Genomic DNA, 41,374 nt, shown 5'->3' on the forward strand with positions numbered 1-41,374 from the left:
CAAATAAGTGAAGAAGCCCATCCTGACGGATGGGCTTTTTTGCGTCTGCGGGAAAGTAAAAGAGCGGTGAATATCCCGGGGTCGCTGTGCTCGCCCGGGCTACATTGCTATGCCATTTCTCTCCTCTATATAACCGCAAGCCTTCCCCGAGCAGATACGGTAAACTATCGTCGATTCAGCATCAGGAAAGCAGCTATGACCCACTCCCTAAAACCCTGGAATACCTTCGGCATTGACCATTGTGCAAAGCACATCGTATGCGCTGAAAATGAACAACAATTACTGAGCGCCTGGCAGCAATCTACCCGTGAAGGGCTGCCTGTTATGATCCTGGGTGAAGGTAGTAACGTCCTGTTTCTGGAAGATTATTCCGGCACGGTGATCCTTAACCGCCTGAAAGGTATCGAGGTGAGCGAAACGGCTGATGCATGGCATCTGCACGTTGGCGCGGGGGAAAACTGGCATAGTCTGGTGCGTTATGCGCTGGATAACGGTATGCCTGGCCTTGAAAACCTGGCGCTTATTCCTGGCTGTGCGGGGTCATCCCCAATTCAGAACATCGGCGCCTACGGCGTTGAACTGCAGCATGTCTGTGAATATGTCGATTGCATCGAGCTGGCAACCGGAGAACGTCAGCGCCTCAGCGCCGAAGAGTGCCAGTTTGGCTATCGTGATAGTATCTTCAAGCATGCCTACCAGGATCGTTTTGCGATTGTTGCCGTAGGCTTCCGACTGGGAAAAGTGTGGAAACCGGTACTAACATACGGCGATCTTACGCGACTTGATCCGAAAACAGTGACTCCGCGAGAGGTGTTCGACTCCGTTTGCCACATGCGCATGACTAAGTTGCCGGATCCAAAGATCAGCGGCAACGCGGGTAGCTTCTTTAAGAACCCAGTAGTGAGCGCCGGCTATGCCGAAACGCTGCTGACAAACTTCCCGAAAGCGCCGCATTATCCGCAGGCTGATGGCAGCGTTAAGCTGGCCGCAGGATGGCTTATCGATCAGTGTCAGCTAAAGGGTCATATTGAGGGTGGTGCTGCCGTTCATCAACAGCAGGCGCTGGTACTGGTTAACGTTGACCACGCGCAGAGTAGCGATGTGGTTAAGCTAGCACACCATGTCCGCCAGCAGGTGGGCGACAAATTTAACGTCTGGCTTGAACCTGAAGTCCGCTTTATCGGGCGTGCAGGTGAAGTGAGTGCGGTTGAGGTAATCAAATGAAAGACAATACGGTGCCATTAACGCTCATCTCTCTGCTGGCCGACGGTGATTTTCACTCCGGCGAGCAGTTGGGCGAAAAGCTTGGCATGAGCCGCGCAGCGATCAACAAACATATCCAGACCTTACGTGATTGGGGTGTTGATGTCTTTACCGTACCCGGCAAAGGGTACTGTCTACCGGAGCCAATCCAATTACTGGAAGCAGAGCGCATTCGCCGGGCAGTCGATTACGGTGACGTAGCCGTACTCCCGGTTATCGACTCCACGAACCAATATCTGCTCGATCGCATTGGTGAATTGAAATCCGGCGATGCCTGCGTTGCAGAATATCAGCAGGCAGGTCGAGGCCGTCGTGGCCGTAAGTGGTTCTCACCGTTCGGCGCTAACCTCTATCTCTCCATGTACTGGCGCTTAGAACAAGGGCCGGCGGCGGCGATTGGCCTGAGCCTGGTGATTGGTATTATCATGGCTGAAGTATTACAGAGGCTGGGCGCCGATAAGGTACGGGTGAAGTGGCCAAACGATCTTTACCTGAATGACCGCAAACTGGCTGGCATTCTGGTTGAGCTGACCGGTAAAACCGGTGATGCTGCGCAGATTGTTATTGGTGCTGGGATTAACCTTGTCATGCGCCGTGTTGAAAACGATGTGATTAATCAAGGCTGGATCAACCTGCAGGAAGCCGGCATCGTTATCGACCGCAACGTGCTGGCAGCGCGCTTGATTAACGAGCTGCACGATGCCTTGCACCTCTTCGAGCAGGAAGGGCTGGCGCCTTATCTTTCACGCTGGGATAAATTAGATAACTTTATCAACCGCCCGGTTAAGTTAATTATCGGCGATAAAGAGATATTTGGTATTTCACGCGGCATTGATACGCAAGGGGCATTATTGCTGGAACAGGATGGGGTGATAAAACCCTGGATGGGCGGCGAGATTTCACTGCGCAGTGCAGAATAAAAAAAGGGAGCTTCGGCTCCCTTTTCTTTTATTTATCACGATTATTTCCGCAGACGAACCTGCTCAACGGAGTGGTTGGCGCTTTTGGTCAGGATCAGACTCGCGCGCTCACGCGTTGGTAAGATATTCTCGTTTAAATTTATGAGGTTAATCTCATTCCATAATGACGTGGCCACGTTAACCGCTTCTTCTTCAGAAAGCTGGGCATAGTTATGGAAATAAGAATCCGGATCGGTAAATGCACCTTCACGGAATTTCAGGAAGCGGTTGATATACCAGGACTGTAATAACTTCTCTGGGGCATCAACATAAATAGAGAAATCAACGAAGTCGGAAACAAATACATGATGCGGATCGTGAGGATAGTCCATCCCACTCTGTAGTACGTTGAGTCCTTCCAGAATTAATATATCTGGATGGGTAACCGTTTTATCGCCATCTGGAATAACATCATAAATAAGATGGGAATACACCGGTGCGGTGACGTCGGGTACCCCTGACTTCAGGTCAGAGACAAACTTCACCAGGCGATGCATATCGTACGATTGCGGGAAGCCTTTCTTCTTCATCAGCCCGCGCTCTTTCAACACCTCATTTGGATGCAGGAAGCCATCGGTGGTGATGAGTTCAACGCGGCGATGTTCGGGCCAGCGGCTCAGCAACGCCTGCAATACACGCGCGGTCGTGCTTTTACCTACCGCCACGCTGCCAGCGATACTGATGATATAAGGAATACGCTGGCCGTTGGTGCCAAGGAACTGCTCCAGCACCGCCTGACGACGCAGGTTAGAACTAATATAGAAGTTCAGTAAACGTGACAAAGGCAAATAGATCTCCGCCACTTCCTCCAGCGACAGATCTTCGTTGATACCTTTTAAGCGTGTAATTTCGCCTTCAGTCAGGGTCATTGGCACGGAATCGCGCAGCGCCGCCCACTGACTACGATTGAACTGTAGATAAGGTGTCATTAACGTTTGCTCTTGTTTTCTCATAAGCATGTTCTGGCTGCCACGCTGATAACACGCGACGCTTCACATTCAGTTAATCAGGACAATGGGCAGGAGGTTAACACCAGATGGAATATAAAAAGAAGAAAAAATCCAAATGAGTGGTGCTTTCGTGAGAAAACCCCAGAGTTTGTTGCCAACTCAGCCGGTGAGCGTAAGTGATAGGTAATAGTAAAGAAGCGAAGCTGCTAATGATGACGGATAGTCAGGTACACGCGGGTCTGAAATGACATCAGCAAGCTGCAGAGAATAGGGAGAATTGCGCTATTTTTGTTCACGAAAATACCATTCTGCTGAGTTTTTACGCTTGAGTGCACAAAACATGAGCGATAGAACATTTTATGCAAATTTTTAGTTGCATGTCGCCGCAGGTCTCCATAGAATGCGCGCTACTTGATGCCGACTTAGCTCAGTAGGTAGAGCAACTGACTTGTAATCAGTAGGTCACCAGTTCGATTCCGGTAGTCGGCACCATCAAGTACCTGGTGGGGTTCCCGAGCGGCCAAAGGGAGCAGACTGTAAATCTGCCGTCACAGACTTCGAAGGTTCGAATCCTTCCCCCACCACCACTTTTCGGCTAAGCATTGCGAAGCCAGAGTTGGTCGGTAAAATGACGAACTCAAACAAAGAAAAGAGAGCAATCTCTTTTTTTTGGCACAGAAAGAACTGGGTAGCCGAGTTTTAGGATGCGGGCATCGTATAATGGCTATTACCTCAGCCTTCCAAGCTGATGATGCGGGTTCGATTCCCGCTGCCCGCTCCAGACGTGCTGATATGGCTCAGTTGGTAGAGCGCACCCTTGGTAAGGGTGAGGTCCCCAGTTCGACTCTGGGTATCAGCACCACTTCTCTTCTCCCTCCCGTTTCTCTCTGTTTAAATTAATGCATTCAACATTTCAGGCGTTTTGTCTGGTTGATGTGGTGATATCACCGATTTATCCGTGTATTAGAGGGACTATCGATGTCTAAAGAAAAATTTGAACGTACCAAACCGCACGTCAACGTCGGTACTATCGGCCACGTTGACCATGGTAAAACTACCCTGACTGCTGCAATCACTACCGTACTGGCTAAAACCTACGGCGGTGCTGCTCGTGCTTTCGACCAGATCGATAACGCACCGGAAGAAAAAGCTCGTGGTATCACCATCAACACTTCCCACGTTGAATATGACACCCCGACTCGCCACTACGCACACGTAGACTGCCCAGGCCACGCCGACTATGTTAAAAACATGATCACCGGTGCTGCGCAGATGGACGGCGCGATCCTGGTTGTTGCTGCGACTGATGGCCCTATGCCACAGACTCGTGAGCACATCCTGCTGGGTCGTCAGGTAGGCGTTCCTTACATCATCGTGTTCCTGAACAAATGCGACATGGTTGATGACGAAGAGCTGCTGGAACTGGTTGAAATGGAAGTTCGTGAACTTCTGTCCCAGTACGACTTCCCAGGCGACGATACCCCAATCATCCGTGGTTCTGCTCTGAAAGCGCTGGAAGGCGACGCAGAGTGGGAAGCGAAAATCATCGAACTGGCTGGCTTCCTGGATTCTTACATCCCAGAACCAGAACGTGCTATCGATAAGCCGTTCCTGCTGCCAATCGAAGACGTATTCTCCATCTCCGGCCGTGGTACCGTTGTTACTGGTCGTGTAGAGCGCGGTATCATCAAAGTTGGTGAAGAAGTTGAAATCGTTGGTATCAAAGACACTGCTAAGTCTACCTGTACCGGCGTTGAAATGTTCCGCAAACTGCTGGACGAAGGCCGTGCTGGTGAGAACGTTGGTGTTCTGCTGCGTGGTATCAAACGTGAAGAAATCGAACGTGGTCAGGTTCTGGCTAAGCCAGGCTCTATCAAGCCGCACACCAAGTTCGAATCTGAAGTGTACATTCTGTCCAAAGACGAAGGCGGCCGTCATACTCCGTTCTTCAAAGGCTACCGTCCACAGTTCTACTTCCGTACTACTGACGTGACCGGTACCATCGAACTGCCAGAAGGCGTTGAGATGGTAATGCCAGGCGACAACATCAAGATGGTTGTGACTCTGATCCACCCAATCGCGATGGACGATGGCCTGCGTTTCGCAATCCGTGAAGGCGGTCGTACCGTTGGCGCGGGCGTTGTTGCCAAAGTAATGAGCTAATTGCTGATAACATTTGACGCAATGCGCAATAAAAGGGCATCATTTGATGCCCTTTTTGTACGCTGTCGAACCAGAACCTGGCTCATCAGTGATTATTTTTGCCATAATCATTGCTGAGACAGGCTCTGTAGAGGGCGTTTAGTCCGAAACTTACTTTCGGTTTGGATCGCCTCGCTCTCGCGGGGTGGAAATGTTTGTAGAATACTTCTGACAGGTTGGTTTATGAGTGCGAATACCGAAGCTCAAGGGAGCGGGCGCGGCCTGGAAGCGATGAAGTGGGTAGCTGTTGCCGTGTTGCTTATCGTGGCAATCGTGGGCAACTACCTCTATCGCGACATGATGCTGCCGCTGCGTGCGCTGGCCGTAGTAATTATTATTGCTGCAGCGGGTGGTGTCGCGCTGTTGACGACGAAAGGCAAAGCGACCGTTGCGTTTGCGCGTGAAGCGAGAACGGAAGTTCGTAAGGTGATTTGGCCGACTCGCCAGGAAACGCTGCACACTACGCTGATCGTTGCTGCGGTCACTGCGGTAATGTCACTGATCCTGTGGGGACTGGATGGTATTCTGGTTCGCCTGGTATCCTTTATCACTGGCCTGAGGTTCTAAGATGTCTGAAGCACCTAAAAAGCGTTGGTACGTCGTTCAGGCGTTTTCCGGTTTTGAAGGCCGTGTAGCCACTTCGCTGCGCGAGCATATCAAATTACACAACATGGAAGAGCTGTTTGGCGAAGTCATGGTTCCGACCGAAGAAGTGGTCGAAATTCGTGGCGGCCAGCGTCGCAAGAGCGAGCGCAAATTCTTCCCAGGCTACGTGTTAGTTCAGATGGTGATGAACGATGCGAGCTGGCACCTGGTGCGTAGCGTTCCGCGCGTAATGGGCTTTATCGGCGGTACCTCTGACCGTCCGGCTCCAATCAGCGACAAAGAAGTTGATGCGATTATGAACCGCCTGCAGCAGGTTGGTGATAAGCCGCGTCCTAAAACGCTGTTTGAACCGGGTGAAATGGTTCGCGTTAGCGACGGTCCATTCGCTGACTTCAACGGTGTGGTTGAAGAAGTGGATTACGAGAAGTCTCGCCTGAAAGTCTCCGTCTCTATCTTTGGTCGTGCGACCCCGGTAGAACTGGACTTTGCTCAGGTAGAGAAAGCGTAAGGCTGCGATCAAAAAAGCATCGATCTAATCGTTGCATAGGGCGCGAAATTGACATACAATTTCGCGCCTTTTGTTTTTATGGGCACATGCCTGTAAAACGAATTTTTATATCACGGGGAGCCTCTTAGAGGCGCTATCACCCACATAGAGGATTTTAGAATGGCTAAGAAAGTCCAAGCCTACGTTAAGCTGCAGGTTGCAGCTGGTATGGCAAACCCAAGTCCACCAGTTGGTCCAGCTCTGGGTCAGCAGGGTGTGAACATCATGGAATTCTGCAAAGCGTTCAACGCAAAAACTGATTCCATCGAAAAAGGTCTGCCAATTCCGGTTGTTATCACCGTTTACGCTGACCGTTCTTTCACCTTCATTACCAAAACGCCTCCAGCAGCAGTTCTGCTGAAAAAAGCAGCTGGTATTAAGTCTGGTTCCGGCAAGCCGAACAAAGACAAAGTTGGTAAAATTTCCCGCGCTCAGCTGCAGGAAATCGCGCAGACCAAAGCTGCCGACATGACTGGCGCCGACATTGAAGCGATGACTCGCTCAATCGAAGGTACTGCACGTTCCATGGGCCTGGTAGTGGAGGATTAAGAAATGGCTAAACTGACCAAGCGTATGCGCGTGATCCGTGACAAAGTTGATGCTACTAAGCAGTACGACATCAACGAAGCTATTGCTCTGCTGAAAGAGCTGGCCACTGCTAAGTTCAACGAAAGCGTTGACGTTGCCGTTAACCTCGGTATCGACGCTCGTAAATCTGACCAGAACGTACGTGGTGCAACTGTACTGCCACACGGTACTGGCCGTTCCGTTCGCGTTGCCGTATTTACCCAGGGCCCTAACGCTGAAGCAGCTAAAGCTGCTGGCGCAGAGCTGGTAGGTATGGAAGATCTGGCTGACCTGATCAAAAAAGGCGAAATGAACTTCGACGTTGTTATCGCATCTCCAGATGCAATGCGCGTTGTTGGCCAGCTGGGCCAGGTTCTGGGCCCACGTGGTCTGATGCCAAACCCGAAAGTTGGTACTGTAACTCCTAACGTTGCTGAAGCGGTTAAAAACGCTAAAGCTGGTCAGGTTCGTTATCGTAACGACAAAAACGGCATCATCCACACCACCATCGGTAAAGTGGACTTTGACGCTGACAAACTGAAAGAAAACCTGGAATCTCTGCTGGTTGCGCTGAAAAAAGCAAAACCAACTCAGGCTAAAGGCGTGTACATCAAGAAAGTTAGCATCTCCACCACCATGGGTGCAGGTGTTGCAGTTGACCAGGCTGGCCTGAGCGCTGCTGCAAACTAATGCCTTTACGTGGGCGGTGATTTTGTCTACAATCTTACCCCCACGTTTGCTAACAAAAGTTAGCGGCTAAAAGATTTGTTCGTTGGAGCCTGGCCTATCCAGGCCTCCGTCGAAGACCGCAGGTGTTTCGCAAGAAACTTAATGCCCTGCGTAGACGGTGACAGAACGCTAAGATTATTTTTAATACTCTGGCTTGTTTCTGCTCACCGTATTAAGACGCTCTCTCCATTGGGGAGAGTGAAGTGAGTTCCGGAACATGAGTTCCGGCAAACATCCAGGAGCAAAGCTAATGGCTTTAAATCTTCAAGACAAACAAGCGATTGTTGCTGAAGTCAGCGAAGTAGCCAAAGGCGCGCTGTCTGCAGTAGTTGCGGATTCCCGTGGCGTTACTGTAGATAAAATGACTGAACTGCGTAAAGCAGGTCGTGAAGCTGGCGTATACATGCGTGTTGTTCGTAACACCCTGCTGCGCCGCGTCGTTGAAGGTACTCAGTTTGAATGCCTGAAAGACACGTTTGTTGGTCCGACCCTGATTGCATACTCTATGGAACACCCGGGCGCTGCTGCTCGTCTGTTCAAAGAGTTCGCGAAAGCGAATGCAAAATTTGAGGTCAAAGCCGCAGCCTTTGAAGGTGAGTTAATCCCGGCATCGCAGATCGATCGCCTGGCAACTCTGCCGACCTACGAAGAAGCAATTGCACGCCTGATGGCAACCATGAAAGAAGCTTCGGCTGGCAAACTGGTTCGCACTCTGGCTGCTGTACGCGATGCGAAAGAAGCTGCTTAATCGCAGTCCTCTTTGTAAAGTATCTGCTTACGTATAAACTTATTCTGATTTTCAGGAACAATTTAAATGTCTATCACTAAAGATCAAATCATTGAAGCAGTTGCAGCTATGTCCGTAATGGACGTTGTAGAACTGATTTCTGCAATGGAAGAAAAATTCGGTGTTTCCGCTGCTGCTGCTGTAGCTGTAGCTGCTGGCCCGGCTGAAGCTGCTGAAGAAAAAACTGAATTCGACGTAATTCTGAAAGCTGCTGGCGCTAACAAAGTTGCTGTAATCAAAGCAGTACGTGGCGCAACTGGCCTGGGTCTGAAAGAAGCTAAAGACCTGGTAGAATCTGCTCCAGCCGCTCTGAAAGAAGGCGTGAGCAAAGATGACGCTGAAGCACTGAAAAAATCTCTGGAAGAAGCTGGCGCTGAAGTTGAAGTTAAATAAGCCAACTTTTCTAGTTGAAGCCTGAGAAATCAGGCCGATGGCTGGTGACTTTTTAGTCACCAGCCATTTTGCGCTGTATGGCGCCAGTAGCATTTCACACTGTTTGACTACTGGTTGTCCTGACAATGCATGTTTCTATCGACGACTTAATATATTGCGACAGGGTGCTCGCTCTGTGTAAATCGCAATGAAATGGTTTAAGCGTGATAGCAACAGGTATTGCGGAAAGTGTTCCATTTTCCGGTCAACAAAATAGTGTTGCACAAACTGTCTGCCAATGGACAGATGCGTCGACTTGTCAGCGAGCTGAGGAACCCTATGGTTTACTCCTATACCGAGAAAAAACGTATTCGTAAGGATTTTGGTAAACGTCCACAAGTTCTGGATGTCCCATATCTCCTTTCTATCCAGCTTGACTCGTTCCAGAAGTTTATCGAGCAAGATCCTGAAGGTCAGTATGGTCTGGAAGCTGCTTTCCGTTCCGTATTCCCTATCAAAAGCTACAGCGGTAACTCCGAGCTGCAATACGTCAGCTACCGTCTGGGCGAACCTGTCTTTGACGTTCAGGAATGTCAGATTCGTGGCGTGACCTATTCCGCACCGCTGCGCGTAAAACTGCGTCTGGTGATCTACGAGCGCGAAGCGCCGGAAGGCACCGTAAAAGACATTAAAGAACAAGAAGTCTACATGGGCGAAATTCCGCTCATGACCGACAACGGTACCTTTGTTATCAACGGTACTGAGCGTGTTATCGTTTCTCAGCTGCACCGTAGCCCAGGCGTCTTCTTTGACTCCGATAAAGGTAAAACCCACTCTTCGGGTAAAGTGCTGTATAACGCGCGCATCATTCCTTACCGTGGTTCCTGGCTGGACTTCGAATTCGATCCGAAGGACAACCTGTTCGTACGTATCGACCGTCGCCGTAAACTGCCTGCGACCATTATTCTGCGTGCGCTGAACTACACCACTGAGCAGATCCTTGACCTGTTCTTTGAGAAAGTTGTTTTCGAAATTCGTGACAACAAGCTGCAGATGGAACTGATTCCAGAACGTCTGCGTGGCGAAACCGCCTCCTTCGACATCGAAGCGAACGGTAAAGTGTACGTTGAAAAAGGCCGCCGTATTACTGCGCGCCACATTCGCCAGCTGGAAAAAGACGATATCAAGCATATCGAAGTTCCGGTTGAGTACATCGCTGGCAAAGTTGCTTCTAAAGACTACGTTGACGAATCTACTGGCGAGCTGATCTGCGCAGCTAACATGGAGCTGAGCCTGGATCTGCTGGCTAAGCTGAGCCAGTCTGGCCACAAGCGTATCGAAACGCTGTTCACTAACGATCTGGACCACGGTGCATACATTTCTGAAACTGTACGCGTCGACCCAACTAACGATCGTCTGAGCGCGCTGGTAGAAATCTACCGCATGATGCGCCCTGGTGAGCCGCCAACTCGTGAAGCTGCTGAAAGCCTGTTCGAGAACCTGTTCTTCTCCGAAGACCGCTATGACCTGTCTGCGGTTGGTCGTATGAAGTTCAACCGTTCTCTGCTGCGCGACGAGATCGAAGGTTCCGGTATCCTGAGCAAAGACGACATCATCGAAGTGATGAAGAAGCTCATCGATATCCGTAACGGTAAAGGCGAAGTGGATGATATCGACCACCTCGGCAACCGTCGTATCCGTTCCGTAGGCGAAATGGCGGAAAACCAATTCCGCGTTGGCCTGGTACGTGTTGAGCGTGCGGTAAAAGAGCGTCTGTCTCTGGGCGATCTGGATACCCTGATGCCTCAGGATATGATCAACGCCAAGCCGATTTCTGCAGCAGTGAAAGAGTTCTTTGGTTCCAGCCAGCTGTCTCAGTTTATGGACCAGAACAACCCGCTGTCTGAGATTACGCACAAACGTCGTATCTCCGCACTCGGCCCGGGCGGTCTGACCCGTGAACGTGCAGGCTTCGAAGTTCGAGACGTACACCCGACCCACTACGGTCGCGTATGTCCAATCGAAACGCCTGAAGGTCCAAACATCGGTCTGATCAACTCCCTGTCCGTGTACGCACAGACTAACGAATATGGCTTCCTCGAGACGCCGTACCGTAAAGTGACCGACGGTGTTGTAACCGACGAAATTCATTACCTGTCTGCTATCGAAGAAGGCAACTACGTCATCGCTCAGGCGAACTCCAACCTGGATGACGAAGGCCACTTTGTAGAAGATCTGGTTACCTGCCGTAGCAAAGGCGAATCCAGCTTGTTCAGCCGCGACCAGGTTGACTACATGGACGTATCCACCCAACAGGTGGTATCCGTCGGTGCGTCCCTGATCCCGTTCCTGGAACACGATGACGCCAACCGTGCATTGATGGGTGCGAACATGCAACGTCAGGCCGTTCCAACTCTGCGTGCTGATAAGCCGCTGGTTGGTACCGGTATGGAACGTGCTGTTGCCGTTGACTCCGGTGTTACTGCAGTTGCTAAGCGTGGCGGTACCGTTCAGTACGTCGACGCATCCCGTATCGTTATCAAAGTTAACGAAGACGAGATGTATCCGGGCGAAGCGGGTATCGACATCTACAACCTGACCAAATACACCCGTTCTAACCAGAACACCTGTATTAACCAGATGCCTTGCGTGTCTCTGGGTGAGCCAATCGAGCGCGGCGACGTGCTGGCAGATGGCCCGTCCACCGACCTGGGTGAACTGGCGCTGGGTCAGAACATGCGCGTGGCATTCATGCCATGGAACGGTTACAACTTCGAAGACTCCATCCTCGTATCCGAGCGTGTTGTTCAGGAAGACCGTTTCACCACCATCCACATTCAGGAACTGGCATGTGTGTCCCGTGACACCAAGCTGGGGCCAGAAGAGATCACCGCTGACATCCCTAACGTGGGTGAAGCTGCGCTCTCCAAACTGGATGAATCCGGCATCGTTTACATTGGTGCAGAAGTGACCGGTGGCGACATTCTGGTTGGTAAGGTAACGCCGAAAGGTGAAACCCAGCTGACGCCAGAAGAGAAGCTGCTGCGTGCTATCTTCGGTGAGAAAGCGTCTGACGTTAAAGACTCTTCTCTGCGCGTACCAAACAGCGTTTCCGGTACTGTTATCGACGTTCAGGTCTTTACTCGCGATGGCGTAGAAAAAGACAAACGTGCGCTGGAAATCGAAGAGATGCAGCTGAAGCAGGCTAAGAAAGACCTGTCTGAAGAACTGCAGATCCTCGAAGCTGGCCTGTTCAGCCGTATCTACGCTGTGCTGGTTGCCGGTGGTGTCGAAGCTGAGAAGCTGGACAAACTGCCTCGCGATCGTTGGCTGGAACTCGGTCTGACCGACGAAGAGAAACAGAATCAGCTGGAACAGCTTGCTGAGCAGTACGACGAGCTGAAACACGAGTTCGAGAAAAAACTCGAAGCGAAACGCCGCAAAATCACCCAAGGCGACGATCTGGCACCGGGCGTGCTGAAGATTGTTAAGGTATACCTGGCCGTTAAACGCCGTATCCAGCCTGGTGACAAAATGGCAGGTCGTCACGGTAACAAGGGTGTAATTTCTAAGATCAACCCGATCGAAGATATGCCGCACGATGCTAACGGTACGCCGGTAGATATCGTACTGAACCCGCTGGGCGTACCATCGCGTATGAACATCGGTCAGATCCTTGAAACCCACCTGGGTATGGCTGCGAAAGGTATCGGCGATAAGATCAACGCCATGCTGAAACAGCAGCAAGAAGTCGCGAAACTGCGCGAGTTCATCCAGCGTGCTTACGATCTGGGCTCTGATGTTCGTCAGAAAGTTGACCTGAACACCTTCACCGATGATGAAGTGCTGCGTCTGGCTGAAAACCTGAAGAAAGGTATGCCAATCGCAACGCCAGTATTTGACGGTGCAAAAGAAGCGGAAATTAAAGAACTGCTGCAACTGGGCGGTCTGCCATCTTCTGGCCAGATTACCCTGTTCGACGGCCGTACCGGTGAACAGTTCGAGCGTCAGGTAACCGTAGGTTACATGTACATGCTGAAACTGAACCACCTGGTCGACGACAAAATGCACGCGCGTTCTACCGGTTCTTACAGCCTGGTTACTCAGCAGCCGCTGGGTGGTAAGGCTCAGTTCGGTGGTCAGCGCTTCGGGGAGATGGAAGTGTGGGCGCTGGAAGCATACGGCGCCGCCTACACCCTGCAGGAAATGCTCACCGTTAAGTCTGATGACGTGAACGGCCGTACTAAGATGTATAAGAACATCGTAGATGGCAACCATCAGATGGAACCGGGCATGCCGGAATCCTTCAACGTACTGTTGAAAGAAATCCGCTCGCTGGGCATCAACATCGAACTGGAAGACGAGTAATCCTCGCTCAAACAGGTCACTGCTGCCGGGGTCATTCCCGGCAGTGGATTGTGCTAACTCCGACGGGAGCAAATCCGTGAAAGATTTATTAAAGTTTCTGAAAGCGCAGACTAAAACCGAAGAGTTTGATGCGATCAAAATTGCTCTGGCCTCGCCAGACATGATCCGTTCATGGTCTTTCGGTGAAGTTAAAAAGCCGGAAACCATTAACTACCGTACGTTCAAACCTGAGCGTGACGGCCTTTTCTGCGCCCGTATCTTTGGGCCGGTAAAAGATTACGAGTGCCTGTGCGGTAAGTACAAGCGCCTGAAACACCGCGGTGTGATCTGTGAGAAGTGCGGCGTTGAAGTGACCCAGACTAAAGTGCGTCGTGAGCGCATGGGCCACATCGAGCTGGCATGTCCAACTGCCCACATCTGGTTCCTGAAATCGCTGCCGTCCCGTATCGGTCTGCTGCTCGATATGCCTCTGCGCGATATCGAACGCGTACTGTACTTCGAATCTTATGTTGTTATCGAAGGCGGTATGACCAACCTGGAACGCCAACAGATCCTGACTGAAGAGCAGTATCTGGACGCGCTGGAAGAGTTCGGTGACGAATTCGACGCGAAGATGGGTGCGGAAGCTATCCAGGCCCTGCTGAAGAGCATGGATCTGGAGCAAGAGTGTGAAACTCTGCGTGAAGAGCTGAACGAAACCAACTCCGAAACCAAGCGTAAAAAGCTGACCAAGCGTATCAAGCTGCTGGAAGCGTTCGTACAGTCTGGCAACAAGCCAGAGTGGATGATCCTGACCGTTCTGCCGGTTCTGCCGCCAGATCTGCGTCCGCTGGTACCGCTGGATGGTGGTCGTTTCGCGACTTCTGACCTGAACGATCTGTATCGTCGCGTCATTAACCGTAACAACCGTCTGAAGCGTCTGCTGGATCTGGCTGCGCCAGATATCATCGTACGCAACGAAAAACGTATGCTGCAGGAAGCGGTTGACGCCCTGCTGGATAACGGTCGTCGCGGTCGTGCGATCACCGGTTCTAACAAACGTCCTCTGAAATCTTTGGCCGATATGATCAAAGGTAAGCAGGGTCGTTTCCGTCAGAACCTGCTCGGTAAGCGTGTTGACTACTCCGGTCGTTCTGTAATCACCGTAGGTCCATACCTGCGTCTGCATCAGTGCGGCCTGCCGAAGAAAATGGCACTGGAGCTGTTCAAACCATTCATCTACGGCAAACTGGAACTGCGTGGCCTCGCCACCACCATCAAAGCCGCTAAGAAAATGGTTGAGCGCGAAGAAGCTGTCGTTTGGGATATCCTGGACGAAGTTATCCGCGAACACCCGGTTATGCTGAACCGTGCACCAACACTGCACCGTCTGGGCATCCAGGCGTTTGAGCCAGTACTGATCGAAGGTAAAGCTATCCAGCTGCACCCGCTGGTTTGTGCGGCATACAACGCCGACTTCGATGGTGACCAGATGGCTGTTCACGTACCGCTGACGCTGGAAGCCCAGCTGGAAGCGCGTGCGCTGATGATGTCTACCAACAACATCCTGTCCCCAGCGAACGGCGAGCCAATCATCGTTCCTTCTCAGGACGTTGTATTGGGTCTGTACTACATGACTCGTGACTGTGTTAACGCCAAAGGCGAAGGCATGGTGCTGACTGGCCCTAAAGAAGCTGAGCGTATCTATCGCGCAGGTCTGGCCTCTCTGCATGCGCGCGTTAAAGTGCGTATCACCGAGTACGAAAAAGATGAAAACGGCGAATTCGTTGCGCACACCAGCCTGAAAGACACGACCGTTGGCCGTGCCATTCTGTGGATGATCGTACCGAAAGGTCTGCCTTACTCCATCGTCAACCAGGCGCTGGGTAAGAAAGCTATTTCCAAAATGCTGAACACCTGTTACCGCATTCTGGGCCTGAAGCCGACCGTTATCTTTGCTGACCAGACCATGTACACCGGCTTTGCTTATGCAGCGCGCTCAGGCGCCTCTGTCGGCATCGACGACATGGTTATCCCAGAGAAGAAATACGAAATCATCAGCGAAGCGGAAGCTGAAGTTGCTGAGATTCAGGAGCAGTTCCAGTCTGGTCTGGTAACCGCTGGCGAACGCTACAACAAAGTTATCGATATCTGGGCTGCGGCGAACGATCGTGTATCCAAAGCGATGATGGATAACCTGCAAACTGAAACCGTCATTAACCGTGAAGGTAAAGAAGAGCAGCAGGTTTCCTTCAACAGCATCTACATGATGGCCGACTCCGGTGCGCGTGGTTCTGCAGCACAGATTCGTCAGCTGGCAGGTATGCGTGGTCTGATGGCTAAGCCAGATGGCTCCATCATCGAAACGCCAATCACCGCGAACTTCCGTGAAGGTCTGAACGTACTCCAGTACTTCATCTCCACTCACGGTGCTCGTAAAGGTCTGGCGGATACCGCACTGAAAACAGCGAACTCCGGTTACCTGACTCGTCGTCTGGTTGACGTGGCACAGGACCTGGTCGTTACTGAAGACGACTGTGGCACCCTGGAAGGCATCACCATGACCCCGGTTATCGAGGGTGGTGACGTTAAAGAGCCACTGCGCGATCGCGTACTGGGTCGTGTGACTGCTGAAGACGTTCTGAAGCCGGGCACCGCGGACATTCTGGTTCCACGTAACACGCTGCTGAACGAGCAGTGGTGTGATCTGTTGGAAGAGAACTCCGTTGACTCCGTGAAAGTGCGTTCCGTTGTATCCTGTGACACCGACTTTGGTGTATGTGCGCACTGCTACGGTCGTGACCTGGCGCGTGGCCACATCATCAACAAAGGTGAGGCTATCGGCGTTATCGCTGCACAGTCCATCGGTGAACCTGGTACACAGCTGACGATGCGTACGTTCCACATCGGTGGTGCGGCATCTCGTGCGGCTGCTGAATCCAGCATCCAGGTGAAGAACAAAGGTAGCATCAAGCTCAGCAACGCGAAGTCGGTTGTGAACTCCAGCGGTAAACTGGTTATCACTTCCCGTAACACCGAGCTGAAACTGATCGACGAATTCGGTCGTACCAAAGAAAGCTATAAAGTGCCTTACGGCTCCGTTATGGCTAAAGGTGATGGCGAGCAGGTTGCCGGCGGTGAAACCGTTGCAAACTGGGATCCACACACCATGCCGGTTATCACCGAAGTAAGTGGTTTCATCCGCTTCACTGACATGATCGACGGCCAGACCATTACTCGTCAAACTGACGAACTGACCGGTCTGTCTTCTCTGGTTGTACTGGACTCCGCTGAACGTACCGCGGGTGGTAAAGACCTGCGTCCAGCACTGAAAATTGTTGATGCTCAGGGCAATGACGTTCTGATCCCAGGCACCGATATGCCTGCTCAGTACTTCCTGCCGGGTAAAGCGATTGTTCAGCTGGAAGATGGTACTCAGATTCACTCTGGTGACGCGCTGGCGCGTATTCCTCAGGAATCCAGTGGTACTAAGGATATTACCGGTGGTCTGCCACGCGTTGCGGATCTGTTCGAAGCACGTCGTCCGAAAGAGCCGGCAATCCTGGCTGAAATCAGCGGCATCATTTCCTTCGGTAAAGAAACCAAAGGGAAACGTCGTCTGGTTATCACCCCGTTAGACGGTAGCGATCCATACGAAGAGATGATTCCGAAATGGCGTCAGCTCAACGTGTTCGAAGGCGAACGTGTAGAACGTGGTGACGTGGTTTCCGACGGTCCAGAAGCTCCGCACGACATCCTGCGTCTTCGTGGCGTACACGCGGTAACGCGTTACATCACCAACGAAGTACAGGACGTTTACCGTCTGCAAGGCGTTAAGATTAACGATAAGCACATTGAAGTTATCGTTCGTCAGATGCTGCGTAAAGCGACCATCGAAAGCGCTGGTAGCTCCGACTTCCTGGAAGGCGAGCAGGTTGAATACTCCCGCGTCAAGATTGCTAACCGCGATCTGGAAGCGAACGGCAAAGTGGCGGCAACGTATTCCCGCGACCTGCTGGGTATCACCAAAGCGTCTCTGGCAACCGAGTCGTTCATCTCTGCAGCATCGTTCCAGGAGACCACGCGTGTCCTGACCGAAGCAGCCGTTGCGGGTAAACGCGACGAACTGCGCGGCCTGAAAGAGAACGTTATCGTGGGTCGTCTGATCCCAGCGGGTACCGGTTATGCGTACCATCAGGATCGCATCCGTCGCCGTGCGGCGGGCGAAGTTTCTGTCGCACCTCAGGTGAGTGCAGAAGAAGCGACCGCGAGCCTGGCAGAACTGCTGAACGCAGGTCTGGGTGGTTCTGATAACGACTAATCGTTCACGCTAGTGCGATAAGTTGAAAAGGCCAGTCTTCGGACTGGCCTTTTTTATGCCCATTTTTCGCTTATTTCCTCCTGACTGCGCCTGGAAACCTCCCTGGAATATTGTGCAGTGCCTCACTCTGACCCGCATTTTGCTTGACTATACTCCATCGGGTAGTGCGTCTAACCCTACCTATAAAAATGGATAACCTCATGAATAAAAAAGTTTTTTCACGCTTCGTTGGTACCGCTATCGCTATGGCGCTTTCTGCTGCGATCGTTACCCCTGCTTTTGCCGCTGATGCACCAGCGCATAAGCCGAAGGTCGCGCTGGTCATGAAGTCACTGGCGAATGAGTTCTTCCTGACCATGGAAAACGGTGCGAAGGATTACCAAAAGAAAAACGCGGATAAGTTCGACCTGGTGTCCAACGGCATCAAAAATGAAACGGATACCGCAAGTCAGATTCAAATCGTCGAACAGATGATTGTCTCAAAAGCCGATGCCATTATTATCGCCCCTTCTGATTCGAAAGCGCTGGTGCCGGTGGTGAAAAAGGCCGTTGATGCCGGGATCCTAGTGATTAACATCGACAACCAGTTCGATGCTGCAGTGCTTAAAGATAAAGGGCTGAACGTGCCGTTCGTTGGGCCGAACAACCGTAAAGGCGCGAAAGATATCGGCGACTATCTGGCAAAACACCTGAAGGCAGGTGATGAGGTAGGCATTATTGAAGGGATCCCCACGTCGACGAACTCCCAGCAGCGTACGTTAGGCTTCCAGGATGCGATGTCTGCTGGTGGCATGAAGGTGGTTTCCGTGCAGTCCGGTCAGTGGGAGATGAACAACGCCAACGCGATTGCCGCCGCGATGCTCAGCGAGTACCCGAATATCAAAGCGTTGCTGGCCGATAACGATAACATGGCCCTGGGGGCAGTCTCCGCGATTCGTGCCGCGGGTAAACGCGGGCAAGTTCAGGTGGTTGGCTATGACAACATCGAAGCGATTAAGCCGATGCTGCAGGATGGTCGCGTGCTGGCGACTGCCGATCAGTTTGCTTCTCAACAGGCCGTCTTTGGCATTAACACCGCGCTGGATGCCCTGAAAGCCGGTAAAAAACAGAGCGAACTTTCTGGCAGCGTAGAAACCCCGGTCAAACTGATTGTGAAACAGTAACCCGGCGCTTATTCCCCGGGGCGCAGGTTAACGGCCCCGGTTTTTATAGGGATCCGATAGATCGGGTTGCGTGCGCGAAATGGCTGAATATCATGAAATTCTGTCAATGTCCGGCGTGGGTAAAACCTACAATGAACCGGTATTGACCAATATCAATCTCAATTTATACCGCGGCAAGGTGCTGGCGCTGACTGGAGAAAACGGTGCCGGGAAAAGCACGTTGTCGAAAATTATCGGTGGGCTGATTTCGCCCACCACAGGCACCATGACCTATCTCGGGCAGCCCTACGCTCCCGCCAGCCGTAAAGAGGCGGAAAAACGTGGCGTCCGCATGGTGATGCAGGAACTCAACTTACTGCCAACATTAACCATCGCCGAAAACCTCTTCCTAGATCAATTACCGAACCGGGCAGGGTGGATCAACCGTAAGCGCCTGCGGGAGATGTCCATACCGGTCATGGCGATGGTTGGCCTGCAGGCCTTAGACCCCGATATGCTGGTGGGCGAGTTGGGGATGGGGCATCAGCAGATGATCGAAATAGCCCGTAACCTGATTGGCGATAGTCGCATTCTTATCCTTGATGAACCCACCGCCATGCTCACCAGCCGCGAAGTTGAGCTGCTGTTCGAGCAGATTACGCGCTTTAAGCAGCGCGGTGTCTCTCTTATCTATATCTCCCACCGCCTTGATGAGCTGGCGCAAGTCGCTGATGACATCATGGTGCTGCGCGACGGTAACGTGGTTTGTACCGATGATATCAAGCGTTATAACAGCGACCAACTGGTGTCACTGATGGTGGGGCGGGATCTGGAAAGCACGCTGGACGTTAGCGCCCGTCGGCAGGGCAACCCGATTCTGCAGGTGGCGCATTTCACGCGCGGCAAGGTGCTGCAGGATATCTCGCTTACGCTGCATCGTGGTGAGGTGCTGGGCGTAAGTGGTCTGGTTGGCGCGGGGCGTACCGAGCTGATGCGGGCGATTTTTGGCGCAGACCCTATCGATAGCGGGCAGTTGAAGGTAGGCGATCCGCTCAAGCCCGTGACGATTCGTTCGCCTTCGGAGGCTATTGCCCACCGTATTGCGCTGGTGACGGAAGACCGTAAAGGCCAGGGGCTCCTGCTGCCGCAATCGCTGTCTGCCAATACGTCGCTGGGGAATAGCGAAAAAATCAGCAGCCTGTCGTGGCTTCATATGGAGAAGGAACAGCAGCTGGCGCAGAAGTACATTACCCGGCTAGGGATTCGCACGTCGGGAACGGAGCTTGCGGTCGACAGCCTGTCAGGCGGTAACCAGCAAAAGGTACTGATCGCCCGATGGCTGGAGCGTAACTGCGACGTCATCCTTTTCGATGAACCGACCCGCGGTATTGATGTTGGCGCCAAGCGCGATATCTATCTGCTGCTTAATGAGCTGACGCAGAGCGGCAAGGGGCTGATTGTTGTCTCAAGCGATCTGCGCGAGCTGATGCTGATTTGCGACCGTATTGCGGTGCTTTCGGCTGGCAAGCTGGTGGAGACCTTTACCCGCGACGACTGGACGCAGGATGCGATCCTGGCCGCCGCTTTTTCTGGCTATCAGCATACCACCGGGAGTGTGCAGGATGAGTAATGCAACGCCGTCCGTTAACCGCCGCGCCGCATCATGGCGAGGGCTGAGCCGTTATCTGGGATTAATCGGCGCGCTGCTGGCGATGGTTATCCTGTTCTCCTTTTTGAGCGATCACTTCCTGAGTCTTAACACGTTTAGCACCATCGCTAACCAGATCCCTGACCTGATGGTGATGTCGGTGGGTATGACGTTTGTGCTAATTATTGCCGGTATCGATCTGTCGGTCGGTTCCGTGCTGGCGCTGTCAGCGGCAGTAGTCAGCGTCACTTATCTCAACCTGCACTGGTCGCCCTGGCTGGCGGCGCTGTCCGGGATTGCGGTGGCGACGGTTGTTGGCTCGTTAACGGGGCTGATTTCCGTTATCTGGCGTATCCCAACGTTTATTGTGTCGCTGGGTATGCTGGAGATGGCGCGCGGTAGCGCTTATCAGCTAACCGACTCTCGTACGGCCTATATTGGCTCCAGCTTCGACTTCCTGGCCGATCCGATTGCAATGGGTATCTCACCGTCGTTTCTGATTGCAGTGCTGGTGATTCTGATCGGGCAACTGGTCCTCACCCGGACCATTTTCGGCCGTCACCTGATTGGTATCGGCACCAACGAAGAAGCTGTACGGCTTTCGGGCATTAACCCTGCACCCTATAAAGTGATGGTCTTTGCGTTGATGGGGGCGCTGTCAGGCCTCGCATCGCTCTTCCAGGTGGCGCGTCTGGAGGCGGCGGACCCTAACGGTGGCGTCGGGATGGAGCTACAGGTGATTGCGGCAGTAGTCATTGGCGGCACCAGCCTGATGGGCGGGCGAGGGTCGGTGGTCTGTACATTCCTCGGTGCGCTGATTATCTCCGTGCTGGCGGCCGGGCTGGCGCAGATTGGGGCCAGTGAGCCGACCAAGCGCGTCATTACCGGCGCGGTCATCGTGGTGGCCGTGGTTCTCGATACCTATCGAAGCCACCGGCAGAAGAGAGGATAGGTCCAAAAAATAAAGGCACCCGATGGGGTGCCTTCTGTATCTTTGTGATAACGGGTTAGCTAACCAGTGGAATACGGCGATACAGTTCAATCATGTCGGTCGCCAGATCCTGGATAACCATCGCGTTCATCAGGTGATCCTGAGAGTGAACGGTGATCAGATTGACCGGCAGTTTACCCGTGCCTTCGTCAATGCCGATAAGCTGGGTCTGGATACCATGGGCCAGTTTGACGAACTCGCGAGACTCTTCCATCGCTTTTTCCGCGCCCTCAAAGTCACCTTTGCGAGCCAGCTGCAGCGCAGTTAATGCTGAACTACGTGCGGCACCGGCGTTCACCAGCAGTTCCATGATGATTGATTCTAAATCTTCCACGTCTTTCTCACTCCATTAACTTAAGGGCTTTCTCAAGCACGACATCGCCTTTCATCATGCCGTAGTCCATCATATCGATGACGGCGACCTTTTTACCCAGTGGGTCAGCCAAAGCCTGAAGCTTAGCTTGTTCATACTTTACCTGCGGACCCAGCAGTACGATGTCCGCATCGTTAATATTTGCTTTGAATTCGGCCACCGGTACGGCTTTAATTGAGACTTCAATTCCTTTTTTCTGTGCCGCATCCTTCATACGTTGGACTAACATGCTGGTGGACATACCTGCAGCGCAGCATAAAACGATATTCTTCATAATGCTCCCTCATGACCCGTGATGACTCATGTTTATCGCGAGCTGAAACGTTCAACAACTGCTTTACGATGATTGTGTGTAAGCCATCACAAAGATCGGCCTAAAAAACTGAAACCGGTTACAGTTTTCATGGTCTAGTGTGCAAAAAATGAAGAAGGATAGGTAGCCTGGCCGAGCGCAGCGACGCCGGGATTTTGCACTGCGCCGCCCCGGAGTCGGTGCTGTTGCACCTCGTCCGGGCTAAACAAGAGTGGCTTATGCATCGTGAGTCGTTCGCAGGATGCGGTTTTTCCCCTGGCGTTTGGCTTTATAAAGCGCCTCGTCGACGCTCGACACCAGATGGTCCAGCGTCTCCATATGCCATTCGCCGAGCCCGGCGCTGAAGGTGACATGCAGCCCTTCTTCACGCCAGTTTCTATTGGCAACATTCATCCGCCATAGCTCGAGTAGTGCTGCCGCCTCGGCAATATGTTCCGCGGTGAAAATAACCGCGAACTCTTCGCCGCCGTAGCGGTAGAGCGACAGCCCGTGGGCCTGGAGAATCGTTATTCCTTCGCGGGCCACGTTACGCAGCACGATATCGCCGCTGAGGTGACCCCAGGTATCATTGATGGATTTGAAGTTGTCGATATCGACCAGCGCCAGCGCGAATGGCTGTCGGTCGTTCATCAACGCGGTAATGTCGGTATCAAAGGCCCAGCGGTTTTTACAGCCGGTGAGCGAGTCAACGGTCGCCTGGCGTACATAGGCCTGCTCGCGCTCTTTGTTGGTTTCAATCGCCTTATGCAGCATCACCTCAAGGCCGGGCGCGCGGTTGGTATCGCCGGTTTTGATGGCATTAATAATGTTCATCAGAATACCGCGGGAAGCATGACGCAAATACAGGCCGAAGGTGATGATGATAAGACCGGCCAGCGCGAAGCCCCAGGAGATGATGATGCTCTCATGCTGCGCCAACATGCTGAGCGTATGGCCGGAGACTTTGTAGATGACGAACCAATCCGGATTGGTGAACGAATAGTAGTAATACCAGGTCCGGCTCTGCTTATCGAATACCTCGCCTTCGCCAGCCGTCATGCTGGCCAACAGCTGCGAGGAAACGACTGTCTGGAAGAGTTTACCGGTATCGGAATGCAGCAGCGCCTGACCCTGACGGTTCACCACGAAGAAATCACCCTGTACCGGCGGACGCATCTGGCGCAGGGTGTGGCTCATGGCGGCTAAATCAAAATGGAAGGCCAGCGTTCCCTTCAGCTTGCCGTCGGGGGAGATGACCGGTTTCGCCAGCGTCACGGTCTGTTGCTGGGTATAGAAATCGGTGTACGGCTGCGTATAGCGGCTGAAAATACCGACATCACCCTGATGGACGAACCAGGGGCGGGTGGTCGCATCAAAGACCGGAGCATTCTGTCGCTGCACCGCCTGCGGCGCACGCAGATAGTGGCCTTCGGTATCGGCGATAGAGAGCGAAGAGACCGTTGGCATCATCGACAGCAACTGCATCATCGATTGCAGCCCTTTCTCAGGATCGAGATTCACCACCTTGTTCAGCTCGTCGTTGCGGGCCAAATAGTTCGTGGCGCGTCCCAGAATATAATCATTTTCGTTGAGGATGGATTCGGCATAGTTGACCGCCAGATTGTGGGTAAAGTTGCGGTTAATACTATGGTAATCGCGAATAATATCGTTGCGCTGGATGATAGTTACCAGAATGGCAATGGCGATAAAACACAGAATAATGCCAGCAAAACTGATAAAGATCGGGGTAGTAAACGACAGCCGTCTGCTGTGAGAACTCATCATGGTTTCCATTCCTGGGAGAGATTGCAGAAGACCAGAACCAGAGCGAGTTGGTACTGCAATTTAATACACATATTTATGACTCAATAATTATACTTTATTGGCGTAAAGATGAATATTTGTTCTAAATATATAGATTAAATCGCTATTACAAGTCGGTTTTAATGAAACAATATTTCGTTAAAAGCTGAAAGAGGGCAGCGGAAAAAGCAGGCTGCCCTGAAGAAGTATAGCTGACGTTTAGCGGACTGCGCTGCGTCCCAGCCAGCTATCCCAATCTTTCCATACCGGCTGCAGACCACGAGCGGCTAGCGCGCTGGCTACTTCGGCAGGCGTTCTGGCATCGTGTGGGGAGAACTGCTCCAGTTCCGGGCGATTGTCGGCGTAGCCCCCGGGCTGGGTTTTCGAGAATGCGCTGACGTTATTGATGGCCAGCGGAATAACCCGATCCCGGAACCACGGTGATTCGCGGGTGGAGAGCGACAGTTCGGTCTCTGGAGAAAACAGACGGAACGCGCAGATTGTCTGCACCAGCTGGCGTTCATCCATCAGCGACGCGGGCTCAATGCCGCCTGCACACGGTCGTAGCCGTGGGAAGGAAATAGAGTAACGGCTTTGCCAGTAGCGCTGCTGCAGCCACAGCAGGTGCTCTGCCACCATAAAACAGTCAACCCGCCAGCTATCCGAAAGGCCAATCAGCGCGCCGAGGCCGATTTTATCGATCCCGGCTTGCCCCAGACGGTCCGGCGTGTCGAGACGCCAGAAGAAATCCTGCTTCTTGCCTTTCAGATGGTGCTGCGCGTACATCGCTTCATGGTAGGTCTCCTGGTAGACCATCACCCCATCCAGCCCCAGCGTTTTAAGCTCGGCATACTCTTCGGTCGCCAGCGGCTGCACCTCCATATGCAACGAGGCAAACTGCTGGCGAATGTCGGGCAGATGGCGACGGAAGTAGTCCATGCCGACCTTTCCCTGATGCTCGCCGGTGACCAGTAGGAGATGCTCAAAGCCCATCTCGCGTATCGCTTCGCACTCGCGGGCAATTTCTGCTTCATCCAGCGTCTTGCGCTTGATGCGGTTACTCATGGAGAAGCCGCAGTAGGTGCAGTCGTTAGCGCAGAGATTCGAGAGATAAAGCGGCACGTAGAAGCTGACGGTATTGCCGAAGCGCTGGCGGGTGAGCTTTTGCGCCCGTTGTGCCAGCGGCTCCAGATAGTCGGCGGCAGCAGGGGAGAGCAGGGCCATGAGATCGTCGCGGCTAAGCTGTGAAGCGCCGAGCGCCCGTTCCACATCGGCGGCGGTTTTGCCGTTGATACGTAAACGGATGTCGTCCCACTCCAGCTGCCGCCAGCGGTCGCTGAACGTTTTCATGCCAGCGCCTCCAGAAAGCCGGTTAATGGGCTGGTGGCGCTGGCCTGCGTGCTGCGGTTTCCCGGCACCGCCTGACGTGCCAGCAGCCCGGCTTCTACCGCCAGACGGAAGGCGGTTGCCATGGTGACCGGATCGTCCGCCACCGCAATGGCCGTGTTGACCAGCACCGCATCGGCGCCCATCTCTAGCGCCTGCGCCGCATGGCTAGGCACACCGATTCCGGCATCCACCACCACCGGCACGGTGGCCTGCTGGATGATAATCTCCAGCATAGCCCTGGTTTCCAGCCCCTGATTAGAGCCGATAGGCGCGCCAAGCGGCATCACCGCCGCGCAGCCCGCTTCTTCCAGCCGCTTACACAGCACCGGGTCAGCGCCGCAGTATGGCAACACCACAAAACCCTGTTTCACCAGCGCTTCGGCGGCTTTCAGCGTCTCAATCGGGTCTGGTAGCAGCCAGCGTGCATCGGGGTGAATTTCGAGCTTCAACCAGTTTGTCCCCAGCGCTTCACGCGCTAGCTGGGCGGCAAAGATAGCCTCCTCGGCGGTTTTTGCCCCCGAGGTGTTGGGCAGCAGCGTTACGCCCGCGTCAACCAGCGGGGCCAGAATCGCATCGTTGTGCTGACGTAAATCGACCCGCTTCATCGCCAGCGTTACCAGTTGGCTGCCGGAGGCACGAATGGCTTCGACCATCAGCGAGGACGACGCAAATTTGCCGGTGCCGGTAAACAGATGTGAATCAAACGTTTTGTCCGCAATACGTAACATATCAACCCCCTGCGATAACCTGAAAAAGCAGGATCTGGTCGCCTTCCTGCACGATGTGCTGCTGCCACTGGTCGCGTGGCAGAATCTGTTGGTTTAGCGCCAGCGCGGCACCCGGCTTGAGCTGGTTAAGCTGGGCGAGCAGCTCGCTGACGGTTTGCCCCTCGGCGCACTGCATCGCTTCATCATTGAACTGAATCTGCATGTCGCCCTCCGCATACCGGGCAGCCCTGGGCGCGACGCAGCGCGAGGCTGCGCCACTGGCTGGTTTTGCCGTCGAACAGACGCAGTTCGCCGCTCGGCGTGTCGATGCCGCTCAATAGTTTGATGGCCTCCAGCGCCTGCAATGTACCCATCACCCCAACCACTGGGCCGACGATGCCCGCGGTGCGGCAATTGCGCTCCGGCTCTGCATCGTCTGGCCACAGGCAGCGGTAGCAGCCTTGCTCCCACGGCGGCGTCAGCACCATGATCTGGCCGCCAAAGCCGACGGCGCTGGCGGTGATAAGCGGCGTATTGAGCGCCACGCAGGCGGCGTTGATCGCCTGACGCGTTGCCATGTTGTCGGTACAGTCGAGCACCACGTCGGCGCGTGATACCGCGTGGCGCAGCGCGTCGCCGGTCAGCCGCTGCTGTAGCGCCACCAGATCAATATCCGGGTTAAGCCGCGCCAGCCGCTGCTGAGTAACCTGCGATTTTGAGCGGGCAATATCGTCGGTGGTGAACAGGATTTGCCGTTGCAGATTACTGAGGTGTACCTCGTCGTCGTCCGCCAGCGTCAGCGTGCCGACGCCTGCCCCCGCCAGATACAGCGCGGCGGGCGAACCCAGTCCGCCCAAGCCGACAATCAGGACATGGCTACCGAGCAGTTTTTGTTGGCCATCAATGGCGATATCGCCGAGCAGGATCTGCCGGCTGTAGCGCATAAAGTCGCGGTCATTCATCGCCCACTCCTGCGATAGCCAGCAGTTGTGCCGTGGCTTCACGCCAGTCCGCCGCTTGAGTAATAGCACTGACCACGGCAATGCTGCCTACGCCGGTCGCCAGCACGTCAGGCGCACGCGCAAGACTGATGCCGCCGATGGCGACGGTTGGGTAATCGGCCAGACGCGCAATATGGCCTGCCAGCTGCGTCAGCCCCTGTGGCGCGGAAGGCATCTGCTTGGTCTGGGTCGGGAAGACGTGGCCCAGTGCGATATACGACGGGCGAGCGGCGAGCGCCACGTCAATCTCCATATCGTCGTGGGTCGACACGCCAAGTCGGAGGCCTGCGGCCTGAATCGCTTTCAGGTCCGTGGTTTCCAGATCCTCCTGGCCCAGATGCACCCCGTAGGCGCGGTGCTTGATAGCCAATCGCCAGTAGTCGTTGATAAACAGCCGGGCATCATAGCGTCGGCCCAGCGCGATGGCGGCCATCACATCCGCTTCAACCTCGTCGTCGCGCTTGTCTTTGATACGCAGTTGAATCGTACGCACACCGGCCTCCAGCAGGCGTTCAATCCACATTACGCTGTCCACCACCGGGTAGAGCCCAAGGTGGAACGGTACCGTTGGGAAATCGGGCTGGTACATCAGGCCTCCTCGCGTTTCAGGTAGATTTCACCGCCTTTGGCGCGGAAGTTCTCCGACATATCCGCCATGCCTACTTCAATCGTCTGGGCGGCGGCGTAGTCGCGTACTTCCTGGCTGATTTTCATCGAGCAGAATTTCGGCCCGCACATGGAGCAGAAGTGGGCGACTTTACCGGATTCCTGCGGCAGGGTTTCATCGTGATAGGCGCGGGCGGTGAACGGGTCGAGCGCGAGGTTAAACTGATCTTCCCAGCGGAATTCGAAGCGCGCTTTCGACATGGCGTTATCGCGGATCTGCGCGCCCGGGTGTCCTTTTGCCAGGTCGGCGGCGTGGGCGGCAATCTTGTAGGTAATCAGCCCCTGCTTCACATCCTCTTTGTTTGGCAGGCCAAGGTGCTCTTTCGGTGTAACGTAGCAGAGCATCGCGCAGCCAAACCAGCCAATCATCGCCGCGCCAATGCCGGAGGTGAAGTGGTCATAGCCCGGCGCGATGTCGGTGGTCAACGGCCCTAAGGTGTAGAACGGCGCTTCGTGGCAGTGCTCCAGCTCTTCGGTCATGTTGCGCTGAATCATCTGCATCGGCACGTGGCCCGGGCCTTCAATCATCACCTGCACATCGTACTCCCAGGCAATTTTGGTCAGCTCGCCTAGCGTGTGCAGCTCGGAGAACTGCGCTTCGTCGTTAGCATCCTGAATCGAACCCGGGCGCAGACCGTCGCCCAGCGACAGCGACACGTCATAGGCGGCACAGATTTCGCAGATTTCACGGAAGTGCTGGTAGAGGAAGTTTTCCTGGTGATGGGAGAGACACCATTTCGCCATGATAGAACCACCGCGAGAGACGATGCCGGTCAGGCGCTTGGCGGTCATCGGCACGTAGCGCAGCAGCACGCCCGCGTGAATGGTGAAGTAGTCGACGCCCTGTTCGGCCTGTTCCAGCAGCGTATCGCGGAACGCTTCCCAGGTAAGATCTTCAGCGATCCCGTTGACCTTCTCCAGCGCCTGGTAGATCGGCACGGTGCCGATCGGAACCGGGCTGTTACGCAGGATCCATTCGCGGGTTTCGTGAATATAGCGCCCGGTCGACAGGTCCATCACCGTATCCGCGCCCCAGCGTGTTGACCACACCAGTTTTTCCACTTCCTCTTCAATGGAGGAGGTCACCGCCGAGTTACCGATATTGGCGTTCACCTTCACGAGGAAGTTACGACCGATGATCATCGGCTCGGATTCCGGGTGGTTGATGTTGGCAGGAATGATGGCGCGCCCGGCGGCGACTTCATCACGCACGAATTCCGGCGTGATGTTCTCCGGCAGGCGTGCGCCGAAAGCCATGCCAGGATGCTGGTGGCGTAATACTTCGCTGCGAATACGCTCGCGGCCCATGTTTTCGCGAATGGCGATGAACTCCATTTCCGGCGTCACAATCCCCTGACGGGCATAGTGCAGCTGAGTGACGCATTTACCTGCTTTGGCGCGCTTCGGCGTCAACAGGCCGCTGAAACGCAGCTCGTCCAGCCCATCATCGGCCAGGCGTTCTTTGGTGTAAGCGGAGCTGCGGTCATCCAGCTCTTCGCTGTCGTTGCGTGCGGTAATCCACGGCTGGCGCAGCTTGGCCAGCCCCTGCTGGACGTTAATCGCGATGTCCGGGTCGCCGTACGGGCCGGACGTGTCGTACACCGGCACCGCTTCATTCGCTTCAAACTGCGGATTCTCTTTGTTGCCGCCAATCAGCGTGGGGCTCAGCTGAATTTCGCGCATGGGAATGCGGATATCCGGCTGGGAACCGGTGATGTAGATACGTTGGGAGTTCGGGAACGCGGTGCCTTCCAGGGTATCGATAAAGTGTTGGGCCTGGGCGCGCTGTTCGCGGCGTGATGGTTTAGTAGTGGCAGACATAGCTCATTCCAAATAAAAGTAAGGACATGGCTTGTCAGACGACGGATGAAGCAAGAGAGAAGATCGCCCCTGGGCGATGCGACTATAGATTGACTCTTGTTCCCTTCGCAGGTCTTAACCTGATCAGGTTCCGCGGATCCCGAATTAACGGTCTCAGCCCGTGCTTGCGCACTGGGCACTCCGACAAGAAGTAACCTCAAACGATGAGAGGTAATGAATGTAAACTACTCGTTAATGCGGCAAATCTCAAGCCGGGCGTTTTATTTCGTCCTCGCCGAGCGCCTCGAAGGTCAGCATGATGAGCTGGTCCTCTAACAGAAAACGGGCCTCCAGCGCTTCACCGATATCGGACAGCGCCTGCTGGAACGCATACACGTTATCCTGGTCGATAGCGTTCTCCAGCGTAGAGTCGTAGTAGTCCATAATTTGTTGGGTATTGGCGTCCAGCAGCGGCCAGATTTTGCTGGCGTTTAAAAGCGGACTGTTGCCTTCCATTTTATGGATAATGCGTTCATAAATACTGAAATGACCGGCGGACAGATAGTCGACCAGGCGCTGGCAAAAATCATCGAGCGCTTTCTCATTAAGACGCATGAACGATTCTTTGCCAGGCTTAAGGCCAACCAGATTGTAGTAAGCCACGAGCAGGTGCTTACGAATATTCAGCCAGCGGTCGACCAGTCTGTGGTGTCCTTTTACACGCTCTGTCAGGCTCTCTAACTGGTTTAACATAGGTTGACCCCCGCATCAGTAAGTTTAAAATCTGCTCACGTCAATATGTAAATATTATGTTAATAAAATGCCTATGAACCGAAGGTAGCGCAAGAGATATGGATCGTATAATTGAAAAATTGGATCGCGGCTGGTGGATAGTCAGCCACGAACAAAAATTATGGTTGCCCGGTGGGGAATTACCATATGGCGAAGCGGTAAATTTCGATCTTGTGGGTCAGCCCGCACTCCAGATTGGTGAGTGGGAAGGTGACCCGGTTTGGCTGGTACAGCAGCAGCGTCGCCACGATATGGGCACCGTGCGTCAGGTTCTCGACCAGGACGTGGGCCTGTTCCAGCTTGCCGGGCGCGGCGTGCAGCTGGCGGAGTTTTACCGCTCGCACAAATTCTGCGGCTACTGCGGCCATACCATGCACCCGAGCAAAACCGAATGGGCGATGCTGTGCAGCCACTGCCGTGAGCGCTACTACCCGCAGATAGCACCGTGCATTATCGTCGCTATTCGCCGCGATGATTCGATCCTTCTTGCCCAACACGTTCGCCATCGCAACGGCGTGCATACCGTGCTGGCCGGTTTTGTCGAAGTGGGCGAAACCTTAGAGCAGGCGGTGGCGCGTGAAGTGATGGAAGAGAGCGGCATTAAGGTGAAGAACCTGCGCTACATCACCTCCCAGCCGTGGCCATTCCCGCAATCGCTGATGACCGCCTTTATGGCGGAGTACGATAGCGGCGACATCGTTATCGATCCCAAAGAGCTGCTTAACGCCAACTGGTATCGCTATGACGATCTTCCTCTCTTACCCCCACCGGGCACCGTGGCGCGTCGTCTGATCGAAGATACCGTGGCAATGTGTCGGGCTGATTACGACTGACATGTTACAATAGGCGCATCAACGCTAAAGGAATGTAAACATGAGCGAACTGAAGAACGATCGTTATCTGCGCGCGCTGCTGCGCCAGCCCGTAGACGTGACCCCGGTATGGATGATGCGCCAGGCAGGCCGCTATTTGCCGGAGTACAAGGCAACCCGCGCCCATGCTGGTGATTTTATGTCGCTGTGCAAAAACGCCGAGCTGGCCTGCGAAGTCACGCTGCAGCCGCTGCGCCGCTTCCCGCTTGATGCGGCGATCCTCTTCTCGGATATCCTGACCATTCCGGATGCGATGGGGCTGGGGCTGTACTTCGAAGCCGGAGAAGGCCCGCGCTTTACCTCGCCAATCACCAGTAAAGCGGATGTCGAAAAACTGCCGATTCCAGACCCGGAAGGTGAGCTGGGCTACGTGATGAACGCGGTGCGCACCATTCGCCGTGAACTGAAGGGCGAAGTGCCGCTGATTGGTTTCTCCGGCAGCCCGTGGACGCTGGCGACCTATATGGTGGAAGGTGGCAGCAGCAAAGCCTTTACGGTGATCAAAAAGATGATGTACGCCGACCCTAAAGCGCTGCATCTGCTGCTTGATAAGCTGGCGCAGAGCGTCACGCTGTACCTCAACGCGCAGATTAAAGCTGGCGCGCAGTCGGTGATGATTTTCGATACCTGGGGCGGCGTGCTGACCGGTCGCGACTATCAGCAGTTCTCACTGTACTACATGCACAAAATCGTGGATGGCCTGCTGCGTGAAAACGACGGTCGCCGCGTGCCGGTAACGCTGTTTACCAAAGGCGGCGGTCAGTGGCTGGAAGCGATGGCGGAAACCGGCTGCGATGCGCTGGGCCTCGACTGGACCACCGATATCGCCGATGCGCGCCGTCGCGTGGGCCATAAAGTGGCTCTGCAGGGCAATATGGATCCGTCCATGCTCTATGCGCCTGCGGCGCGCATTGAAGAAGAAGTGGCGACGATTCTGGCTGGTTTTGGTCAGGGTGAAGGCCACGTCTTCAACCTCGGTCACGGTATTCATCAGGACGTACCGCCGGAACATGCGGGTGTCTTCGTTGAAGCGGTGCACCGCCTGTCGGCGCAGTATCACCGCTAAGGGCGTCACATGGATCTCGCGTCGCTGCGCGCGCAGCAACTGGAGCTGGCCTCATCGGTGATCCGTGAGGATCGTATCAACAGCGATCCTCCGGATCTGATCGGTGGCGCCGACGTTGGTTTTGAGCAGGGTGGCGAAGTGACGCGAGCGGCGATGGTCTTGCTGAAGTACCCGTCGCTGGAGCTGGTCGAGTATCAGGTGGCGCGTATCGCCACCACCATGCCCTATATTCCCGGTTTTCTCTCCTTTCGCGAAACCCCGGCGCTGATGGCCGCGTGGCAGCAGCTTTCACACAAACCCGACCTGTTGTTCGTCGACGGTCACGGTATTTCCCATCCGCGTCGTTTGGGCGTCGCCAGCCATTTTGGCCTGCTGGTGGACGTGCCGACCATCGGCGTGGCGAAAAAACGGCTGTGCGGCAAGTTTGAGCCGCTCTCGCCAGAGGTTGGTGCGCTGGCACCGCTGATAGACAAAAACGAGCAGCTGGCGTGGGTCTGGCGCAGCAAAGCGCGCTGTAACCCACTGTTTATTTCTACGGGCCATCGCGTCAGCCTGGAAAGCGCTTTAGGCTGGGTGCAGCGCTGTACCCAGGGCTACCGCCTGCCTGAGCCAACGCGCTGGGCAGACGCTGTGGCCTCAGAGCGTCCGGCTTTTATGCGGCTTGCAGCAAAACCGCCCCATATCGGGTAAACTGCGTCTAATTTCCGTATTCGAGAACTCATCATGTTACAAAACCCGATTCATCTGCGTCTGGAGAAGCTGGAAAGCTGGCAGCACGTCACCTTTATGGCCTGTCTGTGCGAACGCATGTACCCAAACTACGCCATGTTCTGCAAAGAGTCGGAATTTGGTGAGCCACAGCTGTACCGTCGTATCCTCGACCTTATCTGGGAGACTCTGACCGTCAAAGACGCGAAGGTGAACTTCGACAGCCAGCTGGAAAAGCTGGAAGAGGCGATCCCGGCAGCCGACGATTACGACATGTACGGCGTTTATCCGGCAATCGATGCCTGCGTGGCATTAAGTGAATTAATTCACTCTCGTCTGAGCGGTGAAACCCTTGAGCACGCGATCGAAGTCAGTAAGAGTTCTATTACCTCCGTGGCGATGCTGGAAATGACCCAGGCTGGTCGCGAAATGACCGATGAAGAGCTGCGTCTGAACCCTGCGGTAGAGCAAGAATGGGACATTCAGTGGGAGATTTTCCGCCTTTTAGCCGAGTGCGAAGAACGGGATATTGAACTGATTAAAGGGCTACGCGCAGACCTCCGCGAGGCCGGTGAGAGCAATATTGGTATAATTTTTCAGCAATGAGACAACAAAACGTGATTTACCGCCTGAATTGTCACGCCTGAAGGCTTCACATCTGCCCCCCGTCTGGTCTACATTTGGAGGGCGAAAAAAAGTGGCTATCGGTGCGTGTATGCAGGAGAGTGCTTTTATGGCATTTTCGTCGCACTCGATGCTTAGCAAGCGATAAACACATTGTAAGGATAACTTATGAACAAGACTCAACTGATTGATGTAATTGCGGACAAGGCTGAACTGTCTAAAACCCAGGCTAAAGCTGCACTGGAATCCACCCTGGCTGCTATTACTGAGTCTCTGAAAGAAGGTGATGCTGTACAACTGGTTGGTTTCGGTACCTTCAAAGTGAACCACCGCGCTGAGCGTACTGGCCGCAACCCGCAGACCGGTAAAGAAATCAAAATCGCCGCAGCTAACGTGCCGGCATTTGTTTCTGGCAAAGCACTGAAAGACGCAGTTAAGTAAGACCGCGTGGCAGTGAACAGTTTTAAAGAAGGGGCGGTTTCGCCCCTTTCGTTCATCTGGTGCCGTTTATCGGCGCTGGCTGGCGTACTGTTGCTCACTGCCTGCAGCCATAACAGCACGCTGCCTCCTTTCACCGCCAGCGGCTACGCTGACACGCAGGGTGCGGTTCGCATCTGGCGCAAAGATAGCGGCGGCGAGACCCATCTCTTGAGTACGTTAAGTCCGTGGCACAGCGGCAATACCTCGACCAGCGAATACCGTTGGCAGGATGACAAGCTGCAGTTGATTGAACTCAACGTCTACGGTAAACCCTCCGAACATATTCGCGCCCGTTTCGATAGCAACGGCGAGCTGAGCTTTATGCAGCGTGAAACGGATGGGCAGAAACAGCAACTCTCCAGCGACCAGGTGGCGCTCTATCGCTACCGTGCCGAGCAGATCCGCCAGACCAGCGACGCGCTGCGGCTGGGGAAAGTGGTACTACGTCAGGGGCGCTGGCATGCCGACGGCTCCGTCACCACCTGTGAAGGCGAAACGGTGAAACCTGATTTCGACTCTCGCGCCCTGGGGCATATTGCGAGCCGCCAGAGCCGTTCGTCCGCCGAAGTGAGCATTGCCTGGCTGGAAGCGCCGGAAGGCACACAGCTCCTGTTGGTGGCGAACGAAGACTACTGCACCTGGCAGCCGACCGAAAAGAACTTCTAAGCTTTACCAGCGGTTCATGCCGCCCATATGACCTCCTCCGTTATGCCCGCCCTGGCAGCCATTGCCCATCCCACCGTGACGGGGGATCCCCGCTTGCGCCATGGCGACATCAAACTTCACTCGCTGATTATCCAGCTTCTGTCGTAGCGTCTCGATCTCCTGCGCCACGCCCTCTATTTTCGCGCTATCCGGCTTATCGGCCGTCAGCAGGGCGTTGTACTCATAGCGCTTAGAGGTGAGCTGCTGTCGTAGCGCGCTGGTCTGGTTGTAAAAATCATCGTGTAGCTTCTGCGCCGTCGCCCGCTGTGCGTCGGTGAGCTGGCTGTAGCTGCCGTTATCGCTGTTGTTGCCCCAGTGATGCGGCCCGGCTAACGCCGCCCCGCTGGTGAAGGTGAATGCCGCGACGGCTAAGAGCGTAAGGGCTAGATGGTTGTTCCGTTTCATGGTTGATTCTCCTGTGGTGTGGTTATCTTAGCTATTGCATCTTCTGTGCCAGACTCACAAACCGTGATAATGCAGAGGGTTGCAGGCCACTTGCGGCAGCAGGCGAGTAAAAATGACCCGCGTCAGCCTACCCGGTGGGTCATTTTTACTCGTTGAAGCGGGACGTTTGTGCTCGCGGGCCGGGTTAGCGGGCGCGAAAAATGGCATGATTTCTGCTGAGGGATGATGACGGGAAAAGAGAGGGAAGCCCCATGAGCCTCATACGTTTACAGAAGGATTCGGTGGCGACCGGCATTAGCTGGCTGCTGACCGGCGTGATTTTGCTGCTGGTCTGCCTGTTCTCGGCGCTGATCGTGCGCGATTACGGGCGGGAAAGCGCATCGGCCCGGCAAACCATCCAGGAGAAAGGCGGCGTGCTGATCCGCGCGCTGGAGTCCGGCGCCCGCGTCGGCATGGGGATGCGTATGCATCATGCCCAGCTTCAAGCCATGCTGGAAGAGATGGCCTGGCAGCCGGGCGTGATGTGGTTTGCCGTCACCGATGAGCAGGGAACGGTGATCGCCCATAGCGACCCGCAACAGGTGGGCAAGACGCTCTACGATGCGCAGCAGATGCACGAACTGCAGGTTAGTGACACCGTGCGTGAACGACGCGTTACCTCACCCGAACCGGCGCTGGAGATCTACCGAACGTTTCGCCCGCTGGAGAGCGGCAACGGCCACCACATGCGCATGATGATGCGGCGGGAGGTGGTGACAACCCCACAGGTGATTTTTGTCGCCTTTGATGTGCGTGAACTCGATGCCGAGCAGGCGCGCGGGCTGCGCAACATGGTAGTGATGCTGTGCGCCGCCGGGCTGGTGATGGTGGCGACCATCCTCGCGCAGTTCTGGTTCCGTCGCTATCAACGCTCACGCAGGCTGTTACAGGAAGCGACTCACCGCAGAGAAAAGCTGGTGGCCTTAGGCCATCTGGCGGCCGGGGTGGCGCATGAAATCCGCAACCCGCTCTCGTCGATTAAAGGGCTGGCGAAGTACTTTGCTGAACGCACGCCGCCGGGGGGAGAAGCCTACGCGCTGGCACAGGTGATGGCGAAAGAGGCTGACCGTCTGAACCGCGTGGTTAGCGACCTGCTGGAGCTGGTGCGTCCAGCGCATTTAAAATGGCAGTCGGTGGATCTCAACGAGGTGATTGCCCACTCGCTCCAGCTGGTCAGCCAGGATGCGCGTGGCCGGGAGATTACGCTGCAGTTCACTCCACTACCTGCGTTACGTCGCATTCAGGCCGACCCGGACCGGCTGAATCAGGTGCTGCTGAATCTCTATCTCAACGCGATTCAGGCGATAGGTCACGACGGTATGATTACGGTAACGGCGGGTGAGTGTAGCGACGGGCGCGTGAAGGTGAGCGTCGCCGATAACGGCAAGGGGATGACAGCCGAGCAGCTACAGGCGATTTTCACCCCGTACTTCACCACCAAAGCCGATGGCACCGGCCTGGGGCTGGCAGTGGTACAGAACATTATTGAGCAGCATGGCGGAACCATTCACGCCGATAGTCGCCCCGGCGAGGGGGCCACATTTACCCTCGACCTGCCGGTTAATGAGCAACAAAAGGAACAGCAAGGATGAGCGTAGAGAAGGTCGATATTCTGGTGGTGGACGATGATATCAGCCACTGCACTATTCTCGAGGCGCTGCTGCGCGGGTGGGGATATCAGGTCTCACTGGCGCATAACGGCCGGGAGGCACTGGAACAGGTGCGCCAACGGGTATTTGATTTAGTGCTCTGCGATATCCGCATGGCGGAGATGGACGGCATTGCGACACTCAAAGAGATAAAAGCCTGGAACCCGTCGATCCCGGTACTGATCATGACCGCCTACTCCAGCGTGGGGACGGCGGTTGAGGCGCTAAAATCCGGGGCGCTGGATTACCTCATCAAGCCGTTAGACTTCGATAACCTGCAGCAGACGCTGGCACAGGCGCTGGTGCATACCCGGCAGCCTGAAAGCGCGGTTCCGTCATCGCCAGCGGCTCAGTTCGGGATGGTTGGCGATAGCCCTGCCATGCAGGCGCTGCTGCATAATATCGCGCTGGTTGCCCCTTCTGATGCCACGGTGCTGATTCACGGCGAGTCGGGTACTGGTAAAGAATTGGTGGCGCGAGCCCTGCACGCCAGCAGCGCGCGCTGCGATAAGCCGCTGGTGACGCTGAACTGCGCGGCGCTCAATGAGTCTTTGCTGGAGTCTGAACTGTTTGGCCACGAGAAAGGGGCGTTTACCGGTGCGGATAAACGACGGGAAGGGCGTTTTGTGGAAGCAAGTGGCGGGACCTTATTCCTCGACGAGATTGGTGATATCTCGCCGCTGATGCAGGTGCGCCTGCTGCGCGCGATTCAGGAACGCGAGGTGCAACGCGTAGGCAGCAACCAGACCATTTCGGTGGATGTCCGCCTCATAGCCGCTACCCATCGCAATCTGGCGGAAGAGGTCAGCGCCGGGCGTTTTCGCCAGGATCTCTATTATCGACTGAACGTGGTGACTATCGATATGCCGCCGCTGCGTCAGCGCCGCGAAGATATTCCCGCTCTTGCGCATTACTTCCTGAAACGCTACGCCGAGCGCAACCGTAAAGCGGTGCAGGGATTTACCCCGCAGGCGATGGATTTGCTGATTCACTACGACTGGCCGGGCAATATTCGCGAACTGGAAAACGCGGTGGAGCGGGCGGTGGTGCTGCTGACGGGGGATTATATCTCTGAGCGCGAGCTGCCACTGGCGATCGCGGGTACGCCGGTACCGATGTCGTCGTCGGCCGATGATGAGATTCTGCCGCTGGTGGAGGTGGAAAAAGAGGTCATCCTGGCGGCGCTCGAAAAAACGGGCGGCAACAAAACTGAAGCCGCCCGTCAGTTGGGCATTACGCGCAAAACGTTGCTGGCCAAGCTCAGCCGTTAGTTCTGCTCACGCTCGATGGCGCGCCAGCCGATATCGCGGCGGCTGAAGCTACCGTCCCAGTGGATATCGGTCATTAAGGCGTAAGCGCGTTGCTGCGCTTCTGCCACGGTGTGGCCCAGCGCGGTAGCACACAGCACGCGACCGCCGCTGGTCAGCACGCGGTCGTCGTCCGCGAGTTTGGTGCCCGCGTGGAAGACTTTACCCTCAGTTGAGGATTCCAGCGGCAGGCCGTGGATCTCATCACCGGTGTTGTAGTTGCCAGGGTAGCCGCCCGCAGCAATCACCACGCCCAGCGAGGCGCGATCGTCCCACTCGGAGGTTTTCTCATCCAGCTTGCCGTCGCAGGCGGCCAGGCAAAGATCCACCAGATCCGACTTCATGCGCAGCATGATCGGCTGCGTTTCCGGATCGCCAAAGCGGCAGTTGAACTCGATAACCTTCGGGTTGCCCTGTTTGTCGATCATCAGACCCGCGTACAGGAAGCCGGTGTAGGTGTTACCTTCCGCCGCCATGCCTTTCACGGTTGGCCAGATGATGCGTTCCATGGTGCGCTGGTGGACCTCATCGGTCACTACCGGCGCCGGAGAGTATGCCCCCATGCCGCCGGTGTTCGGGCCGGTGTCACCGTTGCCCACGCGTTTGTGGTCCTGGCTGGTAGCCATCGGCAGCACGTGTTCGCCGTCGACCATCACGATAAAGCTCGCTTCTTCCCCGTCGAGGAACTCTTCGATAACGATGCGGTGACCTGCATCGCCAAAGGCGTTACCGGCCAGCATATCGTGTACGGCGGCTTCCGCTTCTTCGAGCGTCATCGCCACGATAACGCCTTTACCGGCGGCCAGGCCGTCGGCTTTGATAACGATCGGCGCGCCTTTCTCACGCAGATAGGCTAATGCTGGCTCAATCTCAGTGAAGTTCTGGTATTCCGCCGTCGGGATCTGGTGACGGGCGAGGAAATCTTTGGTGAAGGCTTTGGAGCCTTCCAGCTGCGCAGCGCCTTCGGTTGGCCCGAAGATCTTCAGACCAGCGGCGCGAAACGCGTCGACCACACCAATCACCAGCGGCGCTTCCGGGCCGACGATGGTCAGGTCAATCTTCTCGTTCTGGGCAAAGCTCAGCAGTGCCGGAATATCGGTGACGCCGATAGCCACGTTCTGCAACGCTGGCTCCAGTGCGGTACCGGCGTTACCCGGCGCGACAAAAACGGTATCAACCAGCGGAGACTGTGCCGCTTTCCAGCCCAGCGCGTGTTCGCGCCCGCCGTTGCCAATGACTAAAACTTTCATCGTCTGCTCCCTGAATTAATGGCGGAAGTGGCGCATGTCGGTGAAGATCATTGCAATGCCGTGTTCATCGGCGGCAGCAATCACCTCTTCGTCGCGGATAGAACCGCCAGGCTGGATAACGCAGCTCACGCCAACGGCGGCAGCGGCATCAATGCCATCGCGGAACGGGAAGAATGCGTCGGAAGCCATGGCGGAACCTTTCACCTCCAGACCTTCATCACCGGCTTTAATGCCTGCAATTTTAGCGGAGTAAACGCGGCTCATCTGGCCTGCGCCTATACCGATGGTCATGTTCTCTTTGGCATACACAATGGCGTTAGACTTCACGAACTTCGCCACCTTCCAGCAGAACAGCGCATCGCGCAGCTCCTGCTCGGTCGGCTGACGCTTGGAAACTACGCGCAGTTCACCTTCGGTTACCATACCCAGGTCACGGTCCTGAACCAGCAGGCCGCCGTTCACGCGCTTAAAGTCGAGGCCCGGCACGCGCTGTGCCCACTGGCCGCAGGTCAGGACGCGAACGTTCTGTTTAGCGGCGGTGATCTTCAGCGCTTCTTCGGTCGCAGATGGGGCGATGATCACTTCCACGAACTGGCGGGAAATAATCGCCTGCGCGGTTTCAGCATCCAGCTCGCGGTTGAAAGCGATGATGCCGCCGAACGCGGAGGTTGGGTCCGTTTTATAAGCGCGATCGTAAGCGTCGAGAATAGAAGTGCTTACCGCAACGCCGCATGGGTTCGCGTGCTTAACGATAACGCAGGCTGGTTCGTTGAACTCTTTCACGCACTCCAGCGCGGCATCGGTATCAGCGATGTTGTTATAAGAGAGCGCTTTGCCCTGAACCTGCTGCGCGGTGGCAACGGATGCTTCTTTGACGTTCTCTTCTATATAGAAGGCAGCCTGCTGGTGGCTGTTCTCGCCGTAACGCATATCCTGCTTCTTGATGAAGTTCAGGTTCAGCGTACGCGGGAAGCGACCGGCGGCTTCTTTGCTCTCACCGTGGTACGCCGGAACCATGCTGCCGAAGTAGTTGGCAATCATGCTGTCGTAAGCGGCGGTGTGTTCGAAGGCTTTAATCGCGAGATCGAAACGGGTGTCGAGGGTCAGAGAGCCTTCGTTCGCATCCATCTCTTTAATAATGGCATCGTAGTCGCTGCTCTTGACGACGATAGCAACGTCTTTATGGTTCTTGGCGGCGGAGCGAACCATCGTTGGGCCACCGATATCGATGTTCTCTACCGCATCTTCCAGCGAGCAGCCTTCGCGGGCGACGGTCTCGGCGAATGGATAAAGGTTAACGACAACCATATCGATAGGAGCAATGTGATGCTGTTCCATAATGGCATCGTCCTGGCCGCGACGACCGAGGATGCCACCGTGTACTTTTGGATGCAGGGTCTTTACGCGTCCATCCATCATTTCCGGGAAACCGGTGTAATCGGAAACTTCGGTCACCGGCAGACCTTTTTCTGCTAACAGGCGGGCGGTGCCTCCTGTAGAGAGCAGCTCCACACCACGTGCGGAAAGTGCCTGGGCGAACTCGATGATACCGGCCTTGTCAGAAACACTGAGCAGAGCGCGGCGGACTGGACGACGTTGTTGCATGGTAAATCCCCTGGATTTGACTATTACAGAGAGCGTTAGGTGAATTCTTGCGTAAAAACTCAGCTAACGCCCCTTACGGGGCATCCTTGTTTTGCGGGTGCATTGTAACGAAAACGTTTGCGCAACGCTCGCGAATTTTTCTCTTTCCCTCAATTCCATTATTTCATCTCTATAGATGAGGGATAAAACCAAGCGATCTTCAAAAGAGATCCTTATTATTGTGGATAACTCTGTGTGTAAATAGGTATAAGGCGGGGTTCTGCTGGGGATTTCAGCAGTCAGTCATTTTTCTGTCATTTAAGGGTTGCGGCCCCGAGGAAACTCCCTATAATGCGCCTCCATCGACACGGCGGATGTGAATCACTTCACACTAACTAGCCGGTTCGGTTGAAGAGAAAAACCTGAAAATG

At 54.8% G+C, this 41,374-nt stretch carries 36 protein-coding genes, 4 tRNA genes and 1 riboswitch; of the genes, 26 read left to right on the forward strand and 14 right to left on the reverse strand.

Annotated features, from left to right (window positions below; all coding sequences use genetic code 11):
- The first annotated feature begins 195 nt into the window (after window positions 1-195).
- Window positions 196-1,224, forward strand: coding sequence for a UDP-N-acetylmuramate dehydrogenase (gene murB, locus V6940_RS21880; protein WP_333497317.1), 1,029 nt, complete (start codon window positions 196-198; stop codon window positions 1,222-1,224).
- Entirely contained in the window at window positions 1,221-2,183 is a 963-nt protein-coding gene (gene birA, locus V6940_RS21885; protein WP_333497318.1) for a bifunctional biotin--[acetyl-CoA-carboxylase] ligase/biotin operon repressor BirA, read from the forward strand. Before murB ends, birA begins: the two co-directional genes overlap by 4 nt.
- Window positions 2,184-2,224: 41 nt before the next feature.
- On the opposite strand, the gene coaA is transcribed toward birA, so the two are convergent.
- On the reverse strand, window positions 2,225-3,175 hold the full coding sequence (coaA, locus tag V6940_RS21890) for a type I pantothenate kinase (protein ID WP_220439817.1): 951 nt from the start codon (window positions 3,173-3,175) through the stop codon (window positions 2,225-2,227).
- 413 nt (window positions 3,176-3,588) lie between these two features.
- Between coaA and V6940_RS21895 the strand changes: the two genes are divergently transcribed.
- From V6940_RS21895 to V6940_RS21970, 16 genes are all read left to right on the forward strand, one after another.
- A tRNA-Thr gene (locus V6940_RS21895) sits at window positions 3,589-3,664 on the forward strand.
- Between the two features lie 10 nt (window positions 3,665-3,674).
- Window positions 3,675-3,759 (forward strand) — tRNA-Tyr (locus tag V6940_RS21900).
- A gap of 119 nt (window positions 3,760-3,878) precedes the next feature.
- Window positions 3,879-3,953: transfer RNA gene (locus V6940_RS21905), tRNA-Gly, on the forward strand.
- A 5-nt stretch (window positions 3,954-3,958) separates the two neighbouring features.
- Window positions 3,959-4,034, forward strand: a tRNA-Thr gene (locus V6940_RS21910).
- A gap of 116 nt (window positions 4,035-4,150) precedes the next feature.
- The gene (gene tuf, locus V6940_RS21915; protein WP_115074753.1) at window positions 4,151-5,335 is read left to right on the forward strand and encodes an elongation factor Tu; all 1,185 of its coding nucleotides are present in this window, start codon (window positions 4,151-4,153) and stop codon (window positions 5,333-5,335) included.
- Between the two features lie 222 nt (window positions 5,336-5,557).
- Window positions 5,558-5,941: a preprotein translocase subunit SecE gene (secE, locus tag V6940_RS21920; protein ID WP_035895925.1), complete on the forward strand. Its 384-nt coding sequence runs from the start codon at window positions 5,558-5,560 to the stop codon at window positions 5,939-5,941.
- Between the two features lies 1 nt (window position 5,942).
- On the forward strand, window positions 5,943-6,488 hold the full coding sequence (gene nusG, locus V6940_RS21925) for a transcription termination/antitermination protein NusG (RefSeq protein ID WP_002438628.1): 546 nt from the start codon (window positions 5,943-5,945) through the stop codon (window positions 6,486-6,488).
- A gap of 159 nt (window positions 6,489-6,647) precedes the next feature.
- Entirely contained in the window at window positions 6,648-7,076 is a 429-nt protein-coding gene (gene rplK / locus V6940_RS21930) for a 50S ribosomal protein L11 (protein WP_012133815.1), read from the forward strand.
- 3 nt (window positions 7,077-7,079) lie between these two features.
- The gene (gene rplA, locus V6940_RS21935) at window positions 7,080-7,784 is read left to right on the forward strand and encodes a 50S ribosomal protein L1 (RefSeq protein WP_035895924.1); all 705 of its coding nucleotides are present in this window, start codon (window positions 7,080-7,082) and stop codon (window positions 7,782-7,784) included.
- A 289-nt stretch (window positions 7,785-8,073) separates the two neighbouring features.
- Window positions 8,074-8,571: a 50S ribosomal protein L10 gene (gene rplJ, locus V6940_RS21940; protein WP_001207203.1), complete on the forward strand. Its 498-nt coding sequence runs from the start codon at window positions 8,074-8,076 to the stop codon at window positions 8,569-8,571.
- Between the two features lie 66 nt (window positions 8,572-8,637).
- Window positions 8,638-9,003: a 50S ribosomal protein L7/L12 gene (rplL, locus tag V6940_RS21945; protein ID WP_006176746.1), complete on the forward strand. Its 366-nt coding sequence runs from the start codon at window positions 8,638-8,640 to the stop codon at window positions 9,001-9,003.
- A gap of 318 nt (window positions 9,004-9,321) precedes the next feature.
- Window positions 9,322-13,350 carry a DNA-directed RNA polymerase subunit beta gene (rpoB, locus tag V6940_RS21950; RefSeq protein ID WP_185669940.1) on the forward strand — a complete coding sequence of 1,343 codons (4,029 nt, stop codon included), beginning with the start codon at window positions 9,322-9,324 and terminating at the stop codon, window positions 13,348-13,350.
- Window positions 13,351-13,426: 76 nt separating this feature from the next.
- Window positions 13,427-17,650, forward strand: a complete 4,224-nt coding sequence (gene rpoC, locus V6940_RS21955; protein ID WP_333497319.1) for a DNA-directed RNA polymerase subunit beta' — start codon at window positions 13,427-13,429, stop codon at window positions 17,648-17,650.
- A 200-nt stretch (window positions 17,651-17,850) separates the two neighbouring features.
- Entirely contained in the window at window positions 17,851-18,813 is a 963-nt protein-coding gene (locus tag V6940_RS21960; protein ID WP_333497320.1) for a sugar ABC transporter substrate-binding protein, read from the forward strand.
- Window positions 18,814-18,892: 79 nt separating this feature from the next.
- A complete protein-coding gene (locus V6940_RS21965) occupies window positions 18,893-20,422 on the forward strand; it encodes a sugar ABC transporter ATP-binding protein (RefSeq protein ID WP_333497321.1) in 1,530 nt (509 codons plus the stop codon).
- Window positions 20,415-21,392, forward strand: a complete 978-nt coding sequence (locus V6940_RS21970; RefSeq protein WP_333497322.1) for an ABC transporter permease — start codon at window positions 20,415-20,417, stop codon at window positions 21,390-21,392. The genes V6940_RS21965 and V6940_RS21970 overlap by 8 nt, the downstream gene beginning before the upstream one ends.
- A gap of 55 nt (window positions 21,393-21,447) precedes the next feature.
- On the opposite strand, the gene V6940_RS21975 is transcribed toward V6940_RS21970, so the two are convergent.
- From V6940_RS21975 to rsd, 10 genes are all read right to left on the reverse strand, one after another.
- Window positions 21,448-21,765: a PTS lactose/cellobiose transporter subunit IIA gene (locus tag V6940_RS21975; RefSeq protein ID WP_035895909.1), complete on the reverse strand. Its 318-nt coding sequence runs from the start codon at window positions 21,763-21,765 to the stop codon at window positions 21,448-21,450.
- A 7-nt stretch (window positions 21,766-21,772) separates the two neighbouring features.
- Entirely contained in the window at window positions 21,773-22,078 is a 306-nt protein-coding gene (locus V6940_RS21980; protein ID WP_035895906.1) for a PTS sugar transporter subunit IIB, read from the reverse strand.
- Between the two features lie 255 nt (window positions 22,079-22,333).
- Window positions 22,334-23,878, reverse strand: coding sequence for a sensor domain-containing diguanylate cyclase (locus V6940_RS21985; protein ID WP_333497336.1), 1,545 nt, complete (start codon window positions 23,876-23,878; stop codon window positions 22,334-22,336).
- Between the two features lie 240 nt (window positions 23,879-24,118).
- Complete coding sequence (gene thiH / locus V6940_RS21990) at window positions 24,119-25,249, reverse strand: 2-iminoacetate synthase ThiH (protein WP_333497323.1); 1,131 nt, start codon at window positions 25,247-25,249, stop codon at window positions 24,119-24,121.
- Window positions 25,246-26,016, reverse strand: coding sequence for a thiazole synthase (gene thiG, locus V6940_RS21995; protein WP_333497324.1), 771 nt, complete (start codon window positions 26,014-26,016; stop codon window positions 25,246-25,248). Before thiG ends, thiH begins: the two co-directional genes overlap by 4 nt.
- Window position 26,017: 1 nt before the next feature.
- Window positions 26,018-26,218 (reverse strand): sulfur carrier protein ThiS, encoded by a 201-nt coding sequence (gene thiS / locus V6940_RS22000; protein ID WP_333013121.1) that lies wholly within the window; start codon window positions 26,216-26,218, stop codon window positions 26,018-26,020.
- Window positions 26,199-26,957, reverse strand: coding sequence for a thiazole biosynthesis adenylyltransferase ThiF (gene thiF / locus V6940_RS22005; protein WP_333497325.1), 759 nt, complete (start codon window positions 26,955-26,957; stop codon window positions 26,199-26,201). Before thiF ends, thiS begins: the two co-directional genes overlap by 20 nt.
- On the reverse strand, window positions 26,950-27,585 hold the full coding sequence (gene thiE, locus V6940_RS22010) for a thiamine phosphate synthase (RefSeq protein ID WP_333497326.1): 636 nt from the start codon (window positions 27,583-27,585) through the stop codon (window positions 26,950-26,952). The genes thiF and thiE overlap by 8 nt, the downstream gene beginning before the upstream one ends.
- Window positions 27,585-29,483 (reverse strand): phosphomethylpyrimidine synthase ThiC, encoded by a 1,899-nt coding sequence (thiC, locus tag V6940_RS22015; protein ID WP_333497327.1) that lies wholly within the window; start codon window positions 29,481-29,483, stop codon window positions 27,585-27,587. Before thiC ends, thiE begins: the two co-directional genes overlap by 1 nt.
- 83 nt (window positions 29,484-29,566) lie before the next feature.
- Window positions 29,567-29,676, reverse strand: a riboswitch (TPP riboswitch).
- A gap of 53 nt (window positions 29,677-29,729) precedes the next feature.
- Complete coding sequence (gene rsd / locus V6940_RS22020) at window positions 29,730-30,215, reverse strand: sigma D regulator (protein ID WP_185669930.1); 486 nt, start codon at window positions 30,213-30,215, stop codon at window positions 29,730-29,732.
- Between the two features lie 98 nt (window positions 30,216-30,313).
- Here rsd and nudC point away from each other — a divergent pair, with 98 nt between their 5' ends.
- The 6 genes from nudC (at window position 30,314) to V6940_RS22050 (ending at window position 34,670) form a co-directional block, all read left to right on the forward strand.
- The gene (gene nudC / locus V6940_RS22025; protein WP_333497328.1) at window positions 30,314-31,087 is read left to right on the forward strand and encodes an NAD(+) diphosphatase; all 774 of its coding nucleotides are present in this window, start codon (window positions 30,314-30,316) and stop codon (window positions 31,085-31,087) included.
- A gap of 40 nt (window positions 31,088-31,127) precedes the next feature.
- Complete coding sequence (hemE, locus tag V6940_RS22030; RefSeq protein ID WP_333497329.1) at window positions 31,128-32,192, forward strand: uroporphyrinogen decarboxylase; 1,065 nt, start codon at window positions 31,128-31,130, stop codon at window positions 32,190-32,192.
- Window positions 32,193-32,201: 9 nt separating this feature from the next.
- Window positions 32,202-32,882 (forward strand): deoxyribonuclease V, encoded by a 681-nt coding sequence (gene nfi / locus V6940_RS22035; RefSeq protein ID WP_333497330.1) that lies wholly within the window; start codon window positions 32,202-32,204, stop codon window positions 32,880-32,882.
- A 33-nt stretch (window positions 32,883-32,915) separates the two neighbouring features.
- A complete protein-coding gene (locus tag V6940_RS22040) occupies window positions 32,916-33,506 on the forward strand; it encodes a YjaG family protein (protein ID WP_185669926.1) in 591 nt (196 codons plus the stop codon).
- A 186-nt stretch (window positions 33,507-33,692) separates the two neighbouring features.
- Window positions 33,693-33,965 carry a nucleoid-associated protein HU-alpha gene (hupA, locus tag V6940_RS22045; RefSeq protein ID WP_001044509.1) on the forward strand — a complete coding sequence of 91 codons (273 nt, stop codon included), beginning with the start codon at window positions 33,693-33,695 and terminating at the stop codon, window positions 33,963-33,965.
- 12 nt (window positions 33,966-33,977) lie between these two features.
- Window positions 33,978-34,670: a DUF1481 domain-containing protein gene (locus V6940_RS22050; RefSeq protein ID WP_333497337.1), complete on the forward strand. Its 693-nt coding sequence runs from the start codon at window positions 33,978-33,980 to the stop codon at window positions 34,668-34,670.
- Window positions 34,671-34,673: 3 nt separating this feature from the next.
- On the opposite strand, the gene zraP is transcribed toward V6940_RS22050, so the two are convergent.
- Complete coding sequence (zraP, locus tag V6940_RS22055; RefSeq protein ID WP_333497331.1) at window positions 34,674-35,114, reverse strand: zinc resistance sensor/chaperone ZraP; 441 nt, start codon at window positions 35,112-35,114, stop codon at window positions 34,674-34,676.
- Between the two features lie 251 nt (window positions 35,115-35,365).
- Here zraP and zraS point away from each other — a divergent pair, with 251 nt between their 5' ends.
- Window positions 35,366-36,745, forward strand: coding sequence for a two-component system sensor histidine kinase ZraS (gene zraS / locus V6940_RS22060; protein ID WP_333497332.1), 1,380 nt, complete (start codon window positions 35,366-35,368; stop codon window positions 36,743-36,745).
- Window positions 36,742-38,073, forward strand: coding sequence for a sigma-54-dependent response regulator transcription factor ZraR (gene zraR / locus V6940_RS22065; RefSeq protein WP_333497333.1), 1,332 nt, complete (start codon window positions 36,742-36,744; stop codon window positions 38,071-38,073). The genes zraS and zraR overlap by 4 nt, the downstream gene beginning before the upstream one ends.
- On the opposite strand, the gene purD is transcribed toward zraR, so the two are convergent.
- Entirely contained in the window at window positions 38,070-39,359 is a 1,290-nt protein-coding gene (purD, locus tag V6940_RS22070) for a phosphoribosylamine--glycine ligase (RefSeq protein ID WP_333497334.1), read from the reverse strand. The two genes, zraR and purD, sit on opposite strands and share 4 nt — an antisense overlap.
- Before the next feature lie 15 nt (window positions 39,360-39,374).
- The gene (gene purH / locus V6940_RS22075; protein ID WP_333497335.1) at window positions 39,375-40,964 is read right to left on the reverse strand and encodes a bifunctional phosphoribosylaminoimidazolecarboxamide formyltransferase/IMP cyclohydrolase; all 1,590 of its coding nucleotides are present in this window, start codon (window positions 40,962-40,964) and stop codon (window positions 39,375-39,377) included.
- Window positions 40,965-41,374: the final 410 nt, after the last annotated feature.

The sequence above is a fragment of the Kluyvera sp. CHPC 1.251 genome (assembly GCF_036759945.1).
In the GTDB taxonomy this organism is placed as follows: Bacteria; Pseudomonadota; Gammaproteobacteria; order Enterobacterales; family Enterobacteriaceae; genus Kluyvera; species Kluyvera sichuanensis.

Excerpts from the sequence above, each read along its gene's own strand:
- thiC (WP_333497327.1), bottom strand. The coding sequence starts at position 29,483 with ATGTCTGCCACTACTAAACCATCACGCCGCGAACAGCGCGCCCAGGCC.
- rplL (WP_006176746.1), top strand. The coding sequence starts at position 8,638 with ATGTCTATCACTAAAGATCAAATCATTGAAGCAGTTGCAGCTATGTCC.
- hupA (WP_001044509.1), top strand. The coding sequence starts at position 33,693 with ATGAACAAGACTCAACTGATTGATGTAATTGCGGACAAGGCTGAACTG.
- thiH (WP_333497323.1), bottom strand. The coding sequence starts at position 25,249 with ATGAAAACGTTCAGCGACCGCTGGCGGCAGCTGGAGTGGGACGACATC.
- thiF (WP_333497325.1), bottom strand. The coding sequence starts at position 26,957 with ATGAATGACCGCGACTTTATGCGCTACAGCCGGCAGATCCTGCTCGGC.
- V6940_RS21985 (WP_333497336.1), bottom strand. The coding sequence starts at position 23,878 with ATGAGTTCTCACAGCAGACGGCTGTCGTTTACTACCCCGATCTTTATC.
- purD (WP_333497334.1), bottom strand. The coding sequence starts at position 39,359 with ATGAAAGTTTTAGTCATTGGCAACGGCGGGCGCGAACACGCGCTGGGC.
- V6940_RS21960 (WP_333497320.1), top strand. The coding sequence starts at position 17,851 with ATGAATAAAAAAGTTTTTTCACGCTTCGTTGGTACCGCTATCGCTATG.
- nusG (WP_002438628.1), top strand. The coding sequence starts at position 5,943 with ATGTCTGAAGCACCTAAAAAGCGTTGGTACGTCGTTCAGGCGTTTTCC.
- zraP (WP_333497331.1), bottom strand. The coding sequence starts at position 35,114 with ATGAAACGGAACAACCATCTAGCCCTTACGCTCTTAGCCGTCGCGGCA.
- murB (WP_333497317.1), top strand. The coding sequence starts at position 196 with ATGACCCACTCCCTAAAACCCTGGAATACCTTCGGCATTGACCATTGT.
- rplJ (WP_001207203.1), top strand. The coding sequence starts at position 8,074 with ATGGCTTTAAATCTTCAAGACAAACAAGCGATTGTTGCTGAAGTCAGC.
- zraR (WP_333497333.1), top strand. The coding sequence starts at position 36,742 with ATGAGCGTAGAGAAGGTCGATATTCTGGTGGTGGACGATGATATCAGC.
- zraS (WP_333497332.1), top strand. The coding sequence starts at position 35,366 with ATGAGCCTCATACGTTTACAGAAGGATTCGGTGGCGACCGGCATTAGC.
- V6940_RS21965 (WP_333497321.1), top strand. The coding sequence starts at position 18,893 with ATGGCTGAATATCATGAAATTCTGTCAATGTCCGGCGTGGGTAAAACC.
- rpoB (WP_185669940.1), top strand. The coding sequence starts at position 9,322 with ATGGTTTACTCCTATACCGAGAAAAAACGTATTCGTAAGGATTTTGGT.
- coaA (WP_220439817.1), bottom strand. The coding sequence starts at position 3,175 with ATGAGAAAACAAGAGCAAACGTTAATGACACCTTATCTACAGTTCAAT.
- rsd (WP_185669930.1), bottom strand. The coding sequence starts at position 30,215 with ATGTTAAACCAGTTAGAGAGCCTGACAGAGCGTGTAAAAGGACACCAC.
- birA (WP_333497318.1), top strand. The coding sequence starts at position 1,221 with ATGAAAGACAATACGGTGCCATTAACGCTCATCTCTCTGCTGGCCGAC.
- rplA (WP_035895924.1), top strand. The coding sequence starts at position 7,080 with ATGGCTAAACTGACCAAGCGTATGCGCGTGATCCGTGACAAAGTTGAT.
- thiS (WP_333013121.1), bottom strand. The coding sequence starts at position 26,218 with ATGCAGATTCAGTTCAATGATGAAGCGATGCAGTGCGCCGAGGGGCAA.
- V6940_RS22040 (WP_185669926.1), top strand. The coding sequence starts at position 32,916 with ATGTTACAAAACCCGATTCATCTGCGTCTGGAGAAGCTGGAAAGCTGG.
- tuf (WP_115074753.1), top strand. The coding sequence starts at position 4,151 with ATGTCTAAAGAAAAATTTGAACGTACCAAACCGCACGTCAACGTCGGT.
- nudC (WP_333497328.1), top strand. The coding sequence starts at position 30,314 with ATGGATCGTATAATTGAAAAATTGGATCGCGGCTGGTGGATAGTCAGC.
- nfi (WP_333497330.1), top strand. The coding sequence starts at position 32,202 with ATGGATCTCGCGTCGCTGCGCGCGCAGCAACTGGAGCTGGCCTCATCG.
- secE (WP_035895925.1), top strand. The coding sequence starts at position 5,558 with ATGAGTGCGAATACCGAAGCTCAAGGGAGCGGGCGCGGCCTGGAAGCG.
- V6940_RS21970 (WP_333497322.1), top strand. The coding sequence starts at position 20,415 with ATGAGTAATGCAACGCCGTCCGTTAACCGCCGCGCCGCATCATGGCGA.
- thiE (WP_333497326.1), bottom strand. The coding sequence starts at position 27,585 with ATGTACCAGCCCGATTTCCCAACGGTACCGTTCCACCTTGGGCTCTAC.
- thiG (WP_333497324.1), bottom strand. The coding sequence starts at position 26,016 with ATGTTACGTATTGCGGACAAAACGTTTGATTCACATCTGTTTACCGGC.
- hemE (WP_333497329.1), top strand. The coding sequence starts at position 31,128 with ATGAGCGAACTGAAGAACGATCGTTATCTGCGCGCGCTGCTGCGCCAG.
- V6940_RS21980 (WP_035895906.1), bottom strand. The coding sequence starts at position 22,078 with ATGAAGAATATCGTTTTATGCTGCGCTGCAGGTATGTCCACCAGCATG.
- purH (WP_333497335.1), bottom strand. The coding sequence starts at position 40,964 with ATGCAACAACGTCGTCCAGTCCGCCGCGCTCTGCTCAGTGTTTCTGAC.
- rplK (WP_012133815.1), top strand. The coding sequence starts at position 6,648 with ATGGCTAAGAAAGTCCAAGCCTACGTTAAGCTGCAGGTTGCAGCTGGT.